41 protein-coding genes and 1 pseudogene (1 of these 42 only partly in view) are annotated in these 47,354 nt (G+C 43.0%); 7 read left to right on the top strand and 35 right to left on the bottom strand.

Features of this window, described 5'->3' with window-relative positions:
• Positions 1–53: 53 nt before the first annotated feature.
• From ACQRBN_RS05075 to ACQRBN_RS05045, 7 genes and pseudogenes are all read right to left on the bottom strand, one after another.
• On the bottom strand, positions 54–872 hold the full coding sequence (locus ACQRBN_RS05075; RefSeq protein WP_427737898.1) for a CPBP family intramembrane glutamic endopeptidase: 819 nt from the start codon (positions 870–872) through the stop codon (positions 54–56).
• Position 873: 1 nt separating this feature from the next.
• Positions 874–1,095 (bottom strand): annotated as a pseudogene (locus ACQRBN_RS05070) (hypothetical protein); the annotation flags it as partial.
• Positions 1,096–1,271: 176 nt separating this feature from the next.
• Complete coding sequence (locus tag ACQRBN_RS05065; protein WP_427737896.1) at positions 1,272–1,481, bottom strand: hypothetical protein; 210 nt, start codon at positions 1,479–1,481, stop codon at positions 1,272–1,274.
• A 276-nt stretch (positions 1,482–1,757) separates the two neighbouring features.
• A complete protein-coding gene (locus ACQRBN_RS05060; RefSeq protein WP_427737895.1) occupies positions 1,758–2,492 on the bottom strand; it encodes an ABC transporter ATP-binding protein in 735 nt (244 codons plus the stop codon).
• 6 nt (positions 2,493–2,498) lie between these two features.
• A complete protein-coding gene (locus ACQRBN_RS05055; RefSeq protein WP_427737894.1) occupies positions 2,499–4,769 on the bottom strand; it encodes an FtsX-like permease family protein in 2,271 nt (756 codons plus the stop codon).
• The gene (locus ACQRBN_RS05050; RefSeq protein WP_427737893.1) at positions 4,766–6,025 is read right to left on the bottom strand and encodes an MFS transporter; all 1,260 of its coding nucleotides are present in this window, start codon (positions 6,023–6,025) and stop codon (positions 4,766–4,768) included. Before ACQRBN_RS05050 ends, ACQRBN_RS05055 begins: the two co-directional genes overlap by 4 nt.
• A gap of 103 nt (positions 6,026–6,128) precedes the next feature.
• Positions 6,129–6,785, bottom strand: a complete 657-nt coding sequence (locus ACQRBN_RS05045; protein ID WP_427737892.1) for a TetR/AcrR family transcriptional regulator — start codon at positions 6,783–6,785, stop codon at positions 6,129–6,131.
• Between the two features lie 643 nt (positions 6,786–7,428).
• Between ACQRBN_RS05045 and ACQRBN_RS05040 the strand changes: the two genes are divergently transcribed.
• The gene (locus ACQRBN_RS05040; protein WP_427737891.1) at positions 7,429–7,725 is read left to right on the top strand and encodes a hypothetical protein; all 297 of its coding nucleotides are present in this window, start codon (positions 7,429–7,431) and stop codon (positions 7,723–7,725) included.
• 664 nt (positions 7,726–8,389) lie between these two features.
• Here ACQRBN_RS05040 and ACQRBN_RS05035 read toward each other — a convergent pair.
• The 8 genes from ACQRBN_RS05035 to ACQRBN_RS05000 all read right to left on the bottom strand — a co-directional run bounded on the left by ACQRBN_RS05035 (position 8,390) and on the right by ACQRBN_RS05000 (position 22,478).
• Positions 8,390–10,426 (bottom strand): thioredoxin domain-containing protein, encoded by a 2,037-nt coding sequence (locus tag ACQRBN_RS05035; protein WP_427737890.1) that lies wholly within the window; start codon positions 10,424–10,426, stop codon positions 8,390–8,392.
• A gap of 171 nt (positions 10,427–10,597) precedes the next feature.
• Positions 10,598–12,337, bottom strand: coding sequence for an ABC transporter ATP-binding protein (locus ACQRBN_RS05030; RefSeq protein WP_427737889.1), 1,740 nt, complete (start codon positions 12,335–12,337; stop codon positions 10,598–10,600).
• On the bottom strand, positions 12,334–14,097 hold the full coding sequence (locus ACQRBN_RS05025; protein ID WP_427737888.1) for an ABC transporter ATP-binding protein: 1,764 nt from the start codon (positions 14,095–14,097) through the stop codon (positions 12,334–12,336). Before ACQRBN_RS05025 ends, ACQRBN_RS05030 begins: the two co-directional genes overlap by 4 nt.
• A 98-nt stretch (positions 14,098–14,195) precedes the next feature.
• A complete protein-coding gene (locus ACQRBN_RS05020; RefSeq protein WP_427737887.1) occupies positions 14,196–15,140 on the bottom strand; it encodes a helix-turn-helix transcriptional regulator in 945 nt (314 codons plus the stop codon).
• Between the two features lie 106 nt (positions 15,141–15,246).
• Positions 15,247–16,440 (bottom strand): MFS transporter, encoded by a 1,194-nt coding sequence (locus ACQRBN_RS05015; RefSeq protein ID WP_427737885.1) that lies wholly within the window; start codon positions 16,438–16,440, stop codon positions 15,247–15,249.
• 4 nt (positions 16,441–16,444) lie between these two features.
• Entirely contained in the window at positions 16,445–17,785 is a 1,341-nt protein-coding gene (locus ACQRBN_RS05010; protein WP_427737884.1) for an MATE family efflux transporter, read from the bottom strand.
• 200 nt (positions 17,786–17,985) lie between these two features.
• Positions 17,986–18,996, bottom strand: a complete 1,011-nt coding sequence (locus ACQRBN_RS05005; protein ID WP_427737883.1) for a LacI family DNA-binding transcriptional regulator — start codon at positions 18,994–18,996, stop codon at positions 17,986–17,988.
• A 164-nt stretch (positions 18,997–19,160) separates the two neighbouring features.
• A complete protein-coding gene (locus ACQRBN_RS05000) occupies positions 19,161–22,478 on the bottom strand; it encodes a glycosyl hydrolase 53 family protein (protein ID WP_427737882.1) in 3,318 nt (1,105 codons plus the stop codon).
• A 313-nt stretch (positions 22,479–22,791) separates the two neighbouring features.
• Between ACQRBN_RS05000 and ACQRBN_RS04995 the strand changes: the two genes are divergently transcribed.
• From ACQRBN_RS04995 to ACQRBN_RS04985, 3 genes are read left to right on the top strand one after another with little or no spacing between them, the layout of a single operon-like run.
• A complete protein-coding gene (locus ACQRBN_RS04995; RefSeq protein WP_427737881.1) occupies positions 22,792–23,628 on the top strand; it encodes a polyphosphate polymerase domain-containing protein in 837 nt (278 codons plus the stop codon).
• The gene (locus ACQRBN_RS04990) at positions 23,601–24,275 is read left to right on the top strand and encodes a DUF4956 domain-containing protein (protein ID WP_427737880.1); all 675 of its coding nucleotides are present in this window, start codon (positions 23,601–23,603) and stop codon (positions 24,273–24,275) included. The genes ACQRBN_RS04995 and ACQRBN_RS04990 overlap by 28 nt, the downstream gene beginning before the upstream one ends.
• Positions 24,276–24,279: 4 nt before the next feature.
• Positions 24,280–26,424 carry a carbohydrate-binding domain-containing protein gene (locus tag ACQRBN_RS04985; protein ID WP_427737879.1) on the top strand — a complete coding sequence of 715 codons (2,145 nt, stop codon included), beginning with the start codon at positions 24,280–24,282 and terminating at the stop codon, positions 26,422–26,424.
• Positions 26,425–26,554: 130 nt separating this feature from the next.
• Here ACQRBN_RS04985 and ACQRBN_RS04980 read toward each other — a convergent pair whose 3' ends face one another.
• Positions 26,555–27,109 carry a TetR/AcrR family transcriptional regulator gene (locus ACQRBN_RS04980; protein WP_427737878.1) on the bottom strand — a complete coding sequence of 185 codons (555 nt, stop codon included), beginning with the start codon at positions 27,107–27,109 and terminating at the stop codon, positions 26,555–26,557.
• Between the two features lie 284 nt (positions 27,110–27,393).
• Here ACQRBN_RS04980 and ACQRBN_RS04975 point away from each other — a divergent pair, with 284 nt between their 5' ends.
• The 3 genes from ACQRBN_RS04975 (at position 27,394) to ACQRBN_RS04965 (ending at position 30,515) form a co-directional block, all read left to right on the top strand.
• Entirely contained in the window at positions 27,394–27,963 is a 570-nt protein-coding gene (locus tag ACQRBN_RS04975; RefSeq protein ID WP_427737877.1) for a flavodoxin domain-containing protein, read from the top strand.
• Between the two features lie 146 nt (positions 27,964–28,109).
• Entirely contained in the window at positions 28,110–29,156 is a 1,047-nt protein-coding gene (locus ACQRBN_RS04970; protein ID WP_427737876.1) for an STAS-like domain-containing protein, read from the top strand.
• A 285-nt stretch (positions 29,157–29,441) separates the two neighbouring features.
• On the top strand, positions 29,442–30,515 hold the full coding sequence (locus tag ACQRBN_RS04965) for a M24 family metallopeptidase (protein ID WP_427737875.1): 1,074 nt from the start codon (positions 29,442–29,444) through the stop codon (positions 30,513–30,515).
• A 48-nt stretch (positions 30,516–30,563) separates the two neighbouring features.
• On the opposite strand, the gene ACQRBN_RS04960 is transcribed toward ACQRBN_RS04965, so the two are convergent.
• From ACQRBN_RS04960 to ACQRBN_RS04870, 19 genes are all read right to left on the bottom strand, one after another.
• Positions 30,564–31,190, bottom strand: coding sequence for an ATP-binding cassette domain-containing protein (locus ACQRBN_RS04960; protein ID WP_427737874.1), 627 nt, complete (start codon positions 31,188–31,190; stop codon positions 30,564–30,566).
• Positions 31,191–31,201: 11 nt separating this feature from the next.
• On the bottom strand, positions 31,202–32,695 hold the full coding sequence (locus ACQRBN_RS04955; protein ID WP_427737873.1) for an ABC transporter permease: 1,494 nt from the start codon (positions 32,693–32,695) through the stop codon (positions 31,202–31,204).
• Positions 32,696–32,797: 102 nt separating this feature from the next.
• A complete protein-coding gene (locus ACQRBN_RS04950; RefSeq protein ID WP_427737872.1) occupies positions 32,798–34,153 on the bottom strand; it encodes an ATP-binding protein in 1,356 nt (451 codons plus the stop codon).
• Complete coding sequence (locus ACQRBN_RS04945) at positions 34,140–34,661, bottom strand: response regulator transcription factor (RefSeq protein WP_427737871.1); 522 nt, start codon at positions 34,659–34,661, stop codon at positions 34,140–34,142. Before ACQRBN_RS04945 ends, ACQRBN_RS04950 begins: the two co-directional genes overlap by 14 nt.
• 116 nt (positions 34,662–34,777) lie before the next feature.
• Positions 34,778–34,933: a hypothetical protein gene (locus ACQRBN_RS04940; protein ID WP_427737870.1), complete on the bottom strand. Its 156-nt coding sequence runs from the start codon at positions 34,931–34,933 to the stop codon at positions 34,778–34,780.
• Between the two features lie 36 nt (positions 34,934–34,969).
• Positions 34,970–35,545 (bottom strand): putative ABC transporter permease, encoded by a 576-nt coding sequence (locus tag ACQRBN_RS04935; protein ID WP_427737869.1) that lies wholly within the window; start codon positions 35,543–35,545, stop codon positions 34,970–34,972.
• Complete coding sequence (locus tag ACQRBN_RS04930; protein WP_427737868.1) at positions 35,524–36,306, bottom strand: hypothetical protein; 783 nt, start codon at positions 36,304–36,306, stop codon at positions 35,524–35,526. Before ACQRBN_RS04930 ends, ACQRBN_RS04935 begins: the two co-directional genes overlap by 22 nt.
• Positions 36,307–36,381: 75 nt before the next feature.
• Complete coding sequence (locus tag ACQRBN_RS04925; RefSeq protein WP_427737867.1) at positions 36,382–37,308, bottom strand: bifunctional helix-turn-helix transcriptional regulator/GNAT family N-acetyltransferase; 927 nt, start codon at positions 37,306–37,308, stop codon at positions 36,382–36,384.
• 157 nt (positions 37,309–37,465) lie between these two features.
• Positions 37,466–38,092, bottom strand: a complete 627-nt coding sequence (locus tag ACQRBN_RS04920; protein ID WP_427737866.1) for a YesL family protein — start codon at positions 38,090–38,092, stop codon at positions 37,466–37,468.
• A 92-nt stretch (positions 38,093–38,184) separates the two neighbouring features.
• Positions 38,185–39,165, bottom strand: a complete 981-nt coding sequence (locus ACQRBN_RS04915; protein WP_427737865.1) for a sugar isomerase — start codon at positions 39,163–39,165, stop codon at positions 38,185–38,187.
• A gap of 14 nt (positions 39,166–39,179) precedes the next feature.
• The gene (locus ACQRBN_RS04910; protein WP_427737864.1) at positions 39,180–40,016 is read right to left on the bottom strand and encodes a sugar phosphate isomerase/epimerase family protein; all 837 of its coding nucleotides are present in this window, start codon (positions 40,014–40,016) and stop codon (positions 39,180–39,182) included.
• 6 nt (positions 40,017–40,022) lie between these two features.
• Positions 40,023–40,844: a carbohydrate ABC transporter permease gene (locus ACQRBN_RS04905; RefSeq protein WP_427737863.1), complete on the bottom strand. Its 822-nt coding sequence runs from the start codon at positions 40,842–40,844 to the stop codon at positions 40,023–40,025.
• Positions 40,845–40,857: 13 nt separating this feature from the next.
• Positions 40,858–41,739, bottom strand: coding sequence for a carbohydrate ABC transporter permease (locus tag ACQRBN_RS04900; protein WP_427737862.1), 882 nt, complete (start codon positions 41,737–41,739; stop codon positions 40,858–40,860).
• A gap of 100 nt (positions 41,740–41,839) precedes the next feature.
• Complete coding sequence (locus ACQRBN_RS04895; protein ID WP_427737861.1) at positions 41,840–43,159, bottom strand: ABC transporter substrate-binding protein; 1,320 nt, start codon at positions 43,157–43,159, stop codon at positions 41,840–41,842.
• A gap of 51 nt (positions 43,160–43,210) precedes the next feature.
• The gene (locus ACQRBN_RS04890; protein WP_427737860.1) at positions 43,211–44,092 is read right to left on the bottom strand and encodes a PfkB family carbohydrate kinase; all 882 of its coding nucleotides are present in this window, start codon (positions 44,090–44,092) and stop codon (positions 43,211–43,213) included.
• A gap of 228 nt (positions 44,093–44,320) precedes the next feature.
• Positions 44,321–45,049: a GntR family transcriptional regulator gene (locus ACQRBN_RS04885; RefSeq protein ID WP_427737859.1), complete on the bottom strand. Its 729-nt coding sequence runs from the start codon at positions 45,047–45,049 to the stop codon at positions 44,321–44,323.
• A gap of 170 nt (positions 45,050–45,219) precedes the next feature.
• Positions 45,220–45,345 carry a hypothetical protein gene (locus ACQRBN_RS04880; RefSeq protein WP_427737858.1) on the bottom strand — a complete coding sequence of 42 codons (126 nt, stop codon included), beginning with the start codon at positions 45,343–45,345 and terminating at the stop codon, positions 45,220–45,222.
• 141 nt (positions 45,346–45,486) lie between these two features.
• The gene (locus ACQRBN_RS04875; protein ID WP_427737857.1) at positions 45,487–47,124 is read right to left on the bottom strand and encodes a glycoside hydrolase family 43 protein; all 1,638 of its coding nucleotides are present in this window, start codon (positions 47,122–47,124) and stop codon (positions 45,487–45,489) included.
• A 165-nt stretch (positions 47,125–47,289) separates the two neighbouring features.
• Positions 47,290–47,354, bottom strand: partial view of a YolD-like family protein gene (locus ACQRBN_RS04870; RefSeq protein WP_427737897.1) — the final stretch only. It continues 241 nt past the right edge of the window; 65 of the gene's 306 nt are visible here — the last part of the coding sequence; its start codon lies beyond the right edge, outside the window; its stop codon occupies positions 47,290–47,292.

The raw sequence follows: 47,354 nt of genomic DNA, 5'->3' as shown, positions 1-47,354 counted from the left end.
TACTCTGTTATCTATCCAAAACGTTCCACACGCATCTCCGCCAGAATCCTCCACTAAAGAAACTCCCGAGTACACGGAACTGTCAGGTGCAAGGGCAGGGAAGTTGTGGGCTGCCCTTGCACCGTACACTTCCGATAATCAATTTTCTCCCCTAAATTCGATTTTATTGAAAGCTTTTTCCAAATGTAAAGTGCGTATCCCAGGGAAACTATCGTAATGACAAAACATACGGTAAACTGATATGCTATTGTAATTCCTGCTTCATTTGAAAATGCAGCCAATGCGTTAAAAATGCCGTGGAACAGACAGCAGGGTAGGATATGCCCTGTTTTCACTATAAATACCGATAGCATAAGACCAATGGCAATAGCATAGATCAGTTGCAGCATTGTGTGCAACAACTCAGCCCCATTTATAAGATTGACAATATGGCCTAAGCCAAAGGTAAGACTGGAAACGATAATCGCCAGCTTAACTGAGCGTTGCTGCAAAGCATGAAGTAAATTTCCTCGGAACAGGATTTCCTCAACAAACCCGATACAAAGCATGGCCACTATGTAAAGTATGGTTGCGCGTGGTTCAAAGCGTATTACAATACCGTGCCATAGGTTCATCGTACATAGAATTGCCATGGGAAGTAAAAACAGTAACTTCCCATAGGGCAGTGGCGTGGTTGATCGAAAACCGCATGTTTCAAGAACTTTGTTACGCGCCATGCTCCAAAGTAGGTAAATCAGAATCAAAGCCACAGGAATAATCCTATAATTCTCATAAGATCCATCCGCATTGATGTTTTCAAATACGCTCATCACAATCACATAAACGATGATTTGACAAAGCACTATCCGCAACTTACTTTTTGACTTTTTCATATCATGCACAATCCGCACCTCCTGTAGTTAGTAATGAACAACGCAGCACCGGATTGTTCTCACAATCAGCACTCTGTAAAAGGCCACAGACTTTCCTACATTGCTCAATCCGCTTGCCGTTATCGCCTTGCTCCTTGTCATAAGAAAATTGCATTAACATATCGCAGGGGAAGTCCCCGCATTGTCCGCAATGTTCATATTCCTTTGCCTCGCAGCATGACTTTAGGGGGCAAGCCTCTCCCTAAAGCGGATCTGCATGACCGCTGGCAAACAGCACCCAGTCCAGGAAGATACAATCGTACCAATCTACCAGTAGCCAGATCCCGTAGCTGGCAAAGAACGCTGTTTTGAAGTTGTCCGCTCCGGCCAGCAGCACCAATACCACAAATACCACCAGTGCTAGAACAGAGCAGCGCACTTTTTTATCAATACGGTCTCGCTAAACGACTGCGTGGGGATTCGCTCATGGGTTTCAAAATATTTTTCCTGAATGTCCTTCGGATAATCGTGAATCCAACAAACAGGATTCCGGCATAACGGAACCATAATCGCACAGGTGAACAGGATAATAGCCATAAGGCATTCCAATCCGTAAATTGTCCAACTCATATTTCCTCCTCCATCGCAAACTGAAATTATTCAATATTCATGTTCGTTAAAATTTTCTGGTAAAAAGTCACACTGACTATCTGGAATACCCAGTGATTTTGCATATGCTATCATTTCATCCCACTTCTGCTTTTCCACTGCGCAAGATGTATCTATTCACTTGTTTGCGATATTCGCACTCACTGCATAATATCCCACATCTCGACTCAACCATAATGATTCCTCCTAATTTTTTTTAATTGGCAGACTATTTAGTCTTTTTTTTAATACCGAATATCACCATCCCAATCCAGTAAGCCATTTGTTCACTTTTTCTTCTCTGTATTTTCCTTCCGATATGCCTACAAGAGATAATTTACCCTTGATACTGCCATCCAGAAGATATAAGATTCTGTCACATTTTGCAGCGACCTTGCTGTCATGGGTTACTATGAGAATGGTAGTGCTTTCCCGATTCAGGCGGGTAAATTCCCTCATAACCTCCTGCGCCGCATTTTGGTTAAGCGCACCGGTTGGTTCATCAGCAAATAAGATTTTCGGCTGATTTATCATGCTCCGGCAGATGCAGGCTCTCTGAAGCTGACCACCGGATACCTCAGTGATTTTCCGCTGTGCCAGTTCTTCAATTTCCATTTTCCGCATCAGCATCCGCGCCCTATGTTCAATCTCTTTGCCGGAAGATTTTCCCTTTTTCATGCGGCAGGCGGGCAGCATGATATTGTCTATCAGATTCAGATTTTTCAACATATTCATTTGTTGAAAGACAAACCCCATCTGTTCAAGCCGCAGCCTTGCCCGCTCATCCTCCGATAAGGCGCAGATTTCCATACCGTCCATCCATACTTCTCCGGAATCTGCACGGTCCATACCAGACACTTGATAGAGTAAGGTAGACTTTCCGGAGCCGGATGGCCCCATGACAGCCACCATTTCTCCAGCGTTCACCGCAAAACTGATTTTTTTCAAAATTCCTTCTTTACAAAGGTTTTTAACAACCAACAACTCTGACATAATCCTTCACTCCTTTCCCATACAGCACTCGTATGCCCTGATGTTTTTGATTTCTGACAGTCCAAGCAGAATTGCACAAAATACGGTTATGACTACAATAACTGGAATCCAACCAAATACTGTTTTATAATCAATTAGGAAGTGAAAGCCTGTTGCACCAAGTGTCTTTAACAGCAATCCTGCCAGTTTCTCACCCAACAAATTACCAGATAAAATCCCTGTCAGAATGCCTGCCAGAAGCACCGGCAGATAACCAAGCAGATATAGTTCTTTGATATCCTTTCCGGTAAAACCAATCGCCTTTCGCAGTGAAATATCACAGCGGTCATTTGCCACAAGCAGACGGGTAAATAAGATCACAACAACAAATATGACGAAAGCCGCTGCTATAATCGCCACCCACGCCGCTATGTGGATCTCACGAATTGTCTGTCCATAGGTATCGGCTACATATTCCTGAATATCTACCGCCTTCACACTGATGCCGCTGTCAGACAAGATATCCGCATAATCAGATAACCATTGATCCTTTACAGCACCATCCTTTAGGGAAACATAAAAGATGCTCCACATAAGAGGCCCTTCACCATGAAGATATGCGGCTTTCGCTGTCTTTCCTCCGTTTGTGATGTCCGAATAGATACCGCAGACGATATATTCCTGTACGGCTCCCTCAATCGAAAGGTGAAGCCGGTCTCCCACACACAGCCCCAATTCATCGGCACACAAGTAAGAAAGTGCAATCTCGTTTTTCTCTTTTGGTGATTCTCCCTCTGCATAGGTTACAGGGAAAGTAGTGTGGTTGCCTTGCTCCACCTGTAAGTTGGTATAAGTGCCGTCCGACAGAACTACACGGCAGGAGTTTGTCTGCAATGTAACAGCGCGTTCTATCTGTTTATCCTCTGACAGTAGCTTCGTGACCTGTTCTGTCTTGCCTGCAATATCATCTGTCTGACGAATATCCAGACGGATTTCCCCATTACCGATTCCCATATATGTGACAAATTGCGGAGAGGAAATCGTGCTTAACAGGTTCTGCGGCAAAATCATCATAAATATCCCTAACCCGATAATCAGCACAACAATCAAATGCTGTGGGGAGAGAAGATGTTTCTTTTCGTTTTTTTGTCCCCAATGTTGTCCGGTCAGCGCCTCTACCGCTGATAATTTTTCTGTTCGCCTTAGTGTCTTTCCAACGGAAAAGAGCAGAATACCTTCCGTTAATACCACACCTGCGAAAGCCGTTAAAAATTCAAGCAATCCATTTTCAGAGGCCCCATATAATTCTTGTATTTGTGCCGATATGGTTCCCTTCGCCACAAGTGCAAGAAGAAATCCGGTCACAGCTCCCAATCCGGACAGTGCCAGAAATTTCTGATTATAGAACTGCCGGATGTCACCTTTAGATATTCCAATCGCTTTCAGCATTCCGATTTCTTTTCGTTCTGCCTCTAACTGCGTCAGCAGCGTAAATCGGATACAGAGCATAGAGATCAATAACAGCACAATGCTCACCAGAAGAATCACCAATATCATCAGTCCGTCCGAAAGTGCATTCATCATGCGGATCAGAGGTTTTGTAATGGCGGGCCCATTGGACGGCAATCCGGCATCCGTATATTTTGTAGCAAATGCGTTTACGTCTGTTCCTTCCTTCAACAGAAATTCAATCAGATATTCCTCACTTCCAGCCTCTTTCAGTTTGTCATAGTCGGACTCACTTATCAGAAAGCGCTTGGAGGATGCCATCATGGAATTCATTTGGGAGTCTCTGAGAAATCCGGCAAGAATGAAAGAGTTTGCACCAATCTGCACGGTTTCCCCAACAGTAAGGTCATACTCCTGCCGATAGCAGACCGGAACATAAATTTCGCCATCCGATAATCGGATCATTTTATTTTCCAAATCCAGAAGATAGTCGAAACTTCCGCTTTGTACGCAGACACCGTTATCCTGAGTGCTGTCTGTCAGAGAATGTCCATTTAGTGTTATGGAACTGTTCTCCAGATTCAAAAAGTTCAAAACCTGATAATCCCGTACTTGTTCATTTTCTTCGGCAAACCGAAGAAGCTCCGTTTCTGAAATCTCTCCGGCGTGCATCTGTAAAAAATCCGGTGTCTGAGCCTTTTCCATTAACGTATCCACCGAACCCAACAGACTGACAAAGAGAAAGCAGGTCAATGCAAACATAAATGCGCTGATCGCCATGAAAAGCCATGTTGTGACAGCCATCAGGCGGTTGCCTTTTATATCACTCCATATAATCCTTTTTCTCATAATTCACTCCCTTTATCAGCATTTGTTATTCCATGCTCCAGTTCACGCACTGCTTTTATGGGATAAACCACTAATGCCAAAATACCAAGCAGTACCCCCGATACCATAATGACTGCGGCAGCGCCCCGGCCAACGCCAACCTGAAACTGTTCCCCAATCCCGTCAGTTAAGACACCAGCAACACCATAAGCTACCACATAACCAATCTGCGACAAGAATCCAATGAATCCCCATGCTCTGCCCTGTAATTCATCCGTAATGTTTGTCCTTACAAGAAAATCCAGACAATTATTCGCAAAAGGAAGCATGGCAAAGAATAGAAATCCCGCTGCACAAATCAGATAGATATTTTCCTTCAGCCCAAAAATAATCATAGCGATACCCGCTATGGTGAGGGATGCAGATAAGACCTTCAAGTAGCCTTTTTTGATCCCCCTGGCTCCTAAAAACAAACCGGAAACCAGCATTCCGCTGGCACAGATTGTTTCCCCAATTCCCAATGTAGCGCTATCCGCAAAATCCAGGATCATCGGCTCCGCCAGAATTTGAAAGGCTCCCATAAAGCAGGTCATAACAGAAGAAAGCAATATTAAAAGGAAAACCCCTCTTTTTTCCGTAACAGCCTGCCATCCCATTCGCAGGGCAGCAAAAAATGGTTCTTTATTTTCTGCTGTTTTTGCTGCCAGACCGTTCCTGACTACTCCGGTACAAATCACTGTCAGGAAAAACGTACAGATATCAAGAACTAAAAGCAGCCGGATGTCCGATACTGTCAACAGGGCACCGGCAAGGACAGGGGAAATCAGATATCTGGCGCTTCCTGCAAGACTGACCATTCCGCTGGCTCTGGAATATTCCTCTGCATCCAAGAGATCTGTTACTGTGGCACGATAAGAAGGCTCCAGCAGGGAGGAAAAGACCGAGCTGATTGTCACGCCGATACAGATTTCCGTAAGGCTGGCTCCACCGTTTAACATGCAAAACAGAATATATAGAATACCAACCGCAGAACATCCATCCCCAAACATCATGAGCAGCCTTCTGTCATAGCGGTCTGCCAGAACACCCGCCGGAACACTCAAAACCAGTGTCGGCATAAAAGCCAGGAGGGTAACAAGGGTCATACTCGCTGCACTCCCGGTCTGCTGAAATACATACACGCCCAGACCAAAGCTGGTCAAACCTCCGCCGATAGAGGACACCAATTCTCCTACCCATAATAAAAGAAACCGATTAAAATTGCGTTTGCTGTTCATACTATTTTCCTTTCTTTTAGACCGACTGTCTATCGGTAAGTATATAAAATATAAGAGAAAGCATGATATACAGGCTTTCTCTTATTGTATATCGTCTTTTGCCTTAATTTTCACCGCTTCCCAATCTGCTTCTGCGAAAAATTCCCATGATTGCTTCCTGCAGACTGCCTTCCTTCATTCCCATGAGCCGCTCCACATTGTAGATAAAACCGGCAATTTTCTTTTCCCTTTGCTCCGGACTTATCCCCTCTATATTCAATTCATCGAAAGCAGTATTAGCATAAAGCATCGTCATCTCCACCACCGATTCCGGATACTGTGTATGACAGATTCCCTGTTCTATGCCTTCCTCCACCAGTCGTGTAAAAATCGGATTAATCCCTGCTAATAATGTTACTTGCATCTTCTGATGCATCAGCGCATTTTGTGGACGGTGTACCTGCTCCATGACTTCATATCCAATCTTCGACTCCACATTCAAAGCCATAATCGCTTTTGTAAAGCGTTCAAGCACTGGCAGTTCTTGGTTCTGTGCAATCTCTTGCGCATCCTGCATCAGACGATTTGTCATCCGCTCAATTACACCATCCAGAATTTCTTCCTTAGATTTGAAATGATAGTAAAGAGTTCCTCTGGCAATTCCTACCGCATCCAATATGTCCCCTGTGCTGGTATTATCAAAGCCTTTCGTAGCAAACAGTTTTTCTGCCGCATCCAGAATTTCTTGTTTCCTTTCTTCTGCTTCCTTAACTACCCGCATATCTCATCTTCCTTACTTTGCTATAAAGTTTATAGACCGACTATCTGTCGATTGCAAGTATACACGAAAAACATTTTATTGTCAATTCATATTTAGAATCGCATATTGCAAATACTCTAAAACCGTTCACCTCTATACTTCTGCAGTCACTTTTCGTTTAATAAAATCATAAGCAAAAACTACTGCCTCACAAGTTAATTGCTCACATAAATGCAGAGGATCATTCTGTGTAAAATCATTTGGGCGTAAATTGTAGCATCTTAGTGTCTGGCTCTAATTCGTTTTTATATTACCCTATCTTTTGACTCAATGCAAGCGGGTCTGTAATGCCTAAAAACAAATATAAGTATCTTTTTTAACTTTTCACGTTCTCCACGACATTTTCCGATACTCTGCGGGCATTAATCCCGTACTCTCACGATGTAATGTCGCAAGACGGCTGGTGATGGAGTATCCGGCACTCTCCGCGATCTGTCCAATGGTTAAATCGACCCCCAAGTACAGTATTGGCACATGAATCGCTAATTCTACAATACATTTTCTTATGCGAAAAGGTACAAGGGGGTTCAAATTTATTGGAGAGGAGTTCATCACTTGAACCCTCTTATTTTCTTCATCATACTTGTGAAAAGAGAGGAAATTTATGGACAAAAGACAAAATCAACTCCAAGAAAAATCAAAAGACAACAATCATTTCTTAAGCAAACTGAAGGGCTTAAAAAGCAAGCCAAGACTCATTTTGGAAATCATAGGAATCATCCTAATACTGAGCCTAGCAACAGCATCTTCGGGCATGATACCGAAGGAAGACTATGATACACTGCAGTCAGAATATACTTCTTTGAAAGAAGACTATAATTCCCTGCAAAAAGAATATGATGATGCTGCATCTGACCTGAAGGTAGCAAAAGCCTCTTTGGAGGATACGCTTTCTGAATAAACGAATATAAAGACAGGATGCAGCCATTTGAGCAACTATCAGATGAAGAATTAGAGATTGTATCGTCAAGAATTGAACAGACTCTAGCAGCCAAAACCGCCGAAGATGAAGCACAGAAAAAGGCTGAAGAAGAGGCCGCCGCCCAAACAGCAACTCAGGCACAAGCAAGCGGTTACGAGCCATGTAAGAAGTGCTATTGATAATCCTCTTCCGCTGATTCATATACGCCCGGTACCCCGGTGCCGGGCGCATCTTGACAATAATATATTTACCCAGGCAACTGGGAGAGTGATTCCATCCGTTTCGGAGTCTTGCGAAAGGGGTGGTGCTTATGAGTACATATGAGGAATTTATGATTATCCTGACAACAGCCAGTTTGATTATAGCCATCCTGAATTATACACATAAAAAATAATCGCCCTGCACCTGGAAATGTAAGAGCGATTATCTTTTAATTACTGTTTTTCCCGGAGCGGATAGGCTTCATCTATCTACCCCAGTTGTCTTGCTAAGTATATTATAGCAAATTTAACCGGAATGTCAAATTATAATATCTTTACCACTGCTACCGGGTGCCGGTGGCGGTTGCAAGGGTATTAACCCATAGACGGATTCTCAATGTATATTAAACCAAAAGAAAGGGGAACGTTATGCATTTCCAATATTAAAGATCCAAAGCCGAAAGATCTGTCACTGGTGCTCTGCATGCCCCATTTTCACACAGATAATACACTGCCCCTTGCTTCGGTACGGGATATTCCCTCGTAAATGGCGCGCAATCGGATAATTTCCCCGCATTTTCTTCCGTCTTCACCAGAACATTCAGTCCATATCCAGGATCTCTTCTCCTATATTCTTCTAATTCCTTTGGAACTTCCCCGCTCACAGCACATATCAACTCTCTATGCGAACCAATCACATCCTCCATCGCAAGCAATGAAAACGCATATCCGGTCGGATATTCCCTAATCTCCCTCTCAAGAAACTGCATCTGTTCATCTGCCTCTTCCTGCCACTTCACTTCCCCCGTCAACATCGCAAGCCGATTAAGAACCATCGCCGCTACTGAATTACCAGAAGGAATCGCTCCATCATAAGTCTCTTTTGGCCGCACGATTAACTGCTCCGCATCCGAAGCCGTCGCATAATACCCTCCATGCTTCTGATCCTTGAAATACATTCTCATCTGCTCTACCCTAAGAAGCGCTCCTTCCAGATGTTCTGCCTGAAAATCCGCCGAATACAGTTCCAGAAGTGCCAACGCATAGACTGCATAATCTTCCAGTTGTCCGGCATGAGCCGCCTCCCCGTCACGAAAACGTATATAGAGCCGATGATCTGTATCCGTCATGTTCTTCTCAATAAACTTCTGTGCTTTCCTGCCCGCATTCAGATACCGTTCTTCACCGAGAACCCTTCCCGCCCGTGCAAGTGCAATAATTGTCCATGCACTCCAGGACAGCAGAATCTTATCATCCTTATGCAGTTTCGTACGCTTCAGCCGGTATTCATATAACTTCTTCATCCGTGCATCTTCCACCGGCCAGCCTTCTTCCTTCTGACCAATTCGATTCACAATATTCTTTCCCTCGAAGTTCCCTGCCTCTGTAATCCCATAAAGTTCCAAAAACTTTCTTCCATCATTCACGCCTAGAACGAATTCCACTTCTTCAGGAAAAAATACATAATATTTTCCTTCTTCCCCTTCACTATCCGCATCCTGTCCACAATAAAATCCGCCCTCTTCATCCGTGAGTTCCCTGAGAATATAATCTGCCGTACTGCGTACAATCTGAGCATATTCCTCCTTCTTCGTCAACTGATATGCCTCTGTATAAGCCAATATCAGAAGCGCATTGTCATACAACATTTTTTCAAAATGCGGAACCAGCCATTTTTCATCTGTCGAATACCTAGAAAAACCACCTCCGATGTGATCGTAGATTCCTCCTCTCGCCATTGCATCCAAAGTAACTTCCACCATCCGAAGCCCCTCCGCCGAATGCTCCTCATGCGCATATCTCATAAGAAAAAGAAGATTATGTGGCGAAGGAAACTTCGGAGCAGAGCCAAATCCACCCCATCTGGTGTCAAACTGATTCTGAAACAGACGATACGCTTTATTCAATATCTCCTTTTCCGGTCTCGTTTTCCCATCTGCATTCTGAAAAGAATTTTTCCTAATATCCTCCGGACTATTATCCTTCTGCCGAATCACAGCCGTAATCTCCTCCCCCGCATTCAAAAGCGTCTTCCGGTCATTCTTCCACATCTTCGCAATCTGCACCAGAAGTTCCATAAGCCCCATACTCCCATAGCGCCCCTTCTTCGGGAAATAAGTTCCTGCAAAGAAAGGCTTCTGCTCAGGTGTCATAATAATCGTAAGCGGCCATCCGCCAGCACCCGTAACTGCCTGGCACACCGACATATACACCATATCGATATCCGGTCTCTCCTCCCTGTCCACCTTAATGCAGATGTAATTCTGATTCAGAATCCCTGCAACCTCCTCATCCTCAAAAGACTCATGCGCCATCACATGACACCAATGACAAGTAGAATACCCGATGCTCAGGAAAACCGGCTTATCCTGCAAAACCGCCTCCCGAAAAGCCTCCTCACCCCAGGCATACCACTCCACCGGGTTATCCCTATGCTGCAACAAATACGGTGATTTTTCACTCCCCAACCGATTCGCCATAATATCTCCTTTCCATTTCTACACATCTGATATTCAATCCCCAAAGTATACTTCTTCAACTACACTCATCCAAGCATACCTTAATTCACACACTAGTCATAGTATACCACATCCCCTAGAAACTATCCCCATACTCACCTCAGAATTCCCCTCGCTCATCCAACCGCCTCTTTATAAACAAAATTCCAAACTCATCTTCTGCAATTCCACCATCCTTCGATACACTCCATCTTTCTCAAGCAATTCTTCTGGTGTCCCATCTTCTACCACCTTACCATCTTCCAGCACAACCAGATGATCCGCATTCGCAACCGTCCGCATCCGATGCGCGATCATAATGACCGTCTTATTCTCAATCAACCTGGACAACGCCTGCTGCACATACGTCTCACTCTCCACATCTAGTGAAGCGCTTGCCTCATCCAAGAGAATGATCGGTGCATCCTTAAGAAGCGCTCTGGCAATAGAGATACGCTGCCTCTGCCCGCCGGATAACTTTGATCCGTTCTCTCCAATGACCGTCTCATATCCATCCGGGAATTCCTCTACGAATTCATCACAGAACGCAAGCCTTGCCGCCTCTCTCACCTGTGCATCCGTAGCATCCTTTCGCCCAATCCTGATATTTTCCAGAATACTGGTATTAAAAAGAACAACATCCTGGAACACGATTGAGAACTTGGATAACAGCACCTCCGGATCAACTTTGCTGATGTCAATTCCGCCAATCGTAATACTTCCCTTATCTATATCATAGAACCTTGCCGCCAGAGATGCGCATGTAGATTTTCCGCCTCCACTGTTTCCAATCAGTGCAGTGATCTCATTCTGCTTCGCTACAAAACTCACATCATTGAGCACTGTTTTTCCTTTCTGATAGGAAAAGTACACATTTCGGAATTCAATATCATAATTCGCCGGTTCAAATGTCTCTTTCCCCGCCTGAATCGGGTAATCCTCAATCTCATTCAGACGCTCGATCTTCGGATTACAACTGATGATTGCTGCCAGATTCTGCAACGTCGCATTCAGCGGATCGTATAATCTTGACGCTACAATCAAGAACAACATGAATACTTCAATGCTTAAATCTCCCTTCATCAGCAGATGAATCCCTTCGATCACTACCGTTGCAATTCCTAATTTCAGGATCAATTGTGAACTTACAACGAAAAGCGCATTCGTAATCTCTACTTTAAACTGACTCTTCTCACAGTGATCGATTGCCTGGTCAACTTCCTTTAGATACTGAGCAGTGTAATGATTCGCCTTCAAATCCAGAATCGTTTCCAGACCCTCTTGAATCTTCTCCGTTCTGACAAGCTGCACTTGTCGGTCTCTGCGCCCTTCTCTGCTTAATTTATTCTGCGCCAATGCAACCAGCAAGAAAGAAACCGGTACACACCACACTGCAGCCGCTGCCATTCTGACATCAAAGAAAAACATGCCGATTGAAAGCAGTGTTGTGGAGATAATCGAACCTACGAACTCCGGGATAAAGTGGGACAATGCCTGCTCCATTCCCGTCACATCCGACAGAATCGTTGCTGTCAAGTCTGACAGATCTCTCTTTGAGAAGAATGCCAGAGGGAATTTCCTAAGTTTTTCCGCAACACCGATTCGAAGTCTGGCACTCTCTGTATACGTATTCAAGAATGTCATATTATACTGAATATAATGCGCCGCAAAGATTAGCACCAGCACAACCACGAATTCCATCAGATACATTGTAATCCCTACATTCTGCATCGTCCCTGCCATAATCCCTAACACATCACAGGTAAAATAATACAGAACGCCTATCGACATAGCGATTACCAGATAAGACACCGTACAAGAGATGCACGCTTTCACCAGATTCACAGCCCCGTTTCTTGTCAGAGCAAACCTTCTCTGTATTCTTGCTATCATCTGCCTTCACCTACCTTCCAATCAATTGACTGACTATACTGCTCCCACATCTTCGCATAGATACCACCCCTCGCAAGCAACTCGGCATGGTTTCCGCTTTCAGTAATTCTTCCTTCTTCTACCACATAGATACAGTCCACATTCACAATCGTAGACAGCCTGTGGGCGATCATAATCGTTGTCTTATTCTTAGACACTTCCAGTATGGCTTTCTGCATCAGCGCCTCATTATCACTGTCCGCGTATGCCGTAGCTTCGTCAAGCAGAAGAATCGGAGAATTCTTAACAATCGCTCTTGCAAGCGTCATTCTCTGAGTCTCTCCTCCGGACAGATAGACGCCCTTGCTTCCAATCTTCGTCTGAAGTCCGCCATCGAATTTCTCCACGATATCATCGCACTGAGCCTTATGTACCGCCTCATTTACTTCTGCATCCGTCACGTCAAATCCCATTTTGACATTCTCATAGAGACTCTTCTTCAACAAATGACTGTTCTGGAACACGATTGCAACCTTATTCATTAATTCTTCTTCCCGGATATCCCTCACATCCTTTCCACCGATCCGGATGCTTCCCTTCGTCACATCATAGAATCTCGGAATCAGTGATACCAGCGTAGATTTTCCGCCACCGCTCTTCCCAACGAATGCCACCGTACTTCCATTCTTAATCTTCAGATCGATATCATGAAGCACCTCTACATCACTGCCCGGATAAGTAAAAGAGACATGATCGAATTCAATATCATACCCATCAAGTCTCTTAGCTGAATCCGGATATTCGAACGGCTTCTGATTCAGAATTCCCTCAATCCGGTTCACTGCATCCTGCGCCATCATTGTATTCTCACTGGCAAACATAATCTTATTCGTCGTTACTGCAATAATCGGACTGAATATCACATAGAACATAAAATCAGGAAGCATTCCATCCACCTGAAAACCGTGTGATATCAGAAGCATCATCGCGCCAATCAGAAAGATAAAGATACCATTAATAAATGTGGTAAATAAAGTCATCGGCATCCGCATCTGATCCGTATATCCCAATGCGAATTTTTCGTATTTCTTGATAGATTTATAAAAACGCTCAAAAGAATATACCGTCTGCTGGAATGTTTTCACCACCAGAATCCCGCGCACATACTCCACTGCTTCATTACTCATACTTTCCAATGCGTCCATGTATTCCTTCATGGATTGCTCAAGCCCTTTTCCTATCATCTTAAACATATTCGAAAGTGCCAGAATCAGCGGAACCAGACAAGCAACTCCGAATTTCCAGTCGAATACAAACAGGCAGATGAACACCGCACATACCGTTGTCATCAACTGAACCATATCTGGAAGTTGGTGAGCCAGATAAGTTTCTGTGGATGCCGCAGATTCGTCAATAATCTTGCGGAGTTTCCCACTTCCCTCCGTAGAGAAATACCCCAACGGCAGTTCCACTACATGATGCATTGCTTCTTTCCTCATATTCGAAGCAATCCGAAAAGCCACCAGATGGGAACACATAAGAGAACCCACATACACCAGGATTCCTAAGACCGCACTGCCAAAAGCATACCACCCATAACTCACAGCAGCACCTGCCTGGCTATAATCAGGATAGACCTTAAGCAATACTTCAATTACCTTCCAGATCCAGATAAACGGCATCAGAATCAAAAGCGCACTGGCAAATGACAGCACCAGTGAAAGCATCGTCAGATACTTATGTTTTCCTGCATACGAAAATAATGATTTTAATACAGACATATACAAAAATCCCTCCTTACACTTACTTAGTTAGTTTATGCTAACTTTAAACAAGTATAAAGAAGGATTCAATTTTCATCTACTCCATTCTATGACAATTACTCCATTCTGATATGAGATTTTCGATACTGTCTGGGGGTCATATCCATGTATTTGCTGAATGCTGCTGAATATTTGCTAGGGTTCGAGTATCCGATCTGATTGGCAATATCGATGATTGACAGATCCGTTTCCTCCAGAAGTTTCATGCTATATTCCAGGCGATACTCCTTGAACCACTGATAAATAGGCATCCCATATATCTCTTTAAATGCCTTGCGAAGCGTATGGATATTAATGTGATACTGCTCTGCCAACTTATCAAAATCCGGATTCTCCGACAGATGCATGGAAAGATCATTTTTCAAGGCTTTCATCGTCTCAATCTGATTCCGGGGATAGTATTTTCTCTGATTATGTATGAATTCAAAATCATTATGCTGAAGGAATAACAACAATTCTAACACCTTAATCTTCAGATAATCTAACTTCATCCCATTGTCAATCTCATACATTTCAAGGCAGATATGCTGAATCTGGCTGGTTGCACGCATAATACAGATATCTCCATTCAGGGCAAGTTTCTTCTCCAGTTCATCAAGATCTATGTGGAATGCTGCAAATATCTGATTCCTTCTGGCTTCCCGCACATCAATCAGAATCTCCACTCCTTCATAATATCCAAATGGGAAGCCATCATCCGTCCGTTCAAGCGACCACTTACTGATAGAAAGATCCCCTTCACCAAGATATGCATAATACTTTTGCCTGAACAGGCTCTCATATTTCCCTCGAAGGCAATGATTAATCTCGATATGATTCGCATCGTAAACACCATGCTCAGGTGTCTGAAAACTCTGAAAATGATTATAGATCACCTGTACCCCGGGATATACATCCACACAATCCATAAGCCCCTGTCCCTGCATATCCTTAATTCTATACTCTGTCTCATATTGGCTTAATACTTTTTTTACGGTAACGATCTTTGAGTCTTGTAACATAATCATCCTTCTTAAGTTATCACAATCATAACTCTGACATCAATTCAGTTTGTCGCATCTAACTTTCCGTAAATATAGCACACATCCAATCCTCTTACAATTCTTATTACTGATAATATTTTTCATTTTTTCTTCTATTACATAGTAAAAGAAATACCATGACTCCCGGAAATACAATTGCCGCTGCAAGCCCTGCCTTCAATCCATATGCCGGAAGATGTTCTGACACCAGACTCACCACTCCCGGTCCGGCTGCACATCCCAGATCTCCTGCCAATGCCAGGAGTGCGAACATCATCGTACCTCCCTGTGGGCACAATTTTGCCGACATGCTGAATGTTCCAGGCCACATGATTCCAACCGACAGACCGCATAATCCGCACCCGCACAACGCAAACATCGGATTCTTCATCAATACCGCAAGCAGATAACTCGCAACGCATAAGATTCCACTCCCCACCATGAATTTCCGTAAGTCTATCCTCTCACCGAATTTCCCGTAAAACATTCTGGAACATCCCATTAACACTGCAAAGAAACAAGGTCCTAACAGATCCCCCATCATCTTCGACTGCTTCAATCCTTCCTCTGCAAATAAAGAAGCCCACTGCGACATACCCTGCTCTGAGGCTCCGGCGCAGACCATCAGCGCGAATAGCAGCCAGAACATACGCATTCTCAGAAGATGACCAGCAGGCATCCTCTCTTCCTCCTCCACCAGCGTCCGAATCGGTACTTTCAAGAACAGATAAATATTCACAAAAGGCACGATGCTCCATATTATCGGTAATATATACCAGTTCTCCATTCCCAGCAGTCGGAATCCTACCGTTGACATTACAACGACCAGGACATGCCCCCAGCAGTAAAATGAATGCAGCAGGCTCATGGCCGCTTCTTTTGCCTTCGATGACGGCGCCGCCTCGACAATCGGGCTTACCAGAACCTCAATCAATCCGCCGCCAATTGCATTAAACGTCATAGCGATAATCAGCCCCACATATGAATGCTCCATAATCCCAGGCAGGATTCCAAGTCCGATCAGTCCGGATACACTGCATATATGCGCCGCTATAACGGATGTGCGGTAACCGATCCGATCCACATATCTTGCTGCCAGAAAATCCACCACGATCTGTACTCCAAAATTCACAGTAATCAAAAGTCCGATCTTCTCAATCGAGATCTGGAATTCCTGCTGAAAAGTCAGAAACAAAAGCGGCGGCAGATTATTAATAATCGCCTGCACAATATATCCAAGATAACATGCATATATCGTGTAAGTATATTTTTCTTTCATTTTCTTACTCCAAACTATTCATCCATTTTCTCCGCCTGAATACCCATACCGATATTCCAAAACGAACGCATTCCTCAAGCGATAGCACGAAATAGACGTACGGAATCGAAAGTTTCCATACAAAGGCTGCCAGCAGCCCCAAAGGTACCCCGAAGATCCAGGTTCCGATCATATCGATCCACATCACATAATTGGTCTTTCCACCGCTTCGGATAATCCCTCCACCCAGAATCATATTCTGCACCTTCACCGGAGATATCAGCGCAAATGCAACCAGGATCTGACATGCCGTTATTCTTACTGCCTGCTCTACCTGATAAATTCCCACATAATATTTGCCAACCGCCATCAATCCGATTGATAATATCACAGAGCCACCCAAACCATACAGCATCAATTTTTTCGATTCGCAATATGCCCTGTCATACTCTTTACTTCCCAGCGCTTTTCCGATGATTACGCCTGCTGCCTGAGACACCCCGCTGAGCGCGCCGATCATCAACACCTGGATGGGAATCGTAAGTGTCATAGCCGCACATGCTGAAGTTCCCATGTGACCATAGATTGCCGTATATACATTCTCTCCAAAACTCCATAAGAATTCACAGGCAAGAATTGGAAACAGAATTCCAATGTACTGCTTTCGTCCATTCCGGCTAAGCCCCAGGACAACTTCCATCCTGATCTCCTGTCTCTGATAATGCCACAGAAACAGGCTCAATGTCAATAGGCAACTGACCACTTGAGAGATGACCGATGCCAAAGCCGCACCTTTCACTCCCATACGTGGGAAACCTAACTTGCCAAATATCAGAACGTAATTAAGCCCGGTATTTACAACCGCCCCAAACACGCTGGAATACAGCGGCAGCATTGCCGCTTCCATACAGCGCAGAAGCGTAGACACTAATGATCCTGCTGCCATCGGAATATAAGAAATCGCAAGAATACTCAAGTACTCCGCCGCTATCTTCCTTGTCGCCTCATCTTCCGTATACAACCGCATAATCTGCATCGGCATTCCTACGCACATCGCCATAAATATTACCGCCAGGCCAAAGGCCATACACAGATTCAGCCAAAAACTCCGGCTTACCTCCCTGTCGCTCCTTTTTCCCATATACTGTGCTATCATAATTCCTGCTACCGTTGCGATCGCCGATAGTAATACTGAGAAAATGGACGAGAACTTGCCTCCCAGTCCAATCCCTGCGATACTGGTGCTTCCAAGTTGTCCCGTCATAATCTGATCCACTACGCTGAATGATGATGAAAGCAGCGACTGGAGCGTCACCGGAAGCGCGATATTCAATACTGTCTTGTAGAATCTTCTTTCCTGTCTCACACTATATCCCTCCTCCCCCTTATTCTATTTCACATCTTTTGCATTCACAATAGGTTAAGCGCGTAACCTATCACAAAAATAAGACTGCAGATTTGTACATATTCGACAAATTTACAGCCCCATATCGTATCTCTCTTTTTTGATTCTTTTCCAGAATTATTCGGTTTTCGTTTTATTCGGACACCAGTTTTATTCCGGCATCAGTTTTCATATCGCCTTGTGCTTTGCCGTTCCACCAATGTCACCGGAAGCACGATCGTCATTCCTTCTTCAATCCCTTCCTTCAACTCTCGAAGTTTCATAACCGCCAGTTCTGCCCTCTTCTTCCCATCCTGCTTCACAGTGGTAAGAGCCGGCAATACTTTCCCGCAGATTGGTGTATCATCGAATCCTGCAATGGAGATATCCTCCGGAATCCGAATCCCTTGCCCTTGCAGGAAATGCATCAGATCAATTGCATAATAATCCGAAACCGCGAAGATTGCCGTATATTCTTTCAAATGTTCCAGATTCTCCTGATAAAAACGCAGACGTTCCCTATGATCCATTGGTACTTGCATAAAATCTATCCCACTTCCGTTAAACCCTTCGCAGAATCCCTGATACCGCTCTAAATCCATACAAATCTGATTATCAGACACACATAACACTCTCTGATGCCCTAATCTTCTAAAATACTCTCCCACCTGGAGGCCACCGCTATAATGATCTATCGTCAGATTGCAGATTCTTCTTGGCTCCTCAAAATATCCATCATATACCACGAATGGAATTCGAATAGAATCTCTTAATTTCTGATAATCCTGCTCGCAGAACCCAATAACCACCATCCCCTCCAGATTCCACATGGAGGCAAATCTTGCGATCTCATCCCACTTCGTTGTCGTCTTAACCATCATAAAATAGCCGGCTTCTTCAATCTCTGCAGACAGATAATTTAAAGAAGAGGCAATAAATGCATCCTCCAGAACATGGGATTCATACTTCTCATGGTTATTCACCACAACTCCAATAATCCGGGAATCATTCTGCGCCAGCAGGATGCCCGCCATGCTGGGGATATACTCCCGTTCTTCTAAGAGTTCCTGTACGCGGCGTACCGTCTCATCGGAGATCTTCTTTGTCTTGCCGTGGATAACGTTGGATACGGTTGCCGTACTGACACCTAGTTCGTCTGCAATATCTACAATTCTGGTTCGTTTTGGGTTCATAATTCTCTAACATCCTCTCTCCAAATAACAACTACTTTTTCTAACCCTCTCTTTCTAGAATAGAGACGTCGAAAAAACGGGCTTTTAAAAAAACGGAGTTAGTCTAACTCCGTTTTTTCCTAGTCTTTTATATGTAAGAATAATCTAATGATTCAATAGAACATTTACCGGCTCCGCTTCTTTTTCAAAACACCGCCAACTATTACCGCTGCTCCTATTACAGTAACACCATATAACAGCCCCATAGAATCATCACCGGTTTTTACGCCGCTCGTCTTCTTATTTTGTATCTGCGCAGGCTTCGTTGTATCTGCTGGCTTCGTTGTATCTGACGGTTTCATCGGTTCTTCCGGCACAGACGGCTTGTCCGGTTCTGACGGATCTTCCGGATCTTTTACCGGGATAACTTCACGATAACTGTCTCCACAGATAGCACAAGTATACTCTTTATATCCCGGCTCTTTTCCTGCTTCTACAGTTTCTGTAAGTTCATATTCACAATTCAGAGCGGTTCCCAACACTTCACCGCAATCGCCACAAACCAGATCATGTGTATGCGTACCTTCTCCATTGCTTACCCCGCCAAGTGTCTCATGCTGATGCAAGTACATAGCATCAGCACTTCCCCAGCCACCATCTGCTATCTTAATCGTAACACGAAGCATTACTTCCGTATCCTTATCCAATACAAAAGTTACATAAGGAGTTTGGAACTTATCCGGTTCCATTGTATATCCGGTCAGAACAGCCGGTTCTCCTGTAAACAGGACATTTCCGTCCTTATCTAGCACAGATACTGTCACTTCATCATTCACTGCTCCCATAGCAAGTGCTTCAAAAGTATAATATCCGGCGCTCAGAGCAATTGGCTCTTTATATGTAACAGCAGTCTCTGTCGCTGATGCAGAATACCAGTGAAGCGCCTTGCTTCCTTCCAGAACATCTTCAGTAGAAGCTGCTTTTACTCCCTTTCCATCAATAATAAATGGATCTGCTTTCTCGAATCCTGCCGCATCAGCATCCGTAATAAGGTTCCCTTCCAGAACGATTACCGTACACTCTACATCCACCTGTGTTGTTCCATCCGTACACTCCTGTGATAACGCTGCTACGCCGCGAACTGTATAGATGCCCGGCTTCATGATATTAATTGCAGCCACGTCCTCTTCATTCCATGTTACTTTTTCATTCATTGTGCCCACACTCGGCTTATTATAACTTACCGCCACAGTTTCAGGCAGAGTAACCGTTTCTCCTTTTGATACTTCTAATTCAGGAGATACCACACCACTTACAAACAATTCTTTAATAGTCGCACCAGTCTTAACATAATTCCATACATGCAGAGATGGAAGCGGATTCCCCTTCGCATCAAATAATGCCTGATTGTCCCACTCACTTCCGCCATAAGTACCTACAGAATTCGGGTCGTATTCCTGTGCATAACTGCTTGCCCATCCAGAACCATACTTCTCCCATATCTTCTGATTCTCTGCAATCTGTGCATTCAGTTCATCACCTTCCAGACCAGTAATATCACCTACCGTAATCCATGCCGGCTCCCAGTAATACACGCCAAGTCCACCTGCAGTGTTAACTGCATCAATAATATCGCGTACAGAAGCCGCCTGTCCTTGTGCAGAGATCTCATAGCCAGCTGCCGCACTGGATATACCATTTGCCTTTCCATCTGTATCCTCTGATGTATAGATGTAACTTGTCTCCGCTACCATTACTTCTTTTCCGTAGGTATCCTGAACAGCCTTCATCTGACTCTTCAGGTTTGACAATGTTCCGTGCCAGAATACATAATAAGAAGTTGCCATTACATCATAATCCACATGATATGTATCCAGATTCTTAGCCCATGTAGTCATTGCTCCCTTATTCGGGTTTGCTACATGAATTGCAACCTTTACAGCCTTCTCATCACCATATGTCTCTTTCGCAAATGTACGTACACCATTGCTGCCTGCTGTGAAAAGTTTACACATATTTTCTACGTTGTTCTCTCCGCAGACCGCACTGTTTGTCTCATTGCCAACCTGCACCATGCTGATCTTAGCACCGGTTGCAGCGATTGTTTTCAGGCTCTCATATGTATAATTACGGATTACTTCTTCTTTCTGTTCTACAGTATAACCCTTCCATGCTTTCGGCACAAGCTGTCTGCCTGGATCTGCCCAGAAATCAGAATAGTGGAAATCAATCAGCATATGAATGCCGGCTGCTGCACAGGCTTCACCAATTTTTGCTGCTGTATTCACATCACAGTTTCCTGCTCCATATCCATTGTCCTCTGCATCAAACGGGTCATTCCATACACGGACACGAACAGAATTAATACCACAGTCCTCTGCAAGGAACTTACAGAATTCTGTTACATCTTTCAATTCATTTCCATCGAAATCCTTGTAGATAACGCCGCTATTATACTGGGATACGATCGTTGAGATATCCACGCCCATGATGAAATCTTCAGACAGATTCTGTACTTTCTGCACTTCAATCTGTCCCGGAACTGAAGTATCCTCTTCATCTTCCTTCTCTTCCGGCCCAAGGACTACCAGATTATCCAGACTTCCCCAGAAACCGGCTGGTGTTGTTCCAGCAACGGTTACTACAACGGTAGTTGGTTCTGTCAATGTAAAGGTATTCGTTTTAAACGTAGACCAGTTATTATAATCACTAGTAGTCAAAACAGTTTTTTCAGTCAACGCTTTTCCGGCTTTATCCGCCACATACAAACTGAGACCTGTTTCACCATTTCCCCAGCCCTGCATATCAATACTTGCCTGATAAGTACCTGCTGCCAGATCTTCAATCTCATAGGATACATTCAGATCAGTAGTTTCTGTATCAGATACCCAAAGTTTCAAATAATGGCTTGTATTATTTGTCATCCACTGATCAGTCTCAATAATCAGATCTTCCGGTGTTGTTGTCCATCCCTCTTTGCCGTTTTCAAAATCTGCATTGTCCAGTTTCAGTGGAACTGTCGGTATCTCAATTGGTTCTTCTGCCTTTTTGACAGTAAAATCCGTATTCACCATTGCCAGACGTGAACTATCATTTTTCAGTTCTGCCGCAATACTGTATTTACCCTCTTCATCAAATTTAACATCCGTAGTAAATGAATAACCATTGACAGAGTCATAATTGATATAACTACATCCATTCTCCTTATATCCATCTGCCGTTGTCTTACCCGCGCTCCATACATCTGTCCAATACCAGAGATGAAGTCCGGCTTCTTCCAAATTCGTAATTTCTTCACCATTATAAGTAACTTTTGCAGTAAATGTAACGGTATCTCCCACGGTCGGTGATTCCGAACCTTCTACTGCCACCTTGAGCTGATAGCCTGCATTCTGATTCTCTTCTGCTGCATATGCTGCGGCAGGAAATACAGACATTACCAGCAGGATTGCCGCAACGACAGACAGCCATCGCTTTAGCATAGTTCTTGCTTGCTTTTTCATGAATTGATCCTCCTTCATTCTTTGTACATCCCGGGCAAATCTCACATCCTTGGCATATCCCTACATATATGGCCTAAAGTTACCCAAAATATACAATATATATTATCTTACCTTAGAATACTTTTATCTGTCAATTCACATAATTTCCAATTTCATCTTTAATTTTTTGTGACACTTTTCAATCCGTTATTGTTTTTTATGCGATACACACGATATGCACCGTCCCCTTCCAAATCCACTCCCCCTTTTACACACTTTTCACACTTCCCCCACATTTTACATATCGACTTTTATCAGGAGGAAACCACCCACCATGAACAACCAATACCTTTTTCAACGTGTCGAAAAAAAATATCACTTGGATCAGAAGCAATATGATGCCTTTCTAACCGCCATCCAGGATAAACTTCACCCGGATCAATACGGGCTTCATACCATACATAATCTCTACTACGACACCTCAGACTACGAACTGATCCGCAACTCCATCGAGAAACCAAAATACAAGGAAAAGTTCCGTGTGCGCGGCTACGGAACGATCACTGATGACAGCCCGGTATTCCTGGAGATTAAGAAGAAATACTGCGGGGTTGTATATAAACGCCGCACTTCCCTTCCAATGGCGCAGGCAAAGGTCTTCTTAGAAAACGGCACTCTGCCTGAACACAGCGACCAGATCATGCGTGAAATAGAGTATTTCATGCAATTCCATCATCCGGTGCCTCAGGTATATCTGGCTTATGACAGAACCGCATACGTAACCCCTGACGACTCCAACCTTCGCATTACCATAGACCGGAATATCCGCAGCCGCTATCACCGTCTGGAACTCGGATATGATGGAGAATGCCGGATACTGAATCCGGAAACATACCTGATGGAAATCAAAGTCCCGGCAGCATATCCCATATGGCTTGCAGATCTTCTATGCACACTTCAGATATACCCTATTTCCTTTTCAAAATATGGGAATGTATACTCTGACTCGGTAAAGCGCGGAGAACTGCATCCCTGGATTACGGATAACATCAGCAGCCCTATTCCTTCCACCCAGCAGCCGGATCTGCCATCAGATATCTATAATGCGAATAAAAAAGTAACAGATAAGGAGAAAGAGAATTCATGTTCACAAGTATACTCAACAGTGTAGAAGGTAACCTATCCATCCAGACTGCTATTATATGTACCGCAGTCTCTTTGCTCATGGGCATATTTATTGCAGTTATCTACATGCTGCAAGGAATTTACACGAAGAACTTCGTAATCACTCTTGCCATCCTCCCTGCCCTTGTACAGCTAGTCATTATGCTGGTGAATGGCAATGTAGGCACCAGCGTAGCGGTCTTAGGAACTTTCAGCCTCATCCGTTTCCGTTCCGTACCGGGAAGTTCCAGAGATATTACCAGCATCTTTTTCTCTATGGCAGTAGGACTTGCAACGGGAATGGGATTTCTTTCTTTTGCCGTAGTCATGACACTCCTGATTGGTGCCGTATTTCTCATTCTTGGAAAAACTTCTTTTGGCGATACGAAGAATACGGAAAAAGATCTGCGGATCACGATTGCAGAGAATCTGGATTATACTGAGATCTTCGAAGATATTTTCCAAAAATACACTTCTAAATGTAGCCTGCGGCAGGTAAAGACAACCAACCTTGGAAGCATGTACGAACTAGATTACCATATCACGCTAAAAGACATCCGACAGGAAAAAGAGATGATTGACGCCATTCGCTGCCGAAACGGCAATCTTACCATCGTCTGCGGACGCCGCCAGACAATACAGGAGGAATTATAAAGATATGAACAGGAAGAAAAAATTAATATTAACAAGCGTTATACTCCTGACACTATCCTTAATGGGATGCAGCAATAACACTTCCGATCGTAACAATATTGCTTCTGACAATACTTCTGATGCTACAAACCATGCGACAAAAAGTACGGTAACTCTAACCGAAGGAAAATACAGCGAAGAGAAACTAGACGCTTCTTGGGATGAAGCATCCTCCAGCACACTAACCTTCGATAACAATACCATTTCTTCAGATGATACTAATATTCAAATAGAAGAAAATACTGCAACCATTACTCAAACTGGAACCTATATCCTTACCGGAACGCTCACAGATGGGCAGATTATTGTTGATGCTCCGGATAAAAGTACTGTAAAACTGGTGCTTAACAATGCTATACTTTCCAGCAGCACCTCTTCTCCCATCTATATTAAGAGCGGAGATACTATTATCACACTGGCTGACGACACAGATAATAGCGTATCGGATGCCACAGAGTATGTATATGACAGTGATGCTGAAGATGAGCCAGATGCCGCTATCTTCGCTAAAGACGACCTGACCTTCAACGGAACCGGGAATCTTACAGTAACCGGGAATTATAATCACGCTATCCAAAGCAAAGATGCTCTGAAGTTCGTTTCCGGGACATATTCTATCACCTCAGCTGGAGATGGTGTCGTTGGCAAGGACAGCGTCTCTATAAAGGATGGCAATTATACAATTGAAGCCGGGGAAGACGGGATTAAGTCAACTAATATTGATGAAACGGACAAAGGCTATGTCATAATTGAAAACGGAGATTTCCAGATTACGGCTGCCAATGATGGAATACAAGCAGAGACTCTTCTGCTGATCAATGACGGGGAATTTAATATCCAGACCGGAGGAGGTTCCAGCAATGCTGCATCTAAAAATGATATGAGGGGAGGCGGGCAGATAATGGAAAAATCTCCGAATGGCGGTGGTATGCCACAAGGGGAAGCACCTGATGACGGTAATCTGCCGCAAAGGGAAATCCCCGATGACAGCGAACTACCAGAAGGAGGAATTTCCGTTGACAGTAATCTGCCAGAAGGGGCCGATCCCGGTAATAACAACATGCCAGAGGGAACAGCAACTGTTGATAATATGCCAAAAGGAAAGGCACCCGATGGTGGTAAAGCACCGCGAGACCAGGATTTCTCCGGAAAAGATATGCCACAAGGTGATGTCCCAGACAATGCAGATACTAACAAAGATAATATTGCTGAAGGCACAGATGACTCAACAGAAAGTGACAGTACCAAAGCATTGAAATCTTATGTGGAACTTACCATCAAAGACGGTATCTACTCCATTGATTCCTGTGACGATGCTCTCCAAAGCAATCAGAACGTTACCATCGATGGCGGAACTTTCAGTATTACAAGCGGAGACGATGGTATTCATGCAGATGCTTTGCTTACAATTAATGACGGCTCTATTGATATTCAGCAGAGTTATGAAGGAATCGAAGGATTTGACATAGTAATCGATGATGGAAATATTAACATCATTGCAAGTGATGACGGCATCAATGCAGCCGGAGATGATGACAGCGCATCTAATCCGGAAGATGATACTACTTCTGATACGGAAACTACGGAACGTCCGGAAAACACAGGCAATAAGGATTTCAAAAATGGTATGCACGGCGGCATGGCAGGCGAAGATCAGGGAGCCGCCCTGACGATCAACGGCGGCACTCTCTGTGTAAATGCAGAAGGTGATGGTCTGGATGCTAATGGCAGTATCTTAATCACGGGTGGTACTTCCATCATCCATGGACCTTCTAACAGCGGCAACGGAACACTTGACTACGTAGCTGGATGCCAGATTACTGGCGGTACTCTCCTCGCTGTCGGAAGTTCCGGAATGGCACAGAATCCAGATGAATCTTCCACGCAGCCTGTCATTGTCCAGAACATACAGTCGACGATTGAAGCCGGTACTACGATTGCCGTAAGAGACTCTGACGGAACTGTCATCGCAGACATACTGACAGAAAAAAATATTCAGTGGTATGCAATCTCGTCACCAGAGTTACAACAAGGCGACAGTTACACAATATGTATTGGAGATGATGAAACGACCATAACATTAGACTCTATCATTACACAGATACAATAGTTTCTCTTTAAACCGTTCCCTGCCTGCTTCATATAGAAAGCCTTGGATAGGGAGCGGTTTATATTTTTTCATCTGGAACTTGACTGCTTTTCCAATGACTTAATATATCTTCTGATGTATGTATTTCTCCCTAGATAACTGTTTTTAACTTACCCAATATCGACCGGCTGACAACTTCGGCATACTGTCCCGGGGATTCCTCCATTCCGTTCCTGATCCATCGATATAAAAGACTAAGAAATCCTCCTGCCGAATAATCTGCGAAATATTCCATCCCTGAATCCAATCTGAGTTCGCTATCACCGATACGTTCTCTGACAACCTCAATGGAGGTACTGCTAACTCTATCATACAACAGGTAATCCAATTTATGATGATGCAGCAATAAAAGAAAATCCCGATACTGATACCAAAAGGTAAAATAATCTTCCGCAATCTGCCTGATATCATATCTTTCCAAAACCGTACTTTTCCTTCGATATTCCTGACATATCCGATCAAGATAAAAGGTAATGACATCTTCTTTACAATCATACAGGCGGTAAAAAGTTCGTCTTGCCACATCTGCCCTCGCTACAATCTCCATGACCGTAATCTGTGCATACCCCTTTTCTTTCATTAAAGCAAATAAAGCCTCTTCTATCATCCGTCTCGACTGTTCCTTTTGCCTTTGATGACCATCCATCTTCTTACATTTCCTTTCTGATATCTCTCATATGTCCGCCATATATCTGTCATGTATCTACCACATATTTCTCATGCATCTGCTGTATATGCAGCCAAAAAATGGCGCAAATCCCCAGTATTGTAGCACTTTCTTTCTGAATCTTGATTTTTCATCATAATCAGTATACTATAATCGCAGAAAAGACACAACTGTAACACTTTTTTCATCCACCTACAGGATCTGCCACTGGCAGTTCCCTTCGGATGTTTTGGAAACTCAATATTCAAAAAAGGAGATAACCTATGAACCAGACGATTGTCATATACGAATCAAAATACGGATTTACTGAACGCTATGCGAACTGGATCGCCAAGACCCTATCCTGCCCAATGATAGAAAAAAAGAATTTCCACGCCAAAGATTTTGCCAATTACGATACTATCATCTATGGAGGAGGGCTCTATGCCGGAGGTATAAGCGGCATCAAACTTCTGACACAGAATTTCCCCCAAATCCGCAGCAAGAATATCATCCTGTTCACCTGCGGACTTGCCAATCCAGATGATCCAGCCAATGTAAGCCATATCCGGGAATCATTAAAAAAAGTATTGACACCCGAGATGCTAGATATCTTCCACATCTTTCATCTCCGGGGTGGTATCGATTACTCCAGACTAAACCTTGTTCACAGATCCATGATGGCAATGCTGGCCAGAATGTTATCCAAGAAATCACCTGAAGACCTACGGGAAGAAGATCAACTGCTACTTGAAACCTATGGAAAAACTATTGATTTTACCAATCAGGATACCATCCAGCCACTGATTGACTATGCATTGGGGACAGGGCAAATTGAAAAAGGGACACGGTAAATCGAATCTGGGACGGGGGAAATTGAAAAAACCCCCGTCCCCTCCTAATCACACACTTGATATTTCAAATCATAAATGTTATAGTTTAACCAAAGCAATATTATAGTTCTATTTACAATAATTATAATTCAAAAAGGTGTGTAATTATGTCATTTCAGGAAGAAAAGAGAGAAAGCATCAAACGCTACATGCTTGACAAACTCCGAAAGGATGATACCGGTTTCATCCAAAAGACAATGGAGAATTTCGGCATATCTATAACCACAGTAAAAAGATATATCAAAGAATGTGTTACCGATGAGATTCTAAAGGAAGATAAAGATACCAAAACAGGATATTCCATGATATCTGTTATGAAGGATTTTACCTATACACAGGATGGGAACTTATCCGAAGACAGAATATTCTATGAAGATATCCTGCCCCTCCTGCAATCAATGTCTAAAGGGGCCAGGAATATCTGGAGTTACGTATTTATGGAAATCATGAATAACGCAATTGAACATTCACAGGGGCAGAATATTTCCTGCCATATCATGCAGGACTATCTCTACACAGAAATATCTATTACTGACGATGGTATTGGAATATTTAACAATATCCAGAAAAATCTTAGTGAAAAACTCGGGACAAAAGCCTCTATTCAAGATGCGATTTTAGAACTCCATAAAGGGAAGTTCACAAGCAATCCCGCCTGCCATTCCGGTGAAGGAATCTTCTTTTCCTCCAAAATGATGCGGGAATTAGCCATCTGGTCGGATCAGGCTATCTATTCCTATGGATGCTATGAGAAGGAAAAACTTGTTCAATCGCATCTGATATCCTACTACACACGGCTTCAGAAGATAGGCACCCTGGTCGTTATGAAACTTGAGAATCAAACCACCCGTAAACCACAGGAGGTGTTCAATATGTATGCTCCAATTGACGAAGGATTCATCCATACGATTATTCCAATAAAAGAAGCATGTCCATACGGAGAGCCGATTGCCCGTTCCCAAGCAAGAAGAGTGTTATATCGGCTGGAGCAATTCAAAAAAGTGGAATTCGATTTCACTGAGGTCGAATTCATGGGACAGGGATTCGCAGATGAAGTATTCCGGGTATTCCAGAATCAGCATCCCGACATCGAATTACTGCCAATACATGCTAACCAGTCTGTACTGGGTATGATCAAACATGTTACAACCTGAAAAACATCAAAAAAAGGTAACAGTTCAGCCCGCGCCATTCGCAAAACGCATCTGCGATGCTTCTCCGCTGCTACGCAGCTCTTTTTGCTCATAAAATGGCGCTCTGCTCATAAGCCGGATTGTGTGTTCATTCATGCAAGCATGATTCGCCCACAATCCGGCTTATGGCTGAACTGTTACAAAAAAAGTTACGAAAAATCGAAAAATCCTAGTCAACTCCCACCCACTGTGCTATTATTTCTATAGATTCATTTTATACACATATGGGGAAAGGAGACTAAAAAAATGAACGAAAGAATTAACCGCGTATTAGGCAAGATGGAGAAAAAGGGACTGACACAGTTACTCGTATCAGATCCACTAAGTATCCGTTTCTTAACAGGAATCATGGTAAATCCTGGTGAGAGATTATATGCGCTGTTACTGAGAAGCAATGGAAAACATACTCTGTTCCTCAACTATCTGTATTATGTATCTGATACGGGATACGAAGAAGTATGGTTCAGTGATATGGATGACCAGATTGGTGTCCTGATGGAGCACATCGACACTGAGAGCACACTTGGCATTGACAAGACATGGCCGGCTCGTTTCTTAATTCCTCTTCAGGAGCGCTGTCCACAGATGAAGACAATTTGGGGATCTGACTGTGTGGATGATGTGCGTGCAGTAAAGAACGAAGAAGAGATCGCAATCATGAAAGAGGCTTCTGTAATTAACGATAACGTTATGGAGAAGGTTGCTGCTTTTATCAAAGAAGGCATGACAGAGAAGGAAATTGCAGATTTTATCGATGCAGAGTTCCTTGCAGCAGGTGCAAGCGGAGTAAGTTTTGATACCATCGTATGCTTTGGACCGAATGCCGCAGACCAGCATCATGAGCCAAGCGATACCAGAACTCTGAAAGCAGGAGAATGTGTACTGATCGATATGGGTTGTGTCTGGAAAGGATACTGCTCAGATATGACAAGAACCTTCTACTGCAAGAGCGCAGATGACGAGCAGACAGCAATCCATGATCTGGTTCGCACGGCAGTTGAGAAGGCTGAATCAGTGATTAAGCCAGGCGTACGCTTCTGTGACATTGATGCACAGGCAAGAGATCTGATTGACGAGGCTGGATACAGCGAATACTGGAAGATCCGTCTTGGACATTTCATTGGACAGGAAGATCACGAGTATGGTGATGTAAGCCCGATTAATAAGAATGTTGCAGAGCCAGGCATGATCTTCTCTATCGAGCCAGGTATCTACATCGAAGGAAAATACGGTGTTCGTATCGAGGATCTTGTACTTGTAACAGAAGATGGACATGAACTTCTGAATGCAGTTGATAAGAAATGGAGAATCGTAGGCTAATAATGTAAATAATATGCATACCTGAGGGAGTTGCTAATAGCAGCTCCCTCATTCTCGTAACTCCCCTTTCTTCAATCGGAATACCACATCAGCCTGTTTTGCCAGATCATTCGAATGCGTTACGATAACGACGCATTTGTTCATCAGATGTGCACACTCTTTCAAGATTCCCGTAATCTCTGCTGCTGTATCTTCATCAAGATTGCCTGTCGGCTCATCAGCGAGAATCACATCTGCGTCAGAAGCCAAAGCCCGGGCAATCGCCACGCGTTGCTGCTGCCCTCCGGAAAGTTTCAATACATTTCGCCTGCTTTCTTCCTCATTAAGTCCGACACGCCTAAGAATAGGAAGCGGCGGCAACTTAGAAGTCAAGGCAACATTTTCCTTCGGTGTCAGATAATCAATCAGGTTGTAACTTTGAAAAACAAATGCAACATGGTTCCTTCTGTGGTCGGCAAGCCCCAATTTCCCAATATCTTGTCCGTTGTAAAGAATCTGCCCCTCCGTCGGACTATCCAGACCGCCAAGTAAGGAAAGCAGTGTCGTCTTTCCACAGCCGGACGGACCAAGGATTGCATACATTTTCCCTGCTTCTAATTGAGAATCTACGTTCTTTAACACATATCGCTTATTGTCATAAGAGTAACTCATTTTACATATTTCCAGTCTGTTCATATATACCTCCATCAACTCATCTGTGCAAGTATCTCCCGTGGCTTCATTCTCAACACAGGCATTGCCGCTATCACAACCGAAAAACAGATGATCACAATTCCTGCACCATATAAGATGAGAATTACAAGCGGCTGAATCGTCACTTCAATCTTTGTCAGACTCCCCTGTCCCTCAAATTCAGGTGCGAAATCACCAGAACCTACAATCGTTGCCCCATCTACGTTGGCACCTGGAGTGCCGGAACCATTTTCTGCAGAAGCATCAACGGAGGTACCGGCAGAAATATTATCCATAGTATAATCCTGTAATTGATTACCAATCGTGTTCGCAACAGCACCACTTGTGAAGATTGACAATGAAAATGCCAATACCGCTATCACCAGGATCTCCGTCAGATACTGGCAGATAATATTCTTCTTTGAGAAACCAAGAGACAATAGGATACCACTTTCGTGCACACGCTCCTTAATCCTGCCGGACAGAATCAGATACAGGATAACTGCTCCCACGAAAAGCACCAGCACAATCAAAACAGATACCAGACGATTCATATTCATCAAATGCTTCATGACCGAATCTACATTATTACTGTCACACTGCACGATAAAGTCTGTCGGGTCAATATCCGGCAGAGCCTTTACCTGTTCCACAATCCTGTCAAGTTCCGCAGGATCATCTACATAGAAATGAATCTTCTCATACCCTTCATCCGGCGTATCAGGACGTACATAACGCACAACATTCATAGTCGTATAGAGGGAATTATCCATCGACCAGTTGGAAAGTGTTGCGGAACTTTTCGTCGTTGCGTGGAATAGACCAACAATCTCTACTTCCATCCTGGTCTCTTCCGGATTCACACCAACCATGGATGCCTTAAATTCAGACATATGAAGAAGGAGTTTGTCTCCCACACTCAGACCATTGAGTTCTGCCAGTTCTTTGCTGATCATAACTGCATTTTCATCTTCTGCGGTTACATGACGGCCCTCCACCAGTTCCAGATATCCGCCAGTAAAGTAACTGTCAAAGGCCGTATCCGTACTTGCATAAGTTGCAACCGTTGAATTGAAATCCCCATAACTGCCAAGCAGACCATTCATCCCATCATCACTATCAGATTCCAATAAGTCCAATGTATTACCCTCGGAATCTGCGGCAACCACATAGTTGGTAGCAGTGGCATTATATCCCCGGATACCATTTACCTTCTCCATAATAGTGTCTGCAACTTCTTCTGAAAGAGGTTCGCCTGTATACCATGACTGAGTGCCGTAGCTGCCGACTTCTTTCGATTCCCATTTACTGGAATCACTCGTGTTCTGCTCCATGGTAAATACACCGCCAAGCGCCTGCCGCACATTGAGCTGTGCTGTCTGCGTCGCATCTTTAATGGCAACACCGGAAAGTACCAATGTTGCAATCACAAGGAGCAGCAGAAATAGAAGGATCGACCTGCCACGCTTACGGGTGATATACGCCAGCGCACGATAAAATAATGACATAATAAAAACCATCCTTTCTTTTAATTTATTTTAGTATAAGAATGGATAGTTTTATTTTGATTTTGCTTGTATTTAGTTTTCACTTAATTTTGCAATTTTGATTTATCTTTTTAAGAATATCGTAAAAATAACACAATGATCACCATTTGCAATTGAAAATGGAAGGTGATGTAAATCAAGGATTGTTTTTACCAGATATAATCCCAATCCACTTCCGCCGGTCATCTTATTCCGGGACTTCTCCACCCGATAAAATGGAGTAAACAACTCGGAAATATCTTCTTCCGGCAAAGTGACTCCCGAATTCTGTACAGTCAGTTTTTCTGCCGTCAGACAAATCTTAATCTCACTCTTCTTGGGGGAATGGCAGACTGCATTACTTACAATGTTATGAAGCGCCTTTTGAAACAGGAGTCGATTGCCGGATACTACAGCCTTCTGTATGTCATCATGAATCTCCATCTTTTTGTCCTGTGCCAGAGGCATAAGCTGCGCAATTACTGCCCGTAGACATTCATCTACCCGGATCTGCTCTAAATGCTCTGTAAGTCCATTCATTTCAAGTCGTGAAATAGACAAAATCTCTTTTACAAGCTGCTCCATATTTTCAACTTCCTGCAACGTCTCCGGCAGAACGCTCTTTACATCTTTATATTTGCCAATTTCCAATATCATACTCTCAATCTGCCCCTTGAGGATCGTAATCGGCGTTTTCAATTCGTGAGATGCGGCTGCAAAGAAGTCACGCCGCTGTTTTTCAATCACGTTTACAGCTGCAATCTCTGCTTTGAGCTGTTCATTTGCCTGCTCTAATTGATTCATTGCCTGGGTCAGTTTTAAAGACATCATATTAAGGCTATTTGCCAATGTCCCCAATTCATCAGAGCGATTTACATCACAATGCCACGTCATATCCATCTGTGCCATTCGCTTTGATATGCTGCTGATGTCCAGTATTGGCCGGACAATCACCCTGCTGCATACCCATGCACTGACGGTAGAAATCAGCAGTATAATAATTAAAATGAACGGCAGCATATGAAGGAATGTAGAATTAAGTTCATCTGTGGTTGAAGCAGCAGAAACAATGGTAAGGGAACTTGGTGTTTCACAGTCTGTAAACTGTAGCACAATGGATACGGTAAAACTGTTTTCGCTTTCTGAAATGCTGCTGGTATCGCCAAAACTAACCGTATTTTCTCCCGTTACCAAAAGGGCCGCCGAATGATTGTTCATGCAGAACTCATAGATCTTATCATTCGCACTTTGAAAATCTATATGTTCCAGTTCCGCTTCCAGTTCCTCTGCCGCCATATCAATTCTACTATTGGAAAAAGCGGTATATTGACGCGGAATCACGACCATCACAATTCCATAAATAAGCAGACTACATATGGTAAGTACTGACATTACCCAGAGAAAAACCTTTGCAGAAAGGCTGTTTTTAATTTTTTGCAAGACGATATCCCACCCCTCTGATCGTTTCAATGCAGTCGGCGCCTAATTTGCGGCGCAGGTTCATAATATGTATGTTGACCGTCTTCTCATCTCCGGCAAAATCATATCCCCACACTTGATTCAGCAGATTGTCCCTGGTGAATACCCGTTCCTGATTCTCTAAGAACAATTTCAAAAGTTCAAATTCAATTTTTGTCAGAGAAACCTCATCCTGCCCACGATACACGCGCATAGTCTCTACTTCAAACCGGAGTTCTCCATATGTAATAACAGTCTGCTTTTTTGTCTGCCCCTTCGTATCTGCCGTTTTACTTCTTCTTAGCACTGCTTCCACCCTGAGCAGGACAAGTTTCAGCGAAAATGGCTTTGTGATATAATCATCAACTTGTAATTCGAATGCTTTAACCTGTGCTTCCTCATCATCCAACGCTGTCAGCATAATAACCGGCGTATCTGAACTTTCCCGTACAGTCTTGCATACACTGTATCCATCTAAACGCGGCATCATAATATCATTTAGATTTGATTTAGATTCCAGAGATTTTTTATGTTTTGCTACCTGTTTTTAATTGTAATCAAAATACCATCTATTAGCAAGAAGGACAGCAAAATTGCTGTCCTCCTTTACTCTGCCCGGTTTTCCTGTGAATGTTCTGCTTGATTCTTCGTTTGATGCTCTGCCTGATGTTCTGCTTCCTGCATTTCTCTTTTCTTCTGCTCCGCCCGTTTTTTGGCCTCGTATAGCACCCCAGGGAGAAGGTCCGTCTTAATCTCGCCCATGTACATACTCCTTTCACTAAGAATATCTATCATTCATTATATCCCCAGAAAAAGTATGCCTGATTTTGAGAAAAATATACCTTCCATCACACGATTTTCCACTTTTACACTATAATCTGTAATCCCTTTCCCAGTATTCGGATTCCCGCCAGAATACGCCACATCCGCCACAAAGCCTACCAAAAGTGCCACACATATCACAAGTGCCGCTTTCTTCGACAGCCTTTGCAGCAAATTATCCACCATCGGTGCCACCAGATAGACAATCGCCATGCCGCCAATACTGAACACCAGAATTCCCTCTGCACAGATACGTCCCTGCAGATTCAGGAAATATCCACTGTAGTCCCACCATTTCTGTCCATGATGCAGCCATTCCAGTGTTGCTGCCGTCAGATATTCTACACTTCCACACAACACCGCAATCATCCAACACTCCATCATCGGCTTCTTACGGAAATAATTCAAAAATGTCAGGATTAAGATACCTCCTGTCCCATAGATTGGAAGCCAAGGACCATGCAGTACGCCACGATTCACGAACTCTCCTGCCATAATCAGATTCAGGCAGACTTCCCAAAGCCATCCAATCATAGAAAACAGGAAAAACACATCATATCCTGCGATAAGCGGATTGCCTGTTTTGCCGAAATGTCCGGATTCTCTGCCACAATATATGGCACAAGAAAGTATGCGTAATATTTAATCACTCCTCCAATAATCGTAAACAGCCACAATAATTGAAAGAATCTGACTACCAGCATCGTCCATGATACTTTCATCCATTTCTTCACGCGAAGCAGATACACCAGACGCTGCACCGGTACTTTCTCATAGATGCGGCTCTCCAGAAACATCCGCCTGGAAATGACTGTATAAATATTGATAAAGAGATAATTAACAGCACAAAATAATAAAACACTTAGGATAATAAATACAATCCATGTCATCCGTACAGAACCTAAGATTGATTGCACAGCAGTAATCACCGTTGCAAGCAATGCCCCCGATGATATCTCGTTTACCAGATGTGCCAGAACTCCCCGGCTTCTCCCCAGGATCACTGCTCCGGAGCGCTCTTCCGTATTCCGGATTGCCTGCTTCTGGAGTTCTTCTGCCGTCTTTTTACTTTCATCTGATCTGCCATCCAAAGCTTCGACAATAACACTCCCCATCGTCGGCTGACCAGTAACTACTGCATTGGCAGTCTCCACCGCAACAGGTTCCCCAGACGGTATTTTCAGGAAATCTAAAGATCCGGTAAATTCTGTACCGATGGCTGCTGCCACCAAACATAATGCCACAAGGAGAAAATAATGTCTTTTCACTACATGCCTTGCCCGTCTCTTAATCTCTTTGCGATTGATTCTCAATTTTGTTCCTCCAATTCTTTTCTTTGGTGTATGGGTAAAAGCATATCAGATTTGGAGGACGTATTCAATGAAAAACTATAATAAATCCTTTTCCCATTTTTCTTCCAGAACAGGCACTCCCCATTCATCATTTTCATGGCTTTCTGTCAATTCAAATCCAGCCTTCCTGTATAGATTCCGTGCAGTTTCCTGAGCACTTACTGTCCATAAAAATATGTGTGAGTATTTTTTTTCTTTACAAAACGAAAGGGCTTCTTCAAGAAGTCTGCGTCCAATACCGATTCCCCGCAGTTCCGGCTCAACAAAGAAATACCGAAATTGTGCTACGCTTTCTTCCGCATGCGTGATAGCAACACATCCGGCCGGATTCCCATTATATTCTACAATCAACATACAATCTTTCTGAGGGTTAAACTTTTTCAGAAGTTCAAGTACGCCTTGTCTGAGATACGTTTTCCAGACCTCGGATGTGAAGTGCCGCTCTGTTTCATACGGGGACAGTTGCCGGTCAATCACATAAGATACATCTGCCTTTTTATATGGGCGGATTACAATATTTGCAGTAGCCTTTGTCAGATACCGCTTTACTACTTCCATTGATTTCAAGAGATTCAACTGCTCTTCTTCATTTAATTTCATAAGAATATCTTCAACTTGCTGGTTGGAACGCTCGTTTAGTTCGTGGAATAGTTTATCCCCTTTTTCTGTCAATTGAATCTTGATTACACGACTGTCTTCTTCACTTTCCTTTCTACAGATCAGATTATTTTTTTCGAATTTGTGGATAATCCGGCTCATGTATCCGCGGTCCATTTTTAATATGTTACACAATTGCGCAGCCGTACAATATTCCGTTTTGCTGATTTCAAAAAGCACCCTTGCTTCAGAAAGAGAATATCCCGAACCGAATAAATCTTTTTCCAACAACCCTAGAATATTGGTGTAAAACCGGTTAAATCCCCGTATTTCTGTAATTTTATCAATATTTCTTTCATGTTCCATCTCTTTCTTCCTCCTAAATAATAATAGTTGACTACATCAACATTTATACATCATCTTGTTGATATAGTCAACTATTTTTCCAAACTTTATAAATATAAAATCCTTTTCATAAAAGTTGATATACTATCGGATAGAATCACTTATGCTATTCCCAGTTTTATTCTCCATCTTCATTTTTCACAAATGGCTTCAACATCACCCTAATAAGTACAGAATTTGCAAACGACAAAACCGATACCCCTATCAGGCTCCAGATCACCGCCCCCACCATAATCGTAGTCTGATTTAACAAGGTAAGTATCACACACATTACTGTCAAAAAAAGAACCAACAGCATAAATGGAAGCCTCGACACCGGAATCAATATTGCATTTTTTATCATGTTCATTGTTGTATTCTTAAACTGTGCAATGAGAGGGAAAACAAAAATAATTTCTATCACATAAATTAGAATTGCTCCACCCATCAGCACGGTCCCTATCTTTTCAACACTTTTTGGAGCCGTACGTACAATCATGAAATCAACCCCCAATACCACTCCTATAACCGCAAGAATCATCCAGATAACAGTACTCTGCTTAAAATTCTTTCTAAACGCATCAAAAAAACTTCGAATAATATAGCCTTCTTCATTCACCACAATTTTCAGCATCACTGAATATAGTGCCGTTGTAGATGCACCAATAGTGATAATTGGCAGGGAACAAATCAGCCATAAAATATTCAATAAGATAAAATCAAATATCCGGGATAACGTCCGAATAAAAATATTGTCCAATAACATAGTCCACACCTCTGTATCATTATAACAACAGGAGACAGAGCCCGCAATATTGCAGTTCTGCCCCCTGCCCGTTATACATCAGCCATTTTATTCTAGTATTCCACTTTCCACATATAGCGACGTGTTGTATAATCTACGCCCGTTGCCTCAGACAGTGCTTTCATATATACATTATTCAGAACCGGTGTAAAAAGAAGATGATTAAAATATTCCGCCACAGAATCTTTCATATTGTCCAATCCCAGTTCTTTTGCATCCAATATGTATACTTTATCCCCAGCATATTTATTCATAAATGTAATTGCCCTTTCGTCTGCTTTCCTGGTTCTCCCATCTGCAACCAACACGAAGAATGCCTGGTTCTTATCTGTGATTTCAAATGGTCCATGGAAGAAATCACAACTGTTGAATGTCGGTGAATGAATCTGAAGCATCTCTAAGATGTTACAGGTTGAGAAGATATGTCCTGAACCATATGCGGGACCACTTGCCAAAACGGTAATGCATTCCTCATCCTTCATCTGCTCCGCCCACTTTTCTGCCAATGGCGTACAATATTTTCTCGCTTTTACGTAAGCCGGCTGTACCTTTGCAAATGCATCCATTGCATCCTCATAATTCTCATATCCTTCTACAACATCTACAATTGCCATTGCTATTCGAAGTGCATTACCTGCATTGGTCCTGCCTTGATCCTTATCATCTTCCCATATGCTTCCATACTGTATATTATGCTCGCAAACTTCTGTAAGTTCAGATTCATCTACATACTGGCTAATGGTAACCGCACCAAGTTCTTTTGCAATCTTAGCTGCCTCTATCGTCTCCTTCGTTCCTCTCATAGAAGTAAGCACTACAATTGAGTTCTTACCTACTTGTTTCGGCGGTGCATATACGAATTCACTGCTCGTAATCATCTGAGAACGAACAATAGTAGACTCCCGATCCATAAAATACTGTGCCGCATAATGTCCGTCATGTGATCCTCCGGCTGCAACCCATACCACATTCTTGATGCCGCCGTTACCTTCCATGTCCTTAATGATTTTTTCAATAAGCTCTCTGATTTCCATGATAACACACTCCTTTAAATGTTTATATATTCCTTTAATTTTTGATAAGATGTCCCCATCGCTGTATGGGGATCTCTTACATATTTATCATTTAATATTTCCAGGCTTAATGCCCCTTTATATCCAATATCATCCAATACCTTCAGCATTCCCGGAATGTCCAGATTCCCCTCTTCCAGAATCAGATGTCCGTTCGGTACTCCATCTGCGACATGTACATGCCTTAGATTTCCCTCCAGATCATCAACTGCCTGTCTCATCGTTTCCCCTGAAAACCCCAGTGTTGCCGTATCAATCATTCCCTTTACCGCTCCCGAACCTATCTCACGAATCATTCGGACTACATCCTTAGAATTATGTGTAGTTGTGTATTCTCTCGGTGAAGTCTCCAGCACCAAGGTAACCGCATTCTGCTCTGCCAAACGGCTAAGTTCTGCCACAGATTCTACGGATCGCTTCCAGATTTCTGACTCCTCTTCATCCAATGTCCCATAACCGGCAAGTAATACTACATACTGTCCGCCAAGTTCTGCCGCACACCGGATTGCTTTCCGAAAGGTCTCCAGACTCTTTTCTCTCCGAATTCCATCACTAGACGCGATATTTACCGGATACATACATTGTTCCGGGGTGACACACCTAACCTGCAATTTCCTATCATCCAATTTTTTCTTCAGCATAACCAGATCTGATGACAGATTCTTGTCATTAAAGTAAAAATGTGGAAAACATGCATAGAACTCAATCTCTCTCGCTCCAATTCTTTCCAGAGAATCCAGCGCATACTCCAACGAATACCGATAATACGGATAATTGGAGGTCAATATCTGTTCCTCAGTCAAATGCTTCATCTTTGTCTATCCTTTCACACCGCCTGCAGTCAAACCACGAATGAACTGTTTCTGCAAAATCAGGAACACAACTATTAGCGGAACAGATGCAATAACCATACCTGCCATCAGCATCGTCCAATTTGTAGTAGTTGTTCCCTGCAGGTTTACCAACCCGACCGGAATCGTCTTTTTCGCCGTTGATTCCAAAAGCACGTTAGCAAACATCAACTCATTCCAGACAGCACGGAAACTAACGATTGCACAGGATGCTATAATCGGCTTACTAAGCGGCATGATAATCTTCCAAAACACCTGCCTGGTCTTCGCTCCGTCAATAAATGCTGACTCATCCAGACTGACACTGATATCCTTATAAAAAGTCATAATCAGAAATGTCGCAAACGGTATTCTAAACGCTCCCGTAATAATCATCATTCCGATATATGAATCATAAAGTCCAATCACCTTTGCCATCTTGAACAAAGAAATAACCGCCGATTGCGGTGCCAGCATCAGCCCTCCAAGAATGATAACGACCCATATCTTTTTCGTTGAAAACCGAATCCTTGAAATCGGATAAGCAGCAAAACATGCAAGCAATGTAGAAAATACAGTAGAACCTACCGTTATAATTACACTGTTCTTAAAAAAAGTTCCAATTCCTGCTTTCCATGCATCCAGGTAGTTGTGGAACTGCCATACCTCCGGCAATTTCCACGGTTCAAGAAATAACTCTTTATTCGTCTTAAATCCTGTAAGTATCATCCAGATTAATGGAAGGAAGATAATCACTGCAAACAGAATCAAGAGCGCCACGATAATAACGTGCCCTATTTTTTTCGCCATATCCTCTCCTCCTTTAATCATCACCCAGGTCATAACCCTTCATCTGGAACAGACCCAGAACGAATGTAACTACAAATACAAAAAACGCTATTGCGGATGCGTATCCCATCTGATCGTTCTTGAATCCGACCTGATATAAATAAGTTGCAAGTGTCTGTGTTGCACGTCCCGGTCCCCCATTTGTCATAACATATACCTCATCGTATACACGAACCGCACCAGTGATAACAATAATCATATTAATCATAATCGTATCTTTCATCATAGGAACTGTAATCCTAAAAAATCTCTGAATCGCTCCGGCTCCGTCAATTTCAGCGGCTTCATAGATATCTTCCGAAATACTCTGCATTGCCACAATAAATAATACTACCGTATATCCAATATACTGCCATTGAGATGCTGCAGCCACACCAAAGATTGCACTGCCTGCATTCCCCAAAATATCAATACCAGACGTGTCGATTCCTATCTTCTCCAAGATCGGGTTAATCAGACCAATCGACGGACTGTATAACATCTTGAATGTAATACCAGTAACCGTAACCATCAACAGCGACGGTATAAAGTAGATTGTGCGAAACACCGATTGCCACCTTCTTAAGAATTTACTTTCTAATACTGCAGCAATTACCAATGAAATCCCGATCTGGCATACCACCGACATAACTGCAAATACCAGATTATTCTTGATTGCAATCCGAATCGTCTCATCCTCTAACAGTTCTTTATAATACTTTGCTCCTACAAATGTTACTTCTGTAGACATTGCTCCCCACTTATATAAACTATTCATAAAGTTCAATATAATCGGGAGATACAAGAATACGATGATAACCAGCATCGCCGGTGCAAGATAGATAAATGCCGTCTTTCTATTGCCCTTTCTATTCATAACCTCACTCCTTCTATGAGTGCTTTAGAAGCGTACCCGCCTGCACGGCATGGCACGCTTCTGATTATAAGCCTATAAACTCATCTATATATGCCACATCCTACTCATTCTCGGCCTTAACCTCTGCCGCTACTTTCTGAACATCTGCCATAACATCTTCTGCGGATTTACCATCCAATCCTTCCTGAAGGCTTGTCATATACTGATCTGCAATTGTTGCCTCTACCGCACAGTCAAGCCAGTCAGCAATATTCGTGTAACCTTCTGCCTGTTTATAAGCATCAGCAAGCGTTGCTGTTGAATTCTCCTCTGTAATTCCACCAACCAGTGCATTCGGCAGCCCCGCTTCACTTGTCTGCTTGTCAGCCATTTCCTTACTTGTCATAAATTTCAAGAATTTAACTGCCTCTTCCGGATGCTTGCAAGCGGAAGAAATCATCCATGCTTCTCCGCCGCCTCCAACAGTTCCCGAATCACCTGCTGCACCCTCCATAGTAGGGATTTTAAAGAATCCCCAGTTTCCGGTGCCCATACCGTCATCATACTGGGTAAACTGTGGAGTTGCGTCCAACATCATAGCTGCCTGCCCTGCACAAAATTCCTCACGAACCTGATAGTAATCCTTAGAATTCACATGATCCCCAAAGTATCCTTTGTCATTCAGATCAAGGAACGCCTGAACTGCCTTTACATAATTTTCATCTGTGAATGCTCCGCTTGACGGATCATAATCTGTATCCATAACATCTGCTGGCACCATCATTGCATTCAGCATTCCAATCCACCATGATGCATACCAAGGCGAGGAATTACCAAACGCGATTGGCGTTACCTCCGTATCATTCTTAATCGTCTCGCAGAGTGCCAAAAATTCATCCCATGTCTCAGGAATCTCATAGTTGTTTGTCTCGAACACTTCCTTATTGTACATCATGTACATAATTCCACTTCTATATGGAATCGCATATGTACTCCCATCAATTGTAGAGTTGTTCAAAAATGCCGGCAGGAAACTATCTGTCCACTCTGAATCTTCTTCCAGGTATGGTGTTAAATCAAGCGCCTTACCTCCACGTGCAAACCTCTTAACTCTTTCACCTGTCCATGACATATAGATGTCCGGCATGTCTCCGCCTGATGCGATAACTGTTAATTTATCTTTAATCGCCTCATCTGAAACATTCTCCATCTCGATATCAATATCCGGATTCTGCTCCTCAAACTCTGCAACTGCATCTTCAAAATACTGAGCATATGGTTCTTCCGGATACTTATTAAGGAATGAAAGCGTCACCTTACCATCTGCACTTTCATCCTTTTCATTATCAGAAGATCCGCCTGCTCCAGACGTTGCACATCCGCCCAATAGACCAACTACCATTGTTGAAACCAACAATACTGACACAATTTTCTTTTTCATAATCTGACCTTCCTTTCTTTACTTGCTTTGAATTTTCTTATCAACCCTGTATCAAAGATTGATGTAATCGGACAGCCGGCTTAGATCGACGTCATAACCTACACCCAATGAGCCATCCTTTACTACCACTGTCGCAGCAAATTCTGCCGCTTTCTTCAGTGAAGCATTTATCTTATCATCAGCTTTAGACTCGTCAGTCTCTGCTGATAAATAATTCATTAAAAAAGAACTGATATAGGAATCTCCTGCTCCCATAGTATCCTTTGGCTTTACCTTACAGATATCCTGGTAATAATACTTTGCTCCATCATATGCAATTGTCGCCTCATGTCCTCTGGTCGCTACTGCAACTGCACATCCCAGTTCTACACATTTCTTAAGAACTCCCTTCGCTTCCCCTTCAGATATATGGCTGCTGGAAAAGAACCCATACTTGGTATATGGTGAAATACTGTTAATGTCCTCATCTGTAAAATTGTCATAAAAATCATAACAAATAGGAATTCCAGCAGCAGATAGTTTCTTAATCTTATCTAAATTCACTCTCGCTCCCCAACTGATACATGCCACATCAAATGTCTTGATATACTCAATCTCTTCATCTGAAAATGTAAATGGGTACAGATCTGTAACTCCCTTCTTGTTCCAATCCAGGAAAATTCGGTCTCCGTCTTGCAGATCTACCAGTGCATAACCACTTGAACCAGACTCATGATGAGAATGACTGGTATCAATTCCTGCTTCTTCCAATGTCTGTTCCAGAATCCTCCCCACCTGATCATCTGCAAAAATTCCCATGAATCCTGTATCGGCTCCCTGAAGTCTTGCATTATACGCTATATTGTACTCATTTCCCCCTGGATACATACGCCCCTGATGGCAGTAGATATCCATAGTAGCAATTCCAATTCCAATAATTCTTGGTGTTTTCATTTTAATAATCTCACCTCATCTTGTATTAACTCGTCTTATAACGATTATATCCACAGAGTGCATTATTGTCAATATATTTTGATTTCAAAAAATATTTTTAGTTATTTTTTTACAATTTTTCATTTACTTTTTTGTGCAAAAAAGAGACGCCTCCATAGAAAGCATCTCTTTTTGCAGTCGTATTAACCCGTATCTATTTTTCTTTTTCACTTTGTTCTATTACATTCTTTATACATACCATTTCATAAATCTATCATTATCTCCTCTTACAATGTCCTTTACTGTATGAATTGGATCTCCATTCATATCATAAACACACATCTCTGATTCAATCACCGGTGTTCCCACCGAAAGTTGCAGCCGATCAGCAACCTCCTCCGTAGCAAAGATAATCTTCACACTTCTTCTCCCCTTATTAGAAGGAATCATGTGATATTTATTAATCAGTATATCATACAGAGACTTCGTCAGATCTTCCTGTTCCAACCCTTGCAGACTCGCCGACAAATGATTCTCCTCTATGACCAGCGGCACTCCATTCGCACAGCGAATCCGCTTTACACACATAACCGGCTCCCCTTCCTGTAGACCAAAGAATTCTTTATCCATCTCGGAAACCTCATTCTTAAGTCCCACCTCCAACACACTTGACTGGAAATCAATTCCCTGCATCTTGGCATCCTCCGTAAAACTGGTAACGCCGATTGGAAGCCTTAACATATCTGACTGGGCAACAAAACTCCCCTTCCCCTGAACTTTGATAATATACCCCTCCACTTCCAATTCTGCCATAGCATTACGGACTGTTACACGACTCATTCCATACTCCTTCTGTAACTGAGTCTCTGAAGGAATCCTGTCCCCAGGCTTCAGAATTCCCGAACGAATTTCTTTTTTAATCTTATTCTTCAGTTGCAAATACAATGGTGTCGAGTTCGTTTTCTCAATTGCACACATAACCACTCCTCCAAACTCGTATTATAACTCGTATTATTATAGTTTCATAATAAACCATTTCTCATAGAATTGCAACTTTTATATTTTGTAACTACTGACTTTGCTTTTCACTTGTATTAAGATGCCTTATAGTATTTTAGTGACTATCTTTTCATTGAGCAGGAACAGACTTAAATCACTTGAAACTTTTGCCATTTCCCGGACTTCTGCAGCCAGATAAAGATTACTGCACGAATCATCCAGTCACAGACCATCGCAACAACAATACCGATGATCTCCATATGAAGAACAATCATACTCCGCCGCCCCTAGGTCCTTCTTTCCCATACACTGCCCAATCACCGTGATGAACACTGGACCCATAGCAACTCCGGCCAAAGCAGCCAAAGACCAGATACTCTGCGCCACTCCATTTGCCGCAATCTGATAAGTGCCACCTAAGCATCCTCATCTGCAATATACTCAAAGAAATCAAAGTCTGCATAATGCTGATGCTTTACCCGATCCGCGCAGGTAAGTCCCACCATTGTTCCCGTGAACTCCCCGTATTTGCAATACTCATCCGAGAACTTCGTAGTATCGAACATACGCCCGATCTTCTCATAATTCTCGTTGTCATAACTCCACTCGAACCAAGACTTCCTGCCTTCTATATAGAGCCGCAGATAGATCGGTCTATCTGCCACAGGAATCCTTGTATTCAAGAATTCTGTCTTCTCCCCATTTTCCAGATGAATGATGGACAGCGCGCTCTGCCCCAGTGTCTCACTGTAATATTTCCTCAGATTAATATAATTCATATTATCATAATACAAGATCAATCCGGCACTGTGCTGGTGAACCTCCGGGACGAACTCCATCTTCGTGGTAATCCTTGCATACACGCTGGTCAGTTTCCGCGCAAGGATACTCACCTTGTTCAGCGAAGTCCTGGATTCCTGCCCCCGGATTCTTACATACCCCGGTCTTGCCTTCACATCTGCAAAACGCTGTGGCATAATGCGAGGCGCATAATAGAAGTTTCCTAACTCTTCTGCGTCAAAATCATCATAATCCGACACCTGTGGCATCGACACTTCCGGCAGTGAACTCTCCTCTACTTCCATCTTTGCCAAGTTACTTCCATCCGCCATATGAAGCCATCCGTCTTCTGTCCACATCATTTTCTGAATGGATGTCTCCCTTCCAAGAGTACACCGAAGTTCCGGCACAAATGGTCTGGCGCAGAGATGTACCAGATAGACTTCTCCCGTGGTAAGTTCCACATAACTTCCATGCCCGGATTTCTGTAAAACAGATTCGGGATTGTAATACTTCGGTTTCAGATGATCTGGATCCTGACGCTCATAGGATTCTCCCGGAACACTGGTCACGATCGGATTCTTCGGATCTTTCTCATATGGTCCCCACACATTCTTAGAACGCCCCATCGTCACACAATGATTATATCCGGTGCCGCCTTCCGCACACATGATATAATAATACTCACCTCTTTTTGTCAGATGAGGTGCCTCAATACAGCCACGATCCGTGCCACCTCTCCATATTCTCTTAGGATAGCCGACAATCTCCTTCTTCTCCGGCGAATACTCTGCCATGCAGATAGCACCCGGCTTCTCATATCCTTCTCTCGTCTCCCATTCCAGAGAAACTACATACTTCTTCCCATTATCATCATGAAATATCGATGCATCGAATCCAGACGAATGCAGATATACCGGATCACTCCATGGACCTCTGATATCTTTCGCCGTAATCAGGTAATTATCCACATCGAAATATCTTGCGTTCATAGAGTTCATCACTCCATATACCACATAGAACAAGTCTTCTGCCTCACAGTATGTCAGGCACGGCGCCCAGATTCCCTTTGCACTTGGCAGTTTCTTCAGATCTACCTCTTCATCATCCGTCAATACATGGGTATATAATTCCCAGCTTTTCAAATCCTTAGAGTGATAGACCGGAATTCCCGGAAACCATTCAAACGTTGAAACTGCCACATAATAATCCTCCCCTTTTCTACAAATACAGGGATCCGGATTAAATCCTTTAAATATTGGATTCTGAATCATACTCTTTCCCTCCACTTTTCACACCATTATAATAACATATCCAGCATATTGCAGATAGATTCTATGTTCTCCACGCATTTTAATGCAACACCTTCGCAGGTCCGCAGGAAGCAAGCCCGACACCAGTTCAACAGGCAGTTATTCCGTTATAGAGCCAACTGCCTATTATTTTACAATATCATAAAGATCCTCAAATGATATCTTTGTATTCACAATCTTCAGAATCCTTG

This window comes from Bariatricus sp. SGI.154, from assembly GCF_050313795.1.
Classification (GTDB): Bacteria; Bacillota; Clostridia; order Lachnospirales; family Lachnospiraceae; genus CAMBRQ01.
Note: the sequence above shows the minus strand (reverse complement) of the source record. Positions and strands in the feature narration are given on the sequence as shown.

What these genes read in the sequence shown, in the direction of transcription:
- ACQRBN_RS04965 (WP_427737875.1), top strand. Translation starts at nt 29,442, where the DNA reads ATGAACGAAAGAATTAACCGCGTATTAGGCAAGATGGAGAAAAAGGGA.
- ACQRBN_RS04875 (WP_427737857.1), bottom strand. Translation starts at nt 47,124, where the DNA reads ATGATTCAGAATCCAATATTTAAAGGATTTAATCCGGATCCCTGTATT.
- ACQRBN_RS05030 (WP_427737889.1), bottom strand. Translation starts at nt 12,337, where the DNA reads ATGATAGCAAGAATACAGAGAAGGTTTGCTCTGACAAGAAACGGGGCT.
- ACQRBN_RS05020 (WP_427737887.1), bottom strand. Translation starts at nt 15,140, where the DNA reads ATGTTACAAGACTCAAAGATCGTTACCGTAAAAAAAGTATTAAGCCAA.
- ACQRBN_RS04970 (WP_427737876.1), top strand. Translation starts at nt 28,110, where the DNA reads ATGTCATTTCAGGAAGAAAAGAGAGAAAGCATCAAACGCTACATGCTT.
- ACQRBN_RS04960 (WP_427737874.1), bottom strand. Translation starts at nt 31,190, where the DNA reads ATGAACAGACTGGAAATATGTAAAATGAGTTACTCTTATGACAATAAG.
- ACQRBN_RS05060 (WP_427737895.1), bottom strand. Translation starts at nt 2,492, where the DNA reads ATGTCAGAGTTGTTGGTTGTTAAAAACCTTTGTAAAGAAGGAATTTTG.
- ACQRBN_RS05040 (WP_427737891.1), top strand. Translation starts at nt 7,429, where the DNA reads ATGGACAAAAGACAAAATCAACTCCAAGAAAAATCAAAAGACAACAAT.
- ACQRBN_RS04900 (WP_427737862.1), bottom strand. Translation starts at nt 41,739, where the DNA reads ATGAATAGAAAGGGCAATAGAAAGACGGCATTTATCTATCTTGCACCG.
- ACQRBN_RS04895 (WP_427737861.1), bottom strand. Translation starts at nt 43,159, where the DNA reads ATGAAAAAGAAAATTGTGTCAGTATTGTTGGTTTCAACAATGGTAGTT.
- ACQRBN_RS04985 (WP_427737879.1), top strand. Translation starts at nt 24,280, where the DNA reads ATGAACAGGAAGAAAAAATTAATATTAACAAGCGTTATACTCCTGACA.
- ACQRBN_RS05055 (WP_427737894.1), bottom strand. Translation starts at nt 4,769, where the DNA reads ATGAGAAAAAGGATTATATGGAGTGATATAAAAGGCAACCGCCTGATG.
- ACQRBN_RS05075 (WP_427737898.1), bottom strand. Translation starts at nt 872, where the DNA reads ATGAAAAAGTCAAAAAGTAAGTTGCGGATAGTGCTTTGTCAAATCATC.
- ACQRBN_RS05005 (WP_427737883.1), bottom strand. Translation starts at nt 18,996, where the DNA reads ATGAACCCAAAACGAACCAGAATTGTAGATATTGCAGACGAACTAGGT.
- ACQRBN_RS04940 (WP_427737870.1), bottom strand. Translation starts at nt 34,933, where the DNA reads ATGGGCGAGATTAAGACGGACCTTCTCCCTGGGGTGCTATACGAGGCC.
- ACQRBN_RS04975 (WP_427737877.1), top strand. Translation starts at nt 27,394, where the DNA reads ATGAACCAGACGATTGTCATATACGAATCAAAATACGGATTTACTGAA.
- ACQRBN_RS04925 (WP_427737867.1), bottom strand. Translation starts at nt 37,308, where the DNA reads ATGGAACATGAAAGAAATATTGATAAAATTACAGAAATACGGGGATTT.
- ACQRBN_RS05065 (WP_427737896.1), bottom strand. Translation starts at nt 1,481, where the DNA reads ATGAGTTGGACAATTTACGGATTGGAATGCCTTATGGCTATTATCCTG.
- ACQRBN_RS05045 (WP_427737892.1), bottom strand. Translation starts at nt 6,785, where the DNA reads ATGCGGGTAGTTAAGGAAGCAGAAGAAAGGAAACAAGAAATTCTGGAT.
- ACQRBN_RS04995 (WP_427737881.1), top strand. Translation starts at nt 22,792, where the DNA reads ATGAACAACCAATACCTTTTTCAACGTGTCGAAAAAAAATATCACTTG.
- ACQRBN_RS05035 (WP_427737890.1), bottom strand. Translation starts at nt 10,426, where the DNA reads ATGGCGAATCGGTTGGGGAGTGAAAAATCACCGTATTTGTTGCAGCAT.
- ACQRBN_RS04945 (WP_427737871.1), bottom strand. Translation starts at nt 34,661, where the DNA reads ATGATGCCGCGTTTAGATGGATACAGTGTATGCAAGACTGTACGGGAA.
- ACQRBN_RS04910 (WP_427737864.1), bottom strand. Translation starts at nt 40,016, where the DNA reads ATGAAGCATTTGACTGAGGAACAGATATTGACCTCCAATTATCCGTAT.
- ACQRBN_RS04955 (WP_427737873.1), bottom strand. Translation starts at nt 32,695, where the DNA reads ATGTCATTATTTTATCGTGCGCTGGCGTATATCACCCGTAAGCGTGGC.
- ACQRBN_RS05000 (WP_427737882.1), bottom strand. Translation starts at nt 22,478, where the DNA reads ATGAAAAAGCAAGCAAGAACTATGCTAAAGCGATGGCTGTCTGTCGTT.
- ACQRBN_RS04885 (WP_427737859.1), bottom strand. Translation starts at nt 45,049, where the DNA reads ATGTGTGCAATTGAGAAAACGAACTCGACACCATTGTATTTGCAACTG.
- ACQRBN_RS04915 (WP_427737865.1), bottom strand. Translation starts at nt 39,165, where the DNA reads ATGGAAATCAGAGAGCTTATTGAAAAAATCATTAAGGACATGGAAGGT.
- ACQRBN_RS05015 (WP_427737885.1), bottom strand. Translation starts at nt 16,440, where the DNA reads ATGAAAGAAAAATATACTTACACGATATATGCATGTTATCTTGGATAT.
- ACQRBN_RS05050 (WP_427737893.1), bottom strand. Translation starts at nt 6,025, where the DNA reads ATGAACAGCAAACGCAATTTTAATCGGTTTCTTTTATTATGGGTAGGA.
- ACQRBN_RS04905 (WP_427737863.1), bottom strand. Translation starts at nt 40,844, where the DNA reads ATGGCGAAAAAAATAGGGCACGTTATTATCGTGGCGCTCTTGATTCTG.
- ACQRBN_RS04980 (WP_427737878.1), bottom strand. Translation starts at nt 27,109, where the DNA reads ATGGATGGTCATCAAAGGCAAAAGGAACAGTCGAGACGGATGATAGAA.
- ACQRBN_RS05025 (WP_427737888.1), bottom strand. Translation starts at nt 14,097, where the DNA reads ATGTCTGTATTAAAATCATTATTTTCGTATGCAGGAAAACATAAGTAT.
- ACQRBN_RS04890 (WP_427737860.1), bottom strand. Translation starts at nt 44,092, where the DNA reads ATGAAAACACCAAGAATTATTGGAATTGGAATTGCTACTATGGATATC.
- ACQRBN_RS04990 (WP_427737880.1), top strand. Translation starts at nt 23,601, where the DNA reads ATGTTCACAAGTATACTCAACAGTGTAGAAGGTAACCTATCCATCCAG.
- ACQRBN_RS04920 (WP_427737866.1), bottom strand. Translation starts at nt 38,092, where the DNA reads ATGTTATTGGACAATATTTTTATTCGGACGTTATCCCGGATATTTGAT.
- ACQRBN_RS04880 (WP_427737858.1), bottom strand. Translation starts at nt 45,345, where the DNA reads ATGATTGTTCTTCATATGGAGATCATCGGTATTGTTGTTGCGATGGTC.